General features: G+C 40.0%; 47 protein-coding genes (2 of these 47 cut by a window edge). 15 read left to right on the top strand and 32 right to left on the bottom strand.

Translation table 11 applies throughout. From position 1 onward, the window contains the following. On the top strand, positions 1-1,187 hold the 3' portion of the coding sequence (locus ACOB80_RS11780; protein WP_473166033.1) for an HlyC/CorC family transporter. Its footprint begins 112 nt before the window's first position; 1,187 of the gene's 1,299 nt are visible here — the last part of the coding sequence; the start codon falls outside the window, past its left edge; its stop codon occupies positions 1,185-1,187. A 506-nt stretch (positions 1,188-1,693) separates the two neighbouring features. Here the strand turns inward: ACOB80_RS11780 and ACOB80_RS11775 are convergent. Then, entirely contained in the window at positions 1,694-2,314 is a 621-nt protein-coding gene (locus ACOB80_RS11775) for a transglycosylase SLT domain-containing protein (protein ID WP_473166032.1), read from the bottom strand. Between the two features lie 272 nt (positions 2,315-2,586). Between ACOB80_RS11775 and ACOB80_RS11770 the strand changes: the two genes are divergently transcribed. Continuing rightward, complete coding sequence (locus tag ACOB80_RS11770; RefSeq protein ID WP_473166031.1) at positions 2,587-3,171, top strand: acyl carrier protein phosphodiesterase; 585 nt, start codon at positions 2,587-2,589, stop codon at positions 3,169-3,171. Between the two features lie 34 nt (positions 3,172-3,205). On the opposite strand, the gene ACOB80_RS11765 is transcribed toward ACOB80_RS11770, so the two are convergent. Together ACOB80_RS11765 and gshA are read right to left on the bottom strand one after the other, a co-directional pair. Continuing rightward, positions 3,206-4,183 (bottom strand): aldo/keto reductase, encoded by a 978-nt coding sequence (locus ACOB80_RS11765; protein WP_473166030.1) that lies wholly within the window; start codon positions 4,181-4,183, stop codon positions 3,206-3,208. A 516-nt stretch (positions 4,184-4,699) separates the two neighbouring features. Then, entirely contained in the window at positions 4,700-6,268 is a 1,569-nt protein-coding gene (gene gshA, locus ACOB80_RS11760; protein ID WP_473166029.1) for a glutamate--cysteine ligase, read from the bottom strand. A 243-nt stretch (positions 6,269-6,511) separates the two neighbouring features. Between gshA and ACOB80_RS11755 the strand changes: the two genes are divergently transcribed. Together ACOB80_RS11755 and ACOB80_RS11750 are read left to right on the top strand one after the other, a co-directional pair. Continuing rightward, a complete protein-coding gene (locus ACOB80_RS11755) occupies positions 6,512-7,873 on the top strand; it encodes a Na+/H+ antiporter NhaC family protein (protein ID WP_473166028.1) in 1,362 nt (453 codons plus the stop codon). Then, the gene (locus ACOB80_RS11750; RefSeq protein WP_473166027.1) at positions 7,870-8,556 is read left to right on the top strand and encodes a TIGR01621 family pseudouridine synthase; all 687 of its coding nucleotides are present in this window, start codon (positions 7,870-7,872) and stop codon (positions 8,554-8,556) included. The genes ACOB80_RS11755 and ACOB80_RS11750 overlap by 4 nt, the downstream gene beginning before the upstream one ends. Positions 8,557-8,565: 9 nt before the next feature. Here the strand turns inward: ACOB80_RS11750 and ACOB80_RS11745 are convergent, their stop codons facing one another. Beyond that, entirely contained in the window at positions 8,566-9,438 is an 873-nt protein-coding gene (locus ACOB80_RS11745) for a LysR family transcriptional regulator (protein ID WP_473166026.1), read from the bottom strand. A gap of 164 nt (positions 9,439-9,602) precedes the next feature. On the opposite strand from ACOB80_RS11745, the gene trxA reads away from it, so the two are divergent. Next, complete coding sequence (trxA, locus tag ACOB80_RS11740; RefSeq protein WP_473166025.1) at positions 9,603-9,917, top strand: thioredoxin; 315 nt, start codon at positions 9,603-9,605, stop codon at positions 9,915-9,917. 76 nt (positions 9,918-9,993) lie between these two features. Here the strand turns inward: trxA and ACOB80_RS11735 are convergent, their stop codons facing one another. Both ACOB80_RS11735 and ACOB80_RS11730 read right to left on the bottom strand, forming a co-directional pair. Next, positions 9,994-11,343 carry a sodium-dependent transporter gene (locus ACOB80_RS11735; RefSeq protein WP_473166024.1) on the bottom strand — a complete coding sequence of 450 codons (1,350 nt, stop codon included), beginning with the start codon at positions 11,341-11,343 and terminating at the stop codon, positions 9,994-9,996. A 242-nt stretch (positions 11,344-11,585) separates the two neighbouring features. Next, positions 11,586-12,068 carry a YajQ family cyclic di-GMP-binding protein gene (locus tag ACOB80_RS11730; protein WP_473166023.1) on the bottom strand — a complete coding sequence of 161 codons (483 nt, stop codon included), beginning with the start codon at positions 12,066-12,068 and terminating at the stop codon, positions 11,586-11,588. Between the two features lie 134 nt (positions 12,069-12,202). Between ACOB80_RS11730 and ACOB80_RS11725 the strand changes: the two genes are divergently transcribed. After that, complete coding sequence (locus tag ACOB80_RS11725; protein WP_473166022.1) at positions 12,203-12,562, top strand: VanZ family protein; 360 nt, start codon at positions 12,203-12,205, stop codon at positions 12,560-12,562. Positions 12,563-12,565: 3 nt separating this feature from the next. Next, positions 12,566-13,468, top strand: coding sequence for a ketopantoate reductase family protein (locus ACOB80_RS11720; protein ID WP_473166021.1), 903 nt, complete (start codon positions 12,566-12,568; stop codon positions 13,466-13,468). Here the strand turns inward: ACOB80_RS11720 and thiI are convergent. From thiI to pomA, 3 genes are all read right to left on the bottom strand, one after another. Beyond that, positions 13,449-14,903 (bottom strand): tRNA uracil 4-sulfurtransferase ThiI, encoded by a 1,455-nt coding sequence (gene thiI, locus ACOB80_RS11715; RefSeq protein WP_473166020.1) that lies wholly within the window; start codon positions 14,901-14,903, stop codon positions 13,449-13,451. The genes ACOB80_RS11720 and thiI overlap by 20 nt on opposite strands. Before the next feature lie 150 nt (positions 14,904-15,053). Continuing rightward, positions 15,054-16,010, bottom strand: coding sequence for a flagellar motor protein MotB (locus tag ACOB80_RS11710; RefSeq protein ID WP_473166019.1), 957 nt, complete (start codon positions 16,008-16,010; stop codon positions 15,054-15,056). A gap of 12 nt (positions 16,011-16,022) precedes the next feature. After that, positions 16,023-16,787 (bottom strand): flagellar motor protein PomA, encoded by a 765-nt coding sequence (gene pomA / locus ACOB80_RS11705; RefSeq protein WP_473166018.1) that lies wholly within the window; start codon positions 16,785-16,787, stop codon positions 16,023-16,025. Between the two features lie 376 nt (positions 16,788-17,163). On the opposite strand from pomA, the gene xseB reads away from it, so the two are divergent. From xseB to dxs, 3 genes are read left to right on the top strand one after another with little or no spacing between them, the layout of a single operon-like run. Then, positions 17,164-17,409: an exodeoxyribonuclease VII small subunit gene (gene xseB / locus ACOB80_RS11700; RefSeq protein ID WP_473166017.1), complete on the top strand. Its 246-nt coding sequence runs from the start codon at positions 17,164-17,166 to the stop codon at positions 17,407-17,409. Beyond that, positions 17,409-18,299 carry a (2E,6E)-farnesyl diphosphate synthase gene (gene ispA / locus ACOB80_RS11695; RefSeq protein ID WP_473166016.1) on the top strand — a complete coding sequence of 297 codons (891 nt, stop codon included), beginning with the start codon at positions 17,409-17,411 and terminating at the stop codon, positions 18,297-18,299. The genes xseB and ispA overlap by 1 nt, the downstream gene beginning before the upstream one ends. Before the next feature lie 20 nt (positions 18,300-18,319). Beyond that, entirely contained in the window at positions 18,320-20,182 is a 1,863-nt protein-coding gene (gene dxs / locus ACOB80_RS11690) for a 1-deoxy-D-xylulose-5-phosphate synthase (RefSeq protein ID WP_473166015.1), read from the top strand. 4 nt (positions 20,183-20,186) lie between these two features. On the opposite strand, the gene ACOB80_RS11685 is transcribed toward dxs, so the two are convergent. The 3 genes from ACOB80_RS11685 to ACOB80_RS11675 form a co-directional block, all read right to left on the bottom strand. Next, a complete protein-coding gene (locus ACOB80_RS11685; protein ID WP_473166014.1) occupies positions 20,187-20,909 on the bottom strand; it encodes a LytR/AlgR family response regulator transcription factor in 723 nt (240 codons plus the stop codon). Continuing rightward, positions 20,902-21,960 (bottom strand): sensor histidine kinase, encoded by a 1,059-nt coding sequence (locus ACOB80_RS11680; RefSeq protein ID WP_473166013.1) that lies wholly within the window; start codon positions 21,958-21,960, stop codon positions 20,902-20,904. The genes ACOB80_RS11685 and ACOB80_RS11680 overlap by 8 nt, the downstream gene beginning before the upstream one ends. Before the next feature lie 81 nt (positions 21,961-22,041). Then, positions 22,042-23,394: an alpha/beta hydrolase family protein gene (locus ACOB80_RS11675; RefSeq protein WP_473166012.1), complete on the bottom strand. Its 1,353-nt coding sequence runs from the start codon at positions 23,392-23,394 to the stop codon at positions 22,042-22,044. Positions 23,395-23,684: 290 nt separating this feature from the next. Here ACOB80_RS11675 and ACOB80_RS11670 point away from each other — a divergent pair, with 290 nt between their 5' ends. After that, the gene (locus ACOB80_RS11670) at positions 23,685-25,211 is read left to right on the top strand and encodes an amidase (protein WP_473166011.1); all 1,527 of its coding nucleotides are present in this window, start codon (positions 23,685-23,687) and stop codon (positions 25,209-25,211) included. Between the two features lie 75 nt (positions 25,212-25,286). Here ACOB80_RS11670 and ribBA read toward each other — a convergent pair whose 3' ends face one another. The 11 genes from ribBA to ACOB80_RS11615 form a co-directional block, all read right to left on the bottom strand. Next, complete coding sequence (gene ribBA, locus ACOB80_RS11665) at positions 25,287-26,396, bottom strand: bifunctional 3,4-dihydroxy-2-butanone-4-phosphate synthase/GTP cyclohydrolase II (RefSeq protein ID WP_473166010.1); 1,110 nt, start codon at positions 26,394-26,396, stop codon at positions 25,287-25,289. A gap of 14 nt (positions 26,397-26,410) precedes the next feature. Continuing rightward, on the bottom strand, positions 26,411-27,067 hold the full coding sequence (locus tag ACOB80_RS11660; protein ID WP_473166009.1) for a riboflavin synthase: 657 nt from the start codon (positions 27,065-27,067) through the stop codon (positions 26,411-26,413). A gap of 22 nt (positions 27,068-27,089) precedes the next feature. After that, complete coding sequence (gene ribD / locus ACOB80_RS11655; RefSeq protein WP_473166008.1) at positions 27,090-28,223, bottom strand: bifunctional diaminohydroxyphosphoribosylaminopyrimidine deaminase/5-amino-6-(5-phosphoribosylamino)uracil reductase RibD; 1,134 nt, start codon at positions 28,221-28,223, stop codon at positions 27,090-27,092. A 23-nt stretch (positions 28,224-28,246) separates the two neighbouring features. Then, positions 28,247-28,705, bottom strand: coding sequence for a transcriptional regulator NrdR (gene nrdR / locus ACOB80_RS11650; protein ID WP_473166007.1), 459 nt, complete (start codon positions 28,703-28,705; stop codon positions 28,247-28,249). A 227-nt stretch (positions 28,706-28,932) separates the two neighbouring features. Beyond that, the gene (gene glyA, locus ACOB80_RS11645) at positions 28,933-30,189 is read right to left on the bottom strand and encodes a serine hydroxymethyltransferase (protein ID WP_473166006.1); all 1,257 of its coding nucleotides are present in this window, start codon (positions 30,187-30,189) and stop codon (positions 28,933-28,935) included. Between the two features lie 300 nt (positions 30,190-30,489). Next, positions 30,490-31,134 carry a hypothetical protein gene (locus tag ACOB80_RS11640; protein ID WP_473166005.1) on the bottom strand — a complete coding sequence of 215 codons (645 nt, stop codon included), beginning with the start codon at positions 31,132-31,134 and terminating at the stop codon, positions 30,490-30,492. Between the two features lies 1 nt (position 31,135). After that, a complete protein-coding gene (locus ACOB80_RS11635; protein ID WP_473166004.1) occupies positions 31,136-31,717 on the bottom strand; it encodes an RNA polymerase sigma factor in 582 nt (193 codons plus the stop codon). Between the two features lie 22 nt (positions 31,718-31,739). Beyond that, entirely contained in the window at positions 31,740-32,903 is a 1,164-nt protein-coding gene (locus ACOB80_RS11630) for an ABC transporter permease (RefSeq protein WP_473166003.1), read from the bottom strand. Next, complete coding sequence (locus ACOB80_RS11625) at positions 32,900-33,646, bottom strand: ABC transporter ATP-binding protein (protein ID WP_473166002.1); 747 nt, start codon at positions 33,644-33,646, stop codon at positions 32,900-32,902. Before ACOB80_RS11625 ends, ACOB80_RS11630 begins: the two co-directional genes overlap by 4 nt. Position 33,647: 1 nt before the next feature. After that, positions 33,648-35,105: an alpha/beta fold hydrolase gene (locus ACOB80_RS11620; protein ID WP_473166001.1), complete on the bottom strand. Its 1,458-nt coding sequence runs from the start codon at positions 35,103-35,105 to the stop codon at positions 33,648-33,650. A 433-nt stretch (positions 35,106-35,538) separates the two neighbouring features. Further along, a complete protein-coding gene (locus ACOB80_RS11615; protein WP_473166000.1) occupies positions 35,539-38,505 on the bottom strand; it encodes a TonB-dependent receptor in 2,967 nt (988 codons plus the stop codon). 1,070 nt (positions 38,506-39,575) lie between these two features. On the opposite strand from ACOB80_RS11615, the gene ACOB80_RS11610 reads away from it, so the two are divergent. Next, positions 39,576-39,794 (top strand): EF-hand domain-containing protein, encoded by a 219-nt coding sequence (locus ACOB80_RS11610; RefSeq protein WP_473165999.1) that lies wholly within the window; start codon positions 39,576-39,578, stop codon positions 39,792-39,794. Positions 39,795-39,867: 73 nt separating this feature from the next. Here the strand turns inward: ACOB80_RS11610 and ACOB80_RS11605 are convergent, their stop codons facing one another. The 9 genes from ACOB80_RS11605 to ACOB80_RS11565 all read right to left on the bottom strand — a co-directional run bounded on the left by ACOB80_RS11605 (position 39,868) and on the right by ACOB80_RS11565 (position 55,221). After that, positions 39,868-40,737 carry a universal stress protein gene (locus ACOB80_RS11605; RefSeq protein ID WP_473165998.1) on the bottom strand — a complete coding sequence of 290 codons (870 nt, stop codon included), beginning with the start codon at positions 40,735-40,737 and terminating at the stop codon, positions 39,868-39,870. A 123-nt stretch (positions 40,738-40,860) separates the two neighbouring features. Continuing rightward, positions 40,861-43,158, bottom strand: a complete 2,298-nt coding sequence (locus ACOB80_RS11600; RefSeq protein ID WP_473165997.1) for a carbohydrate binding family 9 domain-containing protein — start codon at positions 43,156-43,158, stop codon at positions 40,861-40,863. 186 nt (positions 43,159-43,344) lie between these two features. Further along, the gene (locus ACOB80_RS11595; RefSeq protein ID WP_473165996.1) at positions 43,345-44,466 is read right to left on the bottom strand and encodes a pyridoxal phosphate-dependent aminotransferase; all 1,122 of its coding nucleotides are present in this window, start codon (positions 44,464-44,466) and stop codon (positions 43,345-43,347) included. Positions 44,467-44,527: 61 nt separating this feature from the next. After that, a complete protein-coding gene (gene ovoA / locus ACOB80_RS11590) occupies positions 44,528-46,657 on the bottom strand; it encodes a 5-histidylcysteine sulfoxide synthase (RefSeq protein ID WP_473165995.1) in 2,130 nt (709 codons plus the stop codon). Further along, positions 46,638-47,735, bottom strand: a complete 1,098-nt coding sequence (locus tag ACOB80_RS11585; RefSeq protein WP_473165994.1) for a hypothetical protein — start codon at positions 47,733-47,735, stop codon at positions 46,638-46,640. The genes ovoA and ACOB80_RS11585 overlap by 20 nt, the downstream gene beginning before the upstream one ends. 49 nt (positions 47,736-47,784) lie before the next feature. Then, complete coding sequence (locus ACOB80_RS11580) at positions 47,785-49,716, bottom strand: GGDEF domain-containing protein (RefSeq protein ID WP_473165993.1); 1,932 nt, start codon at positions 49,714-49,716, stop codon at positions 47,785-47,787. Between the two features lie 108 nt (positions 49,717-49,824). Next, the gene (locus ACOB80_RS11575) at positions 49,825-50,733 is read right to left on the bottom strand and encodes a LysR family transcriptional regulator (protein ID WP_473165992.1); all 909 of its coding nucleotides are present in this window, start codon (positions 50,731-50,733) and stop codon (positions 49,825-49,827) included. A gap of 141 nt (positions 50,734-50,874) precedes the next feature. Then, a complete protein-coding gene (locus ACOB80_RS11570) occupies positions 50,875-54,024 on the bottom strand; it encodes an efflux RND transporter permease subunit (protein WP_473165991.1) in 3,150 nt (1,049 codons plus the stop codon). A gap of 3 nt (positions 54,025-54,027) precedes the next feature. After that, positions 54,028-55,221, bottom strand: a complete 1,194-nt coding sequence (locus ACOB80_RS11565) for an efflux RND transporter periplasmic adaptor subunit (RefSeq protein WP_473165990.1) — start codon at positions 55,219-55,221, stop codon at positions 54,028-54,030. Between the two features lie 406 nt (positions 55,222-55,627). Between ACOB80_RS11565 and ACOB80_RS11560 the strand changes: the two genes are divergently transcribed. The 3 genes from ACOB80_RS11560 to ACOB80_RS11550 all read left to right on the top strand — a co-directional run. Then, positions 55,628-56,077, top strand: coding sequence for a tellurite resistance TerB family protein (locus ACOB80_RS11560; protein WP_473165989.1), 450 nt, complete (start codon positions 55,628-55,630; stop codon positions 56,075-56,077). 95 nt (positions 56,078-56,172) lie between these two features. After that, a complete protein-coding gene (locus ACOB80_RS11555; protein WP_473165988.1) occupies positions 56,173-57,006 on the top strand; it encodes a CvfB family protein in 834 nt (277 codons plus the stop codon). A gap of 231 nt (positions 57,007-57,237) precedes the next feature. Then, a protein-coding gene (locus ACOB80_RS11550) for a TorF family putative porin (protein ID WP_473165987.1) crosses the window boundary here: on the top strand, positions 57,238-57,671 show its 5' portion. 217 nt of this gene lie beyond the right edge of the window; the window shows 434 of its 651 coding nt (coding positions 1-434); its start codon is at positions 57,238-57,240; the stop codon falls past the right edge of the window.

Here is a 57,671-nt window from a genome sequence, read left to right as displayed (position 1 = left end):
TAAAACACTTAGAAAAAGAAAATCATAAAGGCGCTAAGCGAGTTAGTAAGTTACTCGAACGCCCAGATAGATTAATCGGCTTAATTTTAATTGGAAATAACCTCGTAAACATTGCCGCAGCGTCTATCGCGACTATCATTGGCACTCGACTACTGGGTGATTTTGGTGGATTCATCGCTTCGACTGTAATCTTGACCTTCGTTATTTTAATCTTTGCAGAAGTAACGCCTAAAACGTTGGCCGCCTTGTATCCTGAGAAAATTTCTTTCCCAAGTTCGCTAATTCTCGCCCCTTTACTAAAGATTCTTTATCCGTTAGTTGTCATTGTTAATTGGATTACCAATGGCTTGTTAGCGATTATTGGTGTTAGCCCTGAGCAACGTGAACAACATAGTTTAAGCTCTGAAGAGCTTAGAACCGTGGTAAATGAATCGGGTGCACTACTCGCAGAGCGCGATCAAGATATGCTGGTAGGTATCTTAGATCTGGAAAAAGTAAAAGTAGAAGATATTATGGTGCCACGCAGTGATTTGATTGGCATCGATATAAATGAAGAGTGGAAGAAAATTCAGAAACAGCTGACCCACTCTACTCATACCAGAGTATTACTTTATCGCGATACTATCGACGATGTAGTTGGCTATGTTCACGTGCGAGATGCATTAAAGCTAGTGTCTAAAAACCAGTTCACAAAAGCAACTTTACTTAGAGCAGTACGCGAGTTGTACTTTATTCCAGAAGGTACACCACTTAACGTACAATTGTTAAAGTTTCAACGCGCCAAAGAGCGCTTAGGACTTGTTGTCGATGAATATGGTGATATTCAAGGCTTAGTAACATTAGAAGATATCTTAGAAGAAATTGTCGGTGATTTTACTACCACCATGACACCTGCCCCATCTGAAGAAGTTCACCCGCAGCAGGACGGCAGTTACCTCGTTGATGGCACAGCAAACGTACGCGATATCAATAAAGAAATGGATTGGAAGTTTCCAATTGACGGCCCTAAAACCCTTAATGGCCTTATTCTCGAATACTTAGAAGACATTCCTGAAGCTAACTTAAGCGTTCGTATAGCAGGCTACCCGTTAGAAATTGTCGATGTTAATGGCAATATGATCAAAACAGTACGTATCATGCCAGAGTTTTATCAATCTGAAGACGCGGAAACAGAGAGTCAGATATAACACAAACCCTTTTATTGAGCACAATTGCTCAATAAAAGGTGGCTTGCTATTTTTGTGAATACAATTTTTATTTTCCACACAGTTATCCACAAGCAATATTAATAACTCACATTTCCACAATTTCTGTGGATAACAAAGCCAACCCCATAAAAATAAAGCCCTCTAATTTTGCAAACTATTTTTGCAAAAAAAATGAAGTTTTTTTTGCATTTTCGTTAAGGTCACGGCACCACTGCCCTAGAGGCAAATTTCAGTAATATAAGGTGTTTTGGCAGGAAAAATGCTAAGAAAAAACAATGCAGACACATTTGCCGAAAGGTTAATCAACCCAAAGAAAAGTTTCGTAGTAAATAAGGTGTTTTGTCTAAAAACGCGAGATAAATAAAAAGCAATAATTAAGCTCATTCAGGGCTAAAAATAGCTAAATTAAGCCCTGACAAGCCTTACTGTTGAAAAGTTATCCAAAGAGGTAAAAAGTTAAGCATCCCCAGATAACTCACTAACATTTAGCCGAAAAACAAACGCCACAACCAACTTTTGTTCAGGTCAGCTTCACAGCTTTTAAGCTGGCTACTATAACGCTTAGCTCTGTTGTCGACTTTACGGGCTACTTTCACTAACCAAGCCTTCTTTTTATAAGTTTTTCGCTTATAGCCGCCCCAACCCTCATGGTAATTTAGATATTGGTTATAAGCATCCCACTTAGATATTTTGTTAATTTTATGGGTTTTATAAATGAACCAGCCCATAAAATCGATAGCATCGTCAAAGTCATCTCTATCAGCACCACTATTTCCGGTTTCACGAATATAGTCATCCCAAGTCATCGTTTTAGCCTGAGAATATCCATAAGCAGTGCTTACTCTTCCCCAAGGAATAAAACCAAATAGGTAATCGCGAGGAGGCAAAGCATCTTCTTTGAAGGAACTTTCTTGATACATCATGCTCATAGGAACATGAATTGGTGTACCCCAGCGTTCTCGTGCGTCTTTTGCGGCAAAATACCAATCTCTGTGTTCTTTAAAAATTTCACAAAGGTTCTCAGGATTTTTAGGTGGAGGTGTAGCGCAACTAGCTAACAGCCAAGTAGATAAAACAGTAGTAAGCAGTACAGATTTTTTTTTCATGTCTCTTTTCAGCTGACTTTTTTATGGGCTCATAATGCCAGAATTATTAAAAAAAAGAAGCCAATAAAAAAAAATGAAAAAAAATAAATTATTTTTGAACTTTTAGAAAACTCACCACTCTTAACTTACAAGACTTTCATATTGTGTTTCCCTTGGATAGTTTAGCGCGTTAATTTAACGCGCTTTTTTTTGCCTAAAAAAAAGTAACTTATTTATAGTAAGATGACAATTTAGACATAATCATCCACAACTTTCTATTAAGACAAACCTGCATGAACTACCTTGCTCATTTATATCTTGCCAAACCTAATGCTGATTCTCACTTTGGGAATTTACTCGGTGACTTTGGTGGTTCAACAAAACTTGCTGAAATACCCTCTAATGTTGAGCTAGGACTACAAAATCACTATATGGTAGATAGATTTACCGATAGCCATGAACTAGTGAAACAAGCAAAACAATTGTTTAATCGTAATAACAGACGTTTTGCAGGTATAGCCTTAGATGTACTATTTGATCACTTTTTAATAAAACACTGGCATCTGTTTCACCATATTCCATTCGAGCTTTTTAAACAAAATAGCTATCAACTTCTTCAAGAACGGCTCGATGTGATGCCAGAACGAATGAGTAAGACTATTCGTCGAGTAACCACCGACGATTGGTTTGAGCATTATCGCACACAGGCAGGTGTTGCCACTGCTTTAAAGAACATCGCTAAACGTATTCGTTTTGATAATTCTTTTGATAAAAGTACCGAGGACGTTACTCTACATTATCAGGAATTTGAGCAAGTATTTATGAGCTTTTTTCCTGAGCTGGTCTCTTATGTTGAGCAGCACAGTCCAGAAAATTAATGATGAACAACGCTTTATAAATAGTTCATAGCTTTTATGGTAAAGGCTTGCCGCGCGACGAAATATAAAGCGAATACCAGTCTTCTCGACTTATTTGCATAGCAGCTGAGTTAGCTTGTGCACAGGCTTTAATTCTTGCTGGGTTTATAGTACCAATAACAGGTTGAATTCGATAAGGTAACTTCATTAGCCAGCCAAGTACTATCGCTTCTTTCGATACTTGGTACTTATTTGCTAAATCATGCACTAGCTCAGCTGTTGCCACAATATGTTGCCCTTGTTCAGATAAGTCTGCGCCGGAGAAAAGTCCTTGGCTTAGGCTTCCCCAAGACTGCACCTGCACGCCGTTTAATTGACAATATTCTATAATGCCAGTGTCAAAACCAACATTGGCACTTTCACCCATGGCTACCGTAACACCTTGTTCTAAAAAACCTAGTTTAGACAAGCTCATTTCCAGTTGATTAACCACTAGGGGCGTCGACAAATGGGCGTTAATTAATTCCATTTGGTGCCTATGCATATTGGACACACCAAAGTACTTTACTTTTCCTGAGCGTTGAAGTTGTTGAAGGGTTTGAGCTAATTCTTCAACATCCATTAGAGGATCAGGGCGATGCAGCAATAAGATATCCAAATAATCAGTATGTAGGCGCGTTAAAATGTTATCTACCGAGTGCGTTATCCATTCTTGCGAATGATCATAGCGCCCCGGAATATCGCCCTCTTGAAATCTAATGGCACATTTCGATTGTAAATAGATATTGTCACGTAAATCTGCACGTTGTTTTAATAACTCACCAAATACCTGTTCAGCCTTTCCTAAGGTATAAATATCAGCATGGTCAAAAAAGTTAATGTCAGATTCAAGCGCAGTATCAATTGCAAGGTGACCATTCTTTAGATCACCTGCTGAAACAGGATTATCGTTCCATCCACCGCCTAGCCCCATGCAGCCAAAGGCAATGGAACTGGCATTGGGTAAATACTTATTTAAAGGAAGTAATTTCATCGCAATATGCTCTAATATAATGAGTTGAAAAGCTTACCTTAAATTTTAGATAAAATGATGAAAAATTGATTCCATACGTATGCTGTAGATCAGCAACACCGCGAATTACACAATTAATGTTAAAAATAAAAGTAATATATTCAATTAATTAGCGCTATAACTATAGCGAATAAACGCAGGAAGGGATCTTTTTTAGGTACATAAGGGAACTTTAAGCATCGAATGGACTCTTACTATACGAGAAAGATGTTTTTCATTTCCCTAGTGTTTCATGATTATTACGGCGCGTTTTTAATAAACGCGCTTTTTTTATTTCTAAATTAATTAGTCACTTAGGTAAAAATTTAAGAATTTAGAAATATTTTCGATTATTTTTTGAACTAATCAAGAAAGGCGTAGTCACACTATATGAGAGCAAACACCTCCCTGGACTGCTTTCTTTTATTAACAGCGCGTTACCCAAAACGCGCTTTTTTTTGTCTGATTTAAATGTTTAGACGAAAAATTTTCGACTCTTTACTTAAAATAGTCTTCAAGAAATTCATCAAAGCTTAAACTATCAGCTTCTTCAATAGCTTCTTGGTTAGCGAGAGATTCAATCGCTTGACCTTCAAAATACTCCTGGCTATATACTTGGTAAGGACGCGCTAACAGTTGCGCTTTATAATCCTGCGCAGCTTCTAACGCACACTTTGTTAAGCTTTGCTGTTTTTCATTCACTAGGTTTAACAGCTTAGCCGACGGGGTTAAACTCGGATCGTTAATTTTTTCTCTTTCAGTATTCAACGCTAGTTGATATTTATCCGTACCATAGGCCTTATCAAGTAATATAGCGACTTGTTCCATACCATCTAATAATTCACTTCCCCATTGTTTCACTGACTTTTTAATACCGTTATCATCAAGTAATAGTTGAGGGTCTCGGCCACGAACAACCACTTCATCCATATTCTGCTCATAGCTATTCTGATTAGAACACGCTAATTGTGGACTTTCTGCCAACGCACAATAGGTCAAGAAGATATCAAGAAAATATACTTGTTCTATGCTAATGCCAGTATCAACAAATGGGTTTACATCTAGCGCCCTAACTTCTATATATTCAACACCTCTATCGGCAAGCGCTTCAGAAGGTTTTTCTCCTGAGCGAGCTACTTGCTTAGGGCGCACCGGCGCATATAACTCGTTTTCGATTTGCAGCACATTACTGTTAAGTTGCTGATACTTACCGTCTACTTTTATACCGATTTTTTCAAACTTATCAGAAGAAAGGCTTATAGCGTCTTTTACACCATCTAAATATCCAGGCAAATCGTTATAACAAATAGATAAAGAAGACTGCTCGCTATTGGTATAACCTAAATCGCTCATTCGAAGTGATGTTGCATACGGTAAGTACATATATCCCGTTGACGATTTCTCAAACGGTAAGCTAGTTTCTCGCGCTTGTAAAAACGAAGGACAAATAGCTGGAGAACTACCATACAAATATGGAATCAACCAACAAAAGCGTTTGTAATTTCTCAATAAAGCAAAGTAGCGCTCCGAAATATACGTTTGCTCGTCGCTTTGATCATTATCTAACGCTTTTAACACGCCCCAGAACGATTTACTAAACGAAAAATTAAAATGAATGCCGGCGATTACCTGCATCATACTGCCATAACGGTTTTTTAATCCTTGGCGGTAAACAGTTTTCATCGTACCAATATTTGAACTGCCATATTGTGCCAACTCAATATCGTCTTCGTTACTGACGAAACACGGCATGCTCATGGGCCAAATGAGCTCATCATCAATATTTGAAAGAACAAATTTCTGAATATCCTGCAATTGTGCAATAGCTTCTTCTGGGCTGTGACTAACAGGCGTGATGAACTCCATTAAAGATTCAGCATAATCGGTTGTAATATGAGGGTGTGTAAGCGCTGAACCCAATTTTTTGGCGTGTGGTGTTGTCGCAAGTTTTCCTTCAGCGAGAACGCGCAGGCCCTCTCGCTCTATACCGCGCCCAATTCCTGCTAAACTAGATAAATTAGATTCTTGGCCAAGTGCGTCGATGTATTGCTGAAAAGATAAAGTCAAAATGAGTCCCGTTGCTGTACGCGATGTCTGACATCCTATTTAAGGGTTATCTTCAGAAATTCAATCCCCTAACAATAGAAATGTATGTTTTCAATGAGTTTAACTATAGTGCGAAATTAGACCCAGCGCTTTTAGAAATCTATTCGCAATAAAGTGTAAAAATTTAATTCCATTGTGAATGTTTCTAATAGCGACGAGTTAAGGTAAAGTTTAGCGTCCAATAATAATTATAGAAAAAACGTTATGCATGATAGTCCTCTCTCTTTGTTGCCTCCTGTTCTAGCGATCGCCATCGCTATTTGGCGTAAAAACGCGCTGCTCGCATTATTAGCAGGTATGTTACTGTGCTTTTTCATGGTAGCTAATTGGGAAGTATTAGCAGGATTAAAGCTCTCAGCAGAAGGGTTTATTAACGTCTTTTCTTCAATGGGTAATGTTTACATTATTACCTTTAGCTTACTCATTGGTGCCTTAGTGGCATTAATGAACCAGTCTGGCGCAGTCAATGGCTTTATTGATATGTTGGCAAGGTTGAAGCTCGTCAGAAATTCTCGCCAAGCGGCATTACTACCTACAGTAGTTGGTACCAGTATATTTACTGATACCAATTTAAGTATGTTTAGTGCAGGGATGGCGAGCCAAAAATTATTTGATCAATACCAATTGAGCCGTGCAAGGCTTGCTTATTTAATTGATTCAACTTGTGCACCAGTAAGTATTATTTTCTTAATTAATGGCTGGGGTGCCTATGTACTTGGACTACTCGATGGCTACAACTTGCAAGACCCTGTTGGCGTGTTAATTGCCACAATAGGCTTTAATTTCTACGCTATCATTGCACTTGTTCTAGCCTACTATACCGCCTATAGCGGAAAAGTCTTTGGTCCAATGAAGCATGCTAGAACAATAGCAGCCACTGCGACCCACATTGACGAAACCGACAAATCATCACCTGCTATCATTATGTGGTTTCCATTATTAGCGCTGTTGGCGATAACGTTAACTTTGCTTTTTGTCACTGGTGATGGCGATATGCGACGAGGCTCTGGTGCGTTTTCTGTATTTTGGGCCATTGTCAGCGCTTTGGTTATTCTTATTATGATGATCAAAAGTCATCAATTGATGAGTTGGAAAGACATTCTAAAAACGTCTATCAAAGGCATCAGACATATGAGCCCAGCGGTCGCAATCCTAGTGCTTTCATTTGCATTCGGTGACGCAATTAAAGCGCTTGGTACAGGTAGCTATGTATCACAATTGCTGCAAGTTGAAGTGGCAAACTATTGGATTGCGCCTCTTATCTTTATCGCTGCAGCTTTTATGGCTTTTGCTACAGGTACCTCATGGGGTACTTTTGCTATACTCATTCCAATCGCAGTACCCGTTGCCCAACAAACAGGCTTACCTATAGAGTTCCTTGTTGCCGCAGTGCTTGGGGGTGGAATTTTTGGTGACCATGCTTCGCCTATTTCTGACACTACGGTAGTTGCATCAATTGCCAGTGGATGTGACCATTTTGAACATGTAAAAACACAGCTTCCTTACGCGTTATTTGGCGCGATTGTTACGATTGTACTGTATGTATTCATTGGAATGAGTTTGTGACATTAACTGACATAACCATACTTGACGATAATCAGGATTTTCTGATTGTCGTCAAACCAGCAAATATTAGTTTTCAAGACGAAGAATCCTCCACTGGATTTTTCAACCAATGTAAACACTTACTCTCTCTAAAAGAACTATATCCCGTACACCGTCTAGACAAAATGACATCTGGTTTAGTCATACTTGCAAAAAACAAAACTGCAGCAATCAATTTTCAACAGCTCTTTGAGCACAAACAAATCAACAAGTTTTACCTCGCGATTAGCGACAAAAAGCCCAAGAAAAAGCAAGGCTTGGTCAAGGGCGATATGGGCAAAGGTCGCAGAGGCGCATGGAAGCTACTGCGTTCAAATGACAATCCTGCAATTAGTCAATTTTTTAGCTATGGACTAGGCAGCGGACTTAGGTTATTTGTTGTAAAGCCCTATACAGGTAAAACCCATCAAATACGAGTGGCATTATCGAGTATTGGCAGCCCGATTTTAGGCGATCCATACTATAGTAGTTCCAAAAGCGATCGGGGCTATCTTCACGCCTATAGCTTGAGCTTTAGTTGGAATGGGCAAAACTATCGCTATACTTGCTCTCCTGTTTTTGGAGAGCATTATTTAGCTGATACCTGTATTGATAAACTAGCAGAACTAGGGGACGTTGCAGCATTAAACTGGCCAAAAATCTGATATCAGCATTTATACTAAACAGCCTATGTTACTTTGAAAATGATCCAAGAATGCGCGTGTTTTAGCCGGAATATTGCGGCTTTGATAAAGTACACTTAATTGCTGCGCAACAACAGGAAGTGGTAGTTCTAACTTAGATAATTCTTCCTGCCTTTGTCCTATATAATCAGGTAGCTTAGTTAATCCCATGCCTTTTTTAGCAGCAGCAACGCGCATCTCGGGGCTTGAAAGAACAACAGATAATTTAGGAGAGATTAGCTGTTGATGCTGTTTCACACGAAAGTTCCAACGCTCATTTGCTAATGCCAGAATAGCCTGTTCTTGTTGCAGCATATCTATACTCATGCCCAGCCCACTAACTAGCTCCTTCTTACCATAAATAGACTGAGGAAAGCTTATCAAGGTTTTCGCTACCCACGTTGACGCACTAAGCATATCTTCATGTAACACAAACACTAAATCGTCTTGCAAAGATAATTCTGGGATTACGCCAGCATAGTGACTGCAATGTACTTCTATTTCAGGATAAGACACCGCAAAATCTGCAATTAAACTCGATACGACTTGATTAAAAAACTCTAACGGGAACAAAATATTGAGTCGCCCTTTAGGTTTGAAGTAACTGTCGATAATAAGTTGCTCTATGTTTCTTAACGACTCAACCGGTTGCTGGCTGTGCTGCAAGACCAGTTTACCTGCTTCTGTTAAAGACAAACTACGTGTCGTTCTTGAAATGAGCTGACACCCCAGAGCTTGCTCTAAGCCAGCCAACCGACGGCTAAGTTTAGACTTTGGAATTCCTGTTTTCTCAGAAGCCTTAGTTAAAGTTCCCGCATCGGCAATTGCGGTAAATAGTGCGTAGTCGTCTAATAAAATAGTCATCTAATTCAGTCGCCTTATCCCGATAAATTGTTCCCAGCCAGCAATCACACAAAAAATACGTAGCACTAATAATTCCATTTATAGAACAGTGAATACTATTAAAGCATATTTATCAACAATAAATTACTCGATAACATAGCCAGCACTTAACCAAGGAGAAGAAAATGACATTGATTAAAGACATTACCCAAGACAACTTTGAGCAAGAGGTATTAAATGCACAAGGCACAGTATTAGTTGATTTTTATGCACCTTGGTGTGGCCCTTGTAAAATGATTGCACCTGTTCTTGAACAAGTGGCTCAAAGCCATCAAGACGTGAAAGTCGTAAAAGTAGATACTGACCAAGCACCAGAGTTGATGGCTCAGTTTGGTGTACGTGGCATTCCTACCCTACTGTTGATAAAAGATGGCGAAGCAGTTGATCGTAAAGTTGGTGCTGCTAGTTTGAAGCAAGTCACTGAATTTGTAACGCAATAATAGTTAGGAACAATAAAGGCCAGCTACCAATTGGGAGCAGGCCTTTTTATTAAAATATAACTTGATTAACGGTAAGCTATATTACGGAATGGATGAATACGATAGCTATTGCCGTTGGACATACAAACTTGGTATACCAAGGCCAAACCTTCCAGAATACTGAACTTTCTACTTCAGGATGACCTTGTTTTATTTCATCAAGTATTTCGCTACGCTTCCAAATCCAACCAACAAATACACAACACAACATGGCAATAATCGGTTGGCCGTATTCTGTTGCTAGTGTGGCTACCATACCGAGTAAAACATCTAGGTTACTGATAATTCCAACGCTTATCATAAAGATAATAGCACCAACGATTACCGTTGCTCTTTGGCGATCGATACTATGCCTTTCTACTAAGTAAGATACAGGCCCTTCTAGCATAGAAATACTAGAAGTTAACGCCGCGACAGACATTAATAAAAAGAAGGCAAAGCTTACTAATATTCCAATCGCGCCCATGGAGTCAAATAAAGCAGGCAGTACTGTAAACACTAGACCAGGGCCAGATATTAAACTTCCATCATCAGCAAATATCGCAACACCTTGTGCTTGGGCAACATACATTGCAGGAATAATCAGTAATCCAGCTAAGAACGCAATAGAAACGTCAATTAAGGTTACCTGAGCGCCAAGAGAAACAAGGTTCTCCTTTTTAGAAATGTAAGAGCCATAAATAACCATGACACTAGTACCAAGAGACAAAGAGAAAAAGGCTTGCCCTAACGCACTGATGATTAAATCAGGATCAAGTACTCGAGAAAAATCAGGATTTAAATATGCATTTAAACCTTCTTTAGAACCTTCTAAAGTAAAAACGTAGCCGATTAGCACCAACAATAAACCAATGAGTAATGGCATTAGGCGTTTAGACCACTTTTCTATACCTTGCTCTACCCCTCTACGAATTACATAAATGGTAAAGAACATGAAAATAGCGGTAAACAACACATTGCGCCACATAGACTGACTTGTCACCCAAGTAGAAACACTTTCGCTACCTAAAGTTAGCGCGACAGGTGAAACCGCGTAAGAGACCATCCAGCCAGCAATAATGCCGTAAAAACTCAGAATCAAAGCAGCACATACAACACCACCGAACCCCACGATAAAACCAAACTTTTTTTGCCCGTTAGTACGCGACATTTTTTGAAGAGAGGTGACGGCGTTAGCCTGCCCAAAGCGTCCGATTAATAGCTCCGCCATAAATGCGGGATAAGCTAAGCTGAATGCTAAAATAAGATAAACGAAAACGAACGCTGCACCGCCATTACTCGCGGTTTGAGTCGGGAATCCCCAAATATTCCCTAAACCAACTGCAGAGCCTGCAGCTGCCATAATAAAGCCAATACGAGAGCTAAACTCGCCTCTAGAACCTGCCATGATAACCTATCTTTGTATTTTAATTTTTGTAATTTAGGCCTAAGTAGCCTTTGATAAAGATTCTGTAATTTACTTAATCTGGATCAATAAAAACAGTATTTTGCTGATTTAATTGTAACGACTAACCGTCAACTTAGAATAAGGCTGTAAACTTGCCTGTACTGCCGGTGTAAAACATCCGTACAAAAAACTCGTTTACAGCCTGATTTAATTCAGGTTTTTATTAATAAAGAATTATTTTACTAATCTTTAAAGTTAGTAAATTGAAAAGATTGCCCTAACTCAGCTTCACGAACTTGGCGCATTACAGCTTGTAAATCGTCACGCTTTTTCCCTGTTACGCGTACTTGCTCACCTTGAATGGCCGCTTGTACTTTTAATTTGCTGTCTTTTATCAATTTAACGATTTTCTTAGCAGTAGGTTGATCTATCCCTTCCTTGAAACTACAAGTTGCCTTACAGTTTCTACCAGAAAACTCAGGTTCACCAACTGTCATAGATTGTGCATCTACTTTACGCTTAGTCAGCTGATTTCTTAGCATATCCACTAATTGTTTTACTTGGAAATCACCTTCTGCGCTAACGATAACGTTTGGCTTTTTCCACTCTATACTCGCTTCAACCCCTCTAAAATCAAAACGGGTGCTTAATTCACGGGTTGCATTTTCAGCAGCATTTCTTACTTCTTCGATATTGATCTCAGATACGATGTCCATTGAAGGCATAATTTAATCTCTTAATTGACGTTTTTTCGCATCATAGCAAAAGAGTTATTACGGAAAAACCTGTATTGCCGCTATTTATTGATAAAAAGCGTGGTAATATATTCCCCACTAATTTCAAGTTGGATTTTTCTAGAATGAAAAGTCAGCAGCATCTTCTTCTGCTTCTTATTTTTTTAACTCTCGGTATCGTTGCCAGTTTGCTCGCGCACGACTGGGCAGCCATTGTTTTTAGAAGTACGCAAATAGATTCCATAGGTCACTTAATTGGCTTTTTTATACTTACTTGGTTTTTACACGGAGTTTTTAAATTCCCTTTAGTGAATTTAGCAATTACCTTAGTTTGTTACGGCGGCTTAACTGAAATAGCGCAGTGGCATCTAGGCTTTAGAAATGGTGAATTTAGTGACTTTTTAGCTGACGTCGCCGGTGTCACTTTATTTGTTGCACTTAAATGGTTAAAAGTCGTTTACTACGACAGACGTCAGTATAAATAAAGCATGATGAATATCGTTGTTGTAGGTCAGGGCGCAATAGGCTTGTTATGGTACGCTTATCTAACAAAAAATAAGGTGGATACCTTCCTACAAACTTCAGATAACTTTTCAACAAAGCAGCACTCAGTGACTTTGCTAAAAATGAATCAAGAGAGTGAAGAGCTGCCTTTACATCTTGCCTCCAAGAGTCATTTGGCGAAGGCTGACATTGTGCTTTTCTGCACCAAGAGTTACCAAGTTTCCAGCGCAATTGAACAGTATATTCCTCACCTAAACCCAAACGCGCTCATCGTTTTATGTCACAACGGTATGCTATCTAAACAGCGTATTTTACCCTTGGCAGGTGGCAGAAAAGTAGCATTGATGCTAACCACGCATGGCTGTAAAAAACACGATACCTTATCGATTGAACATACTGGTGAAGGCGACAGTCATATCGGTTTGATATCTGATCATGCTCATCAGCTACTCAATGATTTACCTATGCAAGAAGCCCTGCCTGAGGTAATAATTGATGAAAACATAATTCAGAGACAATGGCTTAAACTGGCCGTTAATTGTGTTATCAACCCGTTAACAGCGATACATGATATAGAAAACGGCGGCATAATTAATCAAGCGTATCAAGATACTATCGATAAGGTTTTGAATGAAGTAGCGGCTGTGGCGAAAAGTTTAGGTGTCGTGTTAGATAAGAAACAGTTAAAACAGTCGGCGCTAATAGTTGCGAAAAAGACGGCTAGAAACAGCTCTTCAATGCGCAGCGATATATTAAATAAACGTAAAACCGAAATAGCGCAAATAAACGGTTTTATTGTTGAGCAAGGTCAGGCGTTGAATATTGCAACGCCTGAAAACAAATACTTAGTTGATCAGATAAACGCGCTTACTTACGATAAACCTTAACGTTTTTATAGCCGTTATCGATTAGATAAAGGGCTTGAAGCCTGCTCATTACACCTTGATCACAATAGAGCAAGTATTGCTTACTTTGATCTAAATCGCCAAACTTTGTTGCCAGTTTAAAGAAAGGTAAATGTTGTACTTCAACATCATCAATTTCAAGCGGGTTTTCATCTTCTTCTTCTGGGCTACGAATATCCAGAACAATCGCGTCTTTAGGAATATCCTTTAATTCTTCAACTGCTTGAATTTCTTGCTCTGTAGCTTCACCAATTTCGCGAATATCAATGATGCGACATTCTTCAACGACTTTATCTAAAATTGAAAAGTCGAATTTCTCTTCTTCCGCTTCTATTTTAGATAATACAGCTTTTACCGTAGGCTTCTTAGAAATAACGCCACAATATTCTGGAATGGTTTTAGCAAAATCTTCGGTGCCGATTTCGCGGGCAATATCGATAATATCTTGCTTATCGTAAGCAGCAAGTGGGCGCAAGATTAGTGTTTCAGTCACTCTATCTATAACATTTAAGTTAGTTAATGTTTGGCTTGATACTTGACCTAGAGCCTCACCAGTAACCAATGCTTGAATACCGCGTTTTTCGGCTATTTTAGCGCCTGCGCGCATCATCATACGCTTTAAAATAACACCCATTTGGCCGTTATCTATTTTTTCTAAAATTTCAGCAACGACAGGATCAAAGTCAACGGCAATAAACTTGGTACGATGAGACGCGCCAAACTTGTTCCACAAGTAATAGCTAACTTCTTTAACGCCAACTTCATGAGCACTGCCGCCTAAGTTGAAAAAACAAAAATGAGTACGAGCCCCCTTTTTGATCATTTGGAAACTAGAAACACCAGAGTCAAAACCACCACTCATTAAAGACAGCACATCTTCTTGTGTCGCAATTGGGAAGCCACCTAAGCCTTTAATTCTTTCGGTAATAATCGACAACGTTTGATGCTTAATTTCAAGTTGAATCGTAACATCTGGTTTTTTCAATTGAACACGCGCGCTATCAACGGCTTGGTTTAAACCGCCACCAACGTATTGCTCGGCTTGTAATGAAGAAAACTCATGTTCGCCATTGCGTTTAACACGAACACAAAAAGATTTGTTTTCAATTGTTTTAGCATGGACAGCTAAGGTTTTTTCGAATATGTCGTGTAAGTCGGTAAACTCAACCTGTTGAACTTCATAGAAAAAGGCAACACCAGGAATACAACTTAAGGTATCAATGAGCTTTTCACGATTTTCAGGTGAAAGGTTCTTACTATTTACTTCAATACTGTCCCAGTTGATTCGAGACGTAACGGTTTCATCGACTCTGCGTAGAACATTCTTGATATTAGACTCAAGAATCTTAGTGAAACGCTTGCGCACAGGACGACTTTTAATGGCAATTTCAGCCTGAAGTTTAACAATAAATCTCATTTACATGATACCCCACAAATAAGTGGCGCGGATTATACATTAAGCAGAGATTTGTTGCTAAAAAAAGTTGTGATTGCACGATACTGTTACGGTAACAGTAATAAAAAAGGATCACCTTGCGATCCTTTTTTATATGAAAATTAGCTTGTTTTAGTTGTTATCTTTACTAATAACTGAATAAGGCTCAGTTTCTTTTGGCTTACCTTGGCTAATTGCAATTTCAACGCGTCGATTACGGCGACGGTTCAAATTGTTATTGTTAGGTACTAAAGGTTTACCATCGGCATGACCAGCCACAGTCATCCGTGATTGATCAAAGCCATCAACTTTTACCAACTCATGAGCAATAGCCACAGCACGCTTACTTGATAAATCCCAGTTAGAACTAAACAGTTCTGAGCTAATACCTTGGTTATCGGTATGACCTGACACCATGATTTCGCCAGGAATAGTATTTAATAACTCACCAATTTCACGGATGATAGGTCGAAACTTAGGTTGCAGAAAGGCTGAGCCTGAAGGAAAGGAGCCGTTCTCGCGAATGCGAATAATCACCTGTTGTCCAAGCTGCTCTAATTCTATCGCACCATCTTGAATTTGCTGTTCTAACTGCTCCGCAATTTTCTTAACAAGTTCATTTACTTGCTCTTGCGACGCTTGTTCTAATTCATCACTGGCTTTTTGACGCGCTTGAGCTGACATTTCATCGGCGGTACTTTGTGATTGACCACCACGTTCTGTACCACGTTGCTCTTGGCGACCACCTGCGGAAGTTTCATCACCCGCTTGGAATTCAAGCATCTGTTGTGTCATTTCAACGGTTTGTTGCTGAATCACTTCAATCGGCGTTGGCTCAGGCTTACCTGGGCGGAACTCTTGCGCAATGATACTGGTGCCTTTTGGAATGTCTTTTACCTCTATTTTATTCTGAACACCAAAAGCAAACTTCATGGAACCCGCAATTTGCTTAAACTTTAAAACGTCCATTTCAGAGAATGACAATAATAGAACGAAGAAACACATCAACAGAGACATTAAGTCAGCGAACGTCCCCATCCATGGCGGTAGGCCGGGCGGTGGACATTTACACTCTGGAGGATTAGCCATAATGTGTTCCTTCTATTCCTCAGTCGTATCGATTGTTCGCTTACTCTCTGGTAAATAGTTTTTCAGCAAGCCTTCAATTACACGAGGATTCTGCCCATCTTGAATACCTAAAACAGCATCTAAGATCAGCTCTTGGTTCATTTTCTCTTCAGCCATACGTAGCTTTAGCTTGTTGGCAATTGGAATAGCGATAACGTTCGCTAAGAAAGCACCATAAAGTGTTGTTAATAGTGCAACCGCCATCGCAGGGCCGATTGCCTTTGGGTCATCCATGTTTGATAACATGGCAACAAGACCAACTAGTGTACCTATCATCCCCATTGCAGGAGCGATATCGGCAAGTGCAGACAAAATACTAATGCCTGTTTCGTGGCGTTCGGTCGTTAAATTGATATCTTTTTGTAGCGTACTACGCACAACGTCAGCGTCGTGACCATCTACCAACATATCAACGCCTTTTTGCATAAAAGCATTTGATATTTCAGCTTCTTCTAGTGCAAGGAAGCCACCTTTACGAGCCGCATCAGCCATTTCTACCGATTTCTCAATAAGCTCTTCAGGCTTTTCAATTTTGAACATAAAGGCTTTACCGATAATTTTACCCACTCCGAGGAACTGGCCTAAATTAAAGTTAGCAAGTACAACAAATAAAGAACCACCAATAACGATTAGTACAGACTTTCCATCGATAAACATGTTGATGTCACCAGCCATAATCATCGCTAGAACCACCAAACCAATAGCACCTACAACACCTAGTAAGCTCGCTAAATCCACAAATACCTCCGAAAACCTGCTTTATGTTCTATTTTATTATTGATAATAACCAATAGTTGCATATCGCGCGACAGCAATTCACGCTTATTTTATCGACTAAAAGAGTTTAGCTTACCTTCGGCTTTAACAGACCCATTATTCGCTTAAATTCGTTACTTTGGTCTTAACACTCTTTTTAAATTGCGCAAAATGAAACAGCAATTAATTCAATTAGTCTTTTATATTCTATGTTAATATTATCGTCCGAATGTTCAATAACTTAACTTATTTATAGCGATTATTTGATTTTAATCGTGGAATCAGCAGTTGTTGACCAAACCTTTAAGCTAAGGTACCTTGCGCGGTATTCTAATAAATTGACTCAAATGAGACGCTCGTGGCCCGTAAAAAAATAGAAAATTTATCCTTCGAAGAAGCGTTAAAAGAACTTGAAATGATCGTAAATGGCTTAGAAAGCGGCGAACTTCCGTTGGAAGAGTCTATGGCACTATTCGAGCGCGGCCTGTCACTGAGTCAAGTAAGCCAAGAAAAGCTTAAAGACGCAGAGCAAAAAGTTCAGATTCTTATGCAACGTCACCAATCAGCGCAACTCACTCCTTTTGATAACAACGAGGATGCATAGTGACTCGTTTGTCAGACTTACCTGATTTGCAAGAGCGCGTTAATCAATACTTAACGAACAAATTAGATAGCTTAACTGTTAACGATCCTAAGTTGCTAGAAGCAATGCGATACGGGCTTCTTATCGGCGGCAAACGTATGCGTCCTTATTTAGCATATACGACGGGTAAAGCGCTTAATGTATCGCTACAAGACATAGATGGCATTGCAGCGGCGCTAGAATGCATCCACGCTTATTCTTTATTACATGACGACTTACCTGCCATGGACGATGACGATTTACGTCGTGGTCAGCCTACTTGCCATAAAGCCTTCGATGAGGCTACCGCGATTTTAGCTGGCGATAGTTTGCAAACACTTGCGTTTGATATTTTAGCAAATCACCCTTTTTCCAAGCATATTGCGACTAAGCAAATTAAACTTGTCCAGCACTTAGTTACCGCCAGTGGTTACCAAGGAATGTGTGGTGGACAAGCAATGGATTTGGCTGCAACAGATAAAGAAATATCTCTAGAGCAATTAGAGCAGTTACACGCGTTAAAAACAGGCGCTTTATTAGAAGCAAGTGTCTTGATGGCCTCAGAGTGCGCTGAAAACATTACCAAAGAGCAGCAATCGGCACTGATAGAATTCGCAAAGTGCGTTGGTTTAGCGTATCAAGTAAGAGACGATATCATCGATATAACCTCTAGTGAAGAAGAGCTCGGAAAGCCTGCTGGCTCTGACCTTGCCGCGAATAAAAGTACTTACCCTGCATTATTAGGTTTACAAGGCGCTCAACAAAAAGCTGACGACTTGTATAAACAAGCGCTTCAAGCTTTGCACACTTTGCCTTACAATACTCAGAATTTGGCTGATTTTGCCACCTTTATTATTCAACGGACCAGTTAAGCGTCACTGATTTAACAATTATGACTATAAACCTAAACGATTACCCATTGTTATCAAACATTGATTCCCCAAGCGATCTTAGAAAGCTTGAGCGTGAGCAATTGCCTCAGGCAAGTGTTGAGCTAAGAGAATACCTGTTAAATTCTGTGAGTAAAAGTAGCGGTCACTTCGCTTCTGGCCTTGGCACGATAGAATTAACTGTCGCGCTACATTATGTCTACCAAACGCCGTTCGATCATTTAATTTGGGACGTGGGACATCAAGCCTACCCTCATAAAATACTTACTGGTCGCCGCGACCAGCTTCATACCATTCGTCAAAAAGATGGTCTACACCCTTTCCCATGGCGTGAAGAAAGTGAATATGACGTATTAAGTGTTGGTCATTCGAGTACTTCTATTTCTGCCGCCTTAGGTTTAGCCGCTGCCGCAGAGAAAGAAGGTAAAAACCGAAAAGTTGTGGCTGTTATTGGTGATGGTGCGATGACTGCTGGTATGGCTTTTGAAGCATTAAACCACGCAGGTGACATTCATAAAGACATGTTAGTTATTCTTAATGATAACGAAATGTCTATCTCTGAAAATGTAGGCGCACTGAATAATCACCTGGCAAAAATGCTTTCAGGAAGCTTTTACACAGGCTTTAGAGAAGGTAGTAAGCGCTTACTGGAAAACATACCACCGATTAAAGAATTAGCGAGTCGCGCTGAAGAGCACCTTAAAGGCATGGTTGTACCAAGCACTTTTTTCGAAGAGCTCGGCTTTAATTACATCGGGCCTATCGATGGCCATGATGTTAATGGTTTAGTTGATACCATTAGTAATATGCGCGAGCTTAAAGGGCCGCAAATTTTGCATATTGCCACCAAAAAAGGTAAGGGTTACCACGCAGCAGAGCAAGACCCAATAAAATACCATGCGGTACCTAAATTCAACCCAATGGAAACTAGCTTGCCTAAAAGCGCACCAACAACACCAACTTATTCGCAAATTTTTGGCGATTGGTTGTGTAAAATGGCAGAGCAAGATGACTTACTTGCGGCGATCACGCCAGCAATGCGCGAAGGCTCAGGTATGGTGGAATTTAGTCAGCGTTTCCCTGAGAAATATTACGATGTAGCCATTGCTGAGCAGCACGCGGTTACATTTGCAGCGGGTTTAGCAATAGGCGGCCATAACGCTGTAGTTGCGATTTATTCTAGCTTTTTACAACGTGGATACGATCAGCTAATTCACGATGTAGCCATTCAAAACTTACCTGTTTTGTTTGCTATCGACAGAGCTGGTATTGTTGGCGCCGATGGTCCAACACACCAAGGTGCGTTTGATTTAAGCTTTATGCGCTGCATTCCAAATTTAGTGATCATGGCACCAGCTAATGAGCATGAATGCCAGTTGATGCTAACAACAGGCCATAAGCTTAACCAGCCTGCTGCTGTGCGCTACCCTCGCGGTAACGCGATTGGCAATGAGCTGCCAGCCATCGATGAAACGATAGAAATTGGCAAAGGTAGAAAGCTTGTTTCTGGTGAAAAGATTGCATTATTAAGCTTCGGTACCATGCTTGGCGAAGCAGAAAAAGTAGCAGAAGAACTCAATGCGACGTTAGTTGATATGCGTTTTGTTAAACCACTAGACGAGCAGTTAATTACAGAACTTGCTCAATCACATCAATTGCTGGTTACCATTGAAGATAATGCGATTGCAGGTGGTGCTGGTTCAGCGGTTAATGAATATGTTATTGGCCAAGGGTTGGCAACGCGTTTACTCAACATTGGCTTACCTGATCAGTTTATCAAGCACGGTACGCAAGCAGAAATTCATCAAGAGCTTGGCTTAGATGCAAAAGGCATTGTCGAAAAAATTTCCGCAATTAAGCTGTAATCAATTATAAAGCCAGTAATTGTTTAAAGTTACTGGCTTGCCTTCTTGATACTTCTACTTTATCTCCATTATTAAGCGTAAGCTCCAAGCCACCAGAGCCACAAGGTTCAACGTGAGTGATGGCGCTTAGCTTAACAATATTTTGTCTACTCACACGAAAGAATAGCTCTTGCGGTAAGCGCTCCTCTATTTGCGCCAACGTTCGATAAACCATAGGTTTGTTATCGTCGAAATACACTCGGGTATAATTGCCCATGGCTTCAAATCGAGTAACCTGTGATAAAGTCACCAACCAGCATTGTTGGCCATCTTTGACAAAAAATTGGCTTTCCAGTTGTAGCTTTTCATTTGTTTTTTGCTGATTATTAGTGGCATCAGCTTGTTGTTTAAACTTTTGCCATGCTTCAACTAATCGCTTTTGGGTAAAGGGCTTAAGTAAGTAATCAACAGCCCCTTGCTCAAATGCTTTAATGGCAAATTGATCAAAAGCTGTGGTAAAAATCACATATGGCGCTTGCGATAATTGCGTTAAAAACTCAAAGCCGTTGCCATCAGGTAAGTCTATGTCTAGAAACACAAGATCTGGTGTATGCTGCTCAAACAAAGATAATGCCTGTTCGATATTTTCGGCTTCACCGACTAATTCTATTTCTTCTACAGCAGAGAGCTGTGAAGTTAATTCTAAGCGCGCAAGGCGTGAATCTTCAACAATCATCGCTTTATACATTTTCACTCTCCCTGTTAACAATGGGCAATGTCACCGTGGCTTTAACACCTAATTCCGACGGTGTTAGCGTAAAACAAGCCTCTTTTTCAAAAACTATCGCGAGACGCTGTGAAATATTTTTTAGACCAACTCCCGTTTGAGGGTTACCTTGTTTTAGCTCACCGGAGTTTTCTACCACAAGTTGCCAAGTATTATTTTGTTTATCCAGCGCGGTTGAAATATGAATAGCGCCACCAGATTTTATTTTACTGATGCCATGCTTAATGGCGTTTTCCACTAGTAACTGTAAGACCATAGGCGGAATATTTAAGGATAATGTGTCTGGCTCGATTTGCCAATCAACCGCTAACTTGTCTTCTAATTGAATTTTATTTAAAGCAACATAGTGACCCACTATCTCCACTTCGTCTTCAAACGCGATTAGACTCTCTTTATCTACTTTCATGGTATATCGCATCACTTCAGATAAATCTGCCAGTAAATCTCGCGCTTTGTTTGCATCTTCTAAGATAAGAGCGCGAATATTATTGATGGCGTTAAAAATAAAATGCGGATTAATTTGACTAAGTAGCACGTCTAATCTTGCCGATTTAAGCGATTGTTCAAGGGCAACTTGTTTTAATTCAGCACGTTTAAAAATGCGCTGGTTACGCAATACCGCGTAAATCGCAGACCAGCCTAAAACCAGCAGAAAAATAACTGGCGAACCCATTAGCATTTGTAGCATTAAGATTTTCATTGGAACTGCAAACAAGCTGTCCGCGATAGGAAAAATAATAGCCAAATATAGCCCTATCGATATAAAGCCGCCTATTGCACAGCCAAGTATCATGATGCCAAAGTTTAAATATACGCTATTGGCCTTTAATCGATTCTTTAAAAAGAAACGCAAGACACTTGTCGCGCAAAAAAGTGAAAAGCCAAGTGCTAGAGAGTTTGCTAGCTCACTTAGGTGAAAGTACTTGAAGTAACCTCGTCCAAGCAAATTCACTAAAACAAATAAGCTCCAACTGATAATTTGAATAGGCCAAAAGGCACTGATATTTGGCATGAGAATATTTCTTCGTTGTTATTATTAAGCGTTATCAGCAAGCCGATAACGCTATATTCTTTATTGTTTAATCAACTTAGATTAAATAGAGGTAACCCATTTAGCTATATCGTTACTAACTTGCTCTGAAACTGTCGTTTCTATCTCGCTATACTCAGACGGTAAGCCAGTTTCAGCCGGTTGAAATAGGTGGTTAAGATTAGGGTAAATCTTTGTTGTTAACAAGTCTGTATTTACCGAGGCCTTAAAGCCGTTTATATTTTGTTTGGCAATCACTTGAATATCTTTACCACCATTTAAGGCAAGCACTGGTATCGTTAATTGCGATAAGTATTTCGTTGCATCAGATTTAACAAAATATTCAAACCATGGTGACAATGCCATATCTACTTGAGCCTGCGCTTGCTTTGAGCCCATACCGTGGGACATCATTATTTTTAATAAACCGTCTTTGTCTATTCCTTGATGAATGGCATACATAATTTCCTTCTGAGCTTTGTCACTTTTGGCTAACTCTTCAGCTGCAACACCCATCAACTTTTGCGCTTTATAAGACTGATCAATTAAGATATCAGCGCCAGTTGTACCTGGGCCTGCTAAACTAACGAAAAAGTCTAATTCGCTGTTGTTAACACCTGCTATTGCTCCTATTAAGCCACCTTCACTATGACCGACAAAACCTATTTTGGTGTTTTTAAAATCCGCTCGAGAATGCAAGTAATTTAACGCTGCTACCGCATCTTCGGCAAAATCAGCACTCGTGGCAGAAGCAAAGTCTCCTGTCGATTCTCCTACGCCTCTATCATCAAATCGCAAAACCGCTATGCCCTGCTCTGTCAGTTGATGTGCTAATACTTTAAACCATTTATGACCAGCGATATCTGCATCGCGATTAGTAGGCCCGGAGCCCGATAGCAAAATAGCTACCGCTTTAACCTCTTTTTTCGGGATAGAAAGCTCACCAGCAAGTTGATGACTGCCACTTGCATGTTTAAATGTTACTTGTTCAGTTTGATAAGAAGCCGCTGTTACTTGTTCTTGCTTTTTTAATTTTCGTGACTGTTTAGCTTCACTCGGGCTTAGCGTTAACGGCGTGCTAAAAGCACCTTGCTGATAGGTACCAACTAACTTGTTATCAACTAACTCCCCTTTATAAGTCATCTTAGCTAAGCTCAAACCTAAGGTAACTTTGTTCTCTTTAATATCGACTTGATCAAAGGCAATGTTAAATTGCTTTTGTGCAGGCACATCAAAGCTTGCTTTAAATCCAGAGTCACTGTTAGAAATATGGAAGACTAATGCCATTTTATTCTCTGCTGAAATAGCGATATTTCCCGCCCAGCTTCCAGTTATACCGGTATCTTTTGCTACTGCTACAGAAGAAAAGGTAGACAACCCAACTAAAGCTAATCCTAAGTTCTTTTTAATATTCATCATATTCCTCACTAAATGACTGACACGTTCTTGTTTGTTTTGATGTTTGCAATAGTACTTTTTAGAAAAACTTAGCGAGACGTTTTTATAGGAATGGTCGATTTTCGATGTGAGTGGTTTTTATCGGCGTAATTCAATCAGAATCAGATAATGGCAACGAATCATGTCGACTGCTGTCAGTTATTGTTAACAGTAAGTAAAAAGCATGAAGTTAGTATTATGGTGAAATAGTAGACATAACCGCTTAGCCCAAGTTATAAAAGTTAAAACAATAAAAAAGCAGAAAAAATATGCGTAATATCAATGTCATCTTTAGTTTAATTATTATTTTTATCGTTTCTACCTCCGCTAGCGCTTCGCAACCTTTATCGGTGCAACAAATACATCAGCAATTTAAAGCAGGTACATTAACCAGCGAAGCCTTAGTAAAAAAATATCTAGAGCGCATCGCTGAATATGATGAAGGTCAAGACAAGATAAATTCCGTATCGCAACTAAACGCGAATGCGATAAACACAGCGAAGATGCTCGATGAGCATTATAAAAAACACGGCTTCAAAGGCCCATTACATGGCATTCCCGTATTACTCAAAGATAACATAGATTCCAATGACGGCATGTCAAACTCAGCAGGTTCTATCGCCTTAAAAAACCACTTTCCAAGCGATGACGCCTTTTTAGTGACAAAGCTAAAAGAGGCTGGCGCGATTATTTTAGGTAAGGCTAATTTAAGTGAATGGGCGAACTTTCGCTCAACAGCTTCATCAAGTGGCTGGAGTTCTCTATACGGCCAAACGAAAAACCCACATGACTTAACACGTTCGCCATGTGGCTCAAGTTCGGGCTCAGGCGCAGCCATCGCTGCCAATTTTGCTACAGTAGCAGTTGGCACTGAAACCGATGGTTCTGTGACCTGCCCTTCAGCCATTAATGGTATCGTTGGCATAAAGCCAACACTGGGAACGGTAAGCCGAGAAGGTATTATCCCTATTGCTCATAGCCAAGATACTGCTGGCCCTATGGCAAGAACGGTTTCAGATGCTGTTATTTTACTCTCTGCGATGACAGCTAAAGACGATAAAGATGCTGACGCAGTAGCGAGTAATATTAACTATATGTCTCATTTAAAAGCCGACGGCTTAAAAGGAAAGCGCATCGGTGTAGTGAGAAACTTAACTGGTTACCATAAAGGCTTAGATAAGGTTTTTGAGCAAGCCGTTGCCGATATCAAGTCACAAGGGGCAATCGTTGTTGATAACCTATCGTTAGAAGAGAAGAATAACTGGGGCGTCGCAGAATATGAAGTGCTGCTTTATGAGTTCAAAGATGGATTAAACAAGTATCTAAGTTCAACAGCTAAAGGCTTACCTAAATCTCTTTCAGAGGTTATGGCCTTTAACCAACAGCATGCGAGCCAAACAATGCCGTTTTTTGGACAAGAAATCATGGAAATGGCGCAAGCGAAAGGTGACTTATCATCAACTGATTACATTAATGCAGTTAAAGCAGCAAAGTATGCTGCAGCAGATAAAGGCATAGATAAACTATTAGCAGAGCACCAGCTTGATGTATTAATAGCGCCAACAACAGGGCCTGCATGGAAAATTGACAAAATTACTGGCGATCATTACTTAGGAGCCGCATCTAGTGCAGCTGCTATTGCGGGTTACCCACACGTGACAGTGCCTATGGGATTTGTCCACCACTTGCCAGTCGGTCTTTCAATATTCTCAGGTCACTTAAAAGACGGTGTCGTGATAGAAGTCGCTTATGGATATGAGCAAGCAACGCGACATAGAAAGTCACCTAAGTTATAAACGAGTCACTATTCAACCACAAAAAAGAGCTGCATTGCAGCTCTTTTTTAATGTTCGATAATAACGAGTTAGAGTTTATTCGTTGATGTACTCAACAACTTCTAAACCGAAGCCTGACAGCGAGTGATACTTAACTTGTGAGCTAAGTAAACGCATTTTACCGACACCTAAATTTGCCAGAATTTGCGAACCCACACCAACATTACGAGAACCAACATGACGTTTAACTTCTTTTACGGTTTCGCCAGCGTCTAATTTTGCGTATTTTTGTACTTGGCCAATAAGCTCTTCCGGGCTTTCATGTTTACCTAGTAAAACCAGGACACCACCTTCTTTACCAATACGCTCTAATGCGTTGCCAATAGGCCACTTGTTAACACTTTCGCGTTGACTAAACAGTAAGTCTCTAAACGTATTTTCTAAGTGCACACGCACTAGTGTTGGCTGCTCTGGTGAGATATCACCTTTGGTTAAAGCAAAGTGAGCTTGACCATCAATTGTGTCTTTAAACACAGTTAAGTCAAAATCACCGAAAGCTGTCGGCAATTTACATTGTGAAACGCGCTCTATGGTAGTTTCGTTAGCGTTGCGATATTCAATTAAATCGGCAATTGTCCCCATTTTAACGCCATGCTTTTCAGCAATAACTTCTAAGTCTGGGCGACGCGCCATCGTGCCATCTTCATTTAAGATTTCAACAATAACTGAAGCTGGCTCAAAGCCTGCAAGTCTTGCTAAATCAACACCTGCTTCGGTATGGCCGGCTCTATTTAATACACCACCATCTTTTGCCATTAATGGGAAAATATGACCCGGTTGAACAACTGAATGCTGGTTAGCATCTTTTGCTACAGCAGCTAATACTGTTGTCGCTCGATCTGCAGCAGAGATACCTGTAGTAACACCTTCAGCGGCTTCAATCGATACGGTAAAGTTTGTCGAAAACTGCGCATCGTTTTTGTTTACCATAAGAGGAAGGTTAAGTCGCTGACAGCGTTCGATGGTCATCGGCATACAAATAAGACCTCGACCGTGTGTCGCCATGAAGTTAATCGCTTCTGGGGTCACACATTCTGCTGCCATAATGAAATCGCCTTCGTTTTCACGATCTTCATCATCCATCAAGATAACCATTTTACCTTGTCTGATATCTTCGATTAATTCTTGTGGCGTGTTTAACTTCATGCCTGCCTCTTAATTTATTTAATAAATCCGCTTTGTTGTAACAAAGCTTCTGTCACTCCAGATGTTGGAGCATGATTCTCTTTACTCGACAATAATCGTTCGATATATCGAGCCATAACGTCAACTTCAATATTAACGGTAGAACCTACTTGATAGGTAGGTAAAATAGTTTGTTCCGTTGTATGTGGAACAATCGTTAATCTAAACTTGCCTTCAACGACACTGTTTACTGTTAGGCTTACACCATCGACTGTGATAGAGCCTTTTTCAGCAACATATTTAGCAATATCTTCTGATAAAGATAGCCAAAACTCAGTACTATTGCCGTTATTAGCAATTGAAACTATTTTAGAAACTGCGTCAACATGTCCTGAAACAATATGTCCGCCAAACCTTGTTGTTGGCAACATAGCTTTTTCTAAATTAACCGATTGCCCTGCTGTATAACCAGCGAAAGCGGTTCGAGATAAGGTCTCTTTAGACACATCAGCACTAAAGCTGTGTTGATCAAATGCGACAACCGTTAAACAAATACCGTTGGTTGCGATAGAGTCACCTAATTTTACATCAGACATATCCAACTGATTTACCGCGACAGTTATACGTGCTCCATCGGGCGTAATTTGTACTTGTTTTATCTGGCCTACAGCTTCAATAATTCCAGTAAACATGATGTTCTCTTTAATGTTACGATTAAGAATGTCGGTTAACGTTTGCCGTTATTTTAATATCTTTGCCTACATGCGTCACATCACTAATAAACAAATGTTTAGCTTGCGACAATGCAGTAACGTTTGGTAAATCCACTAGACTACGTGAATCACTGCCCATAAGTATAGGCGCTTGAAACAACACGAGTTGTTCAACTAAATCTTGTTCGATAAAGGCGCCCGCTAATCGCTTACCCGACTCAACCAAAATATCGTTCAAGCCCTTTGCAGCTAGCACTTCGAGTGCCTTAGGCAAACTTAAAAAATCAGAATCTGCATCTTGCTCAATTGCTATATGTTCAACAAAATGTGGCCATTCATAGTTATTTTCAATAGCAGACGTTAAAACAATAATTGGTGATTCGTGCTGGAAAAGAGCAAGGTCTGGTGTTAAACGATTTTTACCATCGATAACAACTCTTACTGGCTGACGAAGATCTTGCTCTGGGTAGCTAGCACTAAGTTCTCCCAGCTCTTGCCAACGAACCGTCATCTTTGCGTTGTCGAAAATAACGGAATCTGCACCACTAATGACTGCGCAACTCTGTGCTCGTAATCGCTGTACCTCTCGTCTAGATTCAGGTGAGGTAATCCATTTACTTTCACCAGAGGCCATAGCGGTTTTTCCGTCCAAGCTTGCCGCCAGTTTACAACGGACATAAGGTTTTTTGTTTCGCATTAGCGAGATAAAGCCAGGGTTTAGTGTTTCAGCGTCTTGTTCAAGTAAGCCATGTCTAACCTTGATGCCCGCCCGCTGTAATTTGTTAAGACCATTGCCAGAAACGAGTGGGTTTGGATCGACCATTGCAGCGATGACTTCTTCTACGCCTGCTGCAATTAACGCATCGGCGCAAGGTGGGGTTTTCCCCGTATGAGAGCACGGCTCTAAGGTAACGAAAGCAGTTGCCCCTTTGGCGTTATCGCCCGCTTGACGAAGTGCGTGTACTTCAGCGTGTGGCTCCCCCGCTTTTTGATGAAAACCTTCAGCGATGATTTCGTTGTTTTTAACCAACACGCAACCAACACGAGGGTTAGGGCTAGTGGTATACCAAGCCTTCTTAGCAAGTTCTATCGCTCTTGCCATATATGTATGTTCAGCGTGGGTAAACTCTGTCATGAAGCTCTCAATACTCGAATATGTTAATTGGTTTCATCACCAAGGCGTGCGATTTCTTCGCCAAATTCGCGAATATCTTCAAAAGAGCGGTATACAGAAGCAAAGCGTACATAAGCAACTTTATCGAGCTTTTTCAATTGCTCCATCATGATGTTACCTAACATCTCGCTGGATAACTCACGCTCGCCTGTTGCTCTCATTTCCGACTTTAAGCGGTTAATCGCCTGCTCTGTTTGTTCGACACTGACAGGACGTTTTTCAAGGGCTCTAGTCAAACCTGAACGTAATTTATCTTCGTTGAACGGCTCTCTAGAACCATCGCGTTTGATAATTCGAGGCATGACCAATTCAGCCGTTTCAAAAGTAGTAAAGCGCTCTAGACATGCACTGCATTCTCTGCGACGTCGGATTTGATAACCGTCTGATACTAAACGTGAATCGATAACTTTAGTATCCGTTGCGGTGCAGAAAGGACAATACATCTTAGCTCCCCTAATAAAAAGAGCCGCCATTTTAGCCCAAATCAATAACGAAGTAACTGCCCAAACACAAAAAAGCCCAAAGTTTCCTTTGGGCTTTCTTAAAATCAAATTTGCAGGGAATCAATCAGAGATAGTCATTTAGTTCAAGGAGAAAGCGCGCAGCATACCAATGTATGTGAGCACTTTCGACACAGAAATTAATGGCTAGCGCTATTGATTACCGCAAATTATGCGTAAACTGGGAATCGCGCACAAATCTCTTTAACTTTTTCTTTAACAGATTCAATTGTTTGCTCATTGTTGATGTCATCAAGAATGTCGCAAATCCAACCTGTTAACTGTTCAGTTTCTTGAGTACCGAAACCGCGGCGAGTGATCGCTGGCGTACCTAAACGTAAACCTGAAGTTACGAAAGGAGAGCGTGGGTCGTTTGGCACTGAGTTTTTGTTTACCGTGATGTGAGCGCGGCCTAATGCAGCGTCAGCATCTTTACCTGTGATATCTTTGTCGATTAAATCAAGAAGTAATAAGTGGTTTTCTGTACCGTTAGATACAACCTTGTAACCACGCTCTTGAAGCACTGATACCATAGTTTTAGCGTTAGCTAATACTTGCTTTTGGTAGTCAGCAAATTCAGGCTGAAGCGCTTCTTTAAATGCTACCGCTTTTGCAGCGATAACGTGCATTAAAGGACCACCTTGGCCACCTGGGAATACCGCAGAGTTTAATTTCTTGTAGATGTCTTCATCGCCACAACCTGCAACAATCAAACCGCCACGAGGACCAGCTAATGTTTTATGAGTAGTTGTTGTAACAACGTGTGCATGAGGCACAGGGTTTGGATATAAACCAGCGGCTACTAAACCTGCAACGTGAGCCATATCAACCATAAAGTATGCACCTACGCTATCAGCGATTTTACGCATACGTGCCCAATCAACGATACCAGAGAAAGCAGAAAAACCGCCGATAATCATTTCAGGCTTGTGTTCATTTGCTAAACGCTCAATTTCTGCGTAGTCAATGTCACCTGTTTCTGGGTCTAAACCGTATTGAATCGCTTCGTAAGATTTACCAGAGAAGTTTACATGAGAGCCGTGAGTCAAGTGACCACCGTGAGCTAAGCTCATACCAAGTACTTTACCGCCTGGACTAACTAATGCTTGGAAAACAGCAGCATTTGCTTGAGAGCCTGCGTGCGGTTGAACGTTAGCGTAGTCTGCACCGAAAAGTTCTTTTGCACGCTCGATAGCTAAAGCTTCAGCTTTATCAACGTATTCACAACCACCGTAGTAACGCTTACCAGGGTAACCTTCAGCGTATTTATTGGTTAATTGAGAGCCTTGGGCTTCCAATACGCGCGGGCTACAGTAGTTTTCTGAAGCGATTAATTCGATGTGTTCTTCTTGACGAATCGTTTCATCAGTCATCGACTGCCATAATTCAGCATCGAAGTCTGCAATGTTCATATCACGAGTAAGCATGTTTTTCCCTCATGTATCGCCTAAGTGTTAATCAAAGGCTGGCTGTGTACTTAAAATAATTGCCGCATATTCTGCCTGATCCAACTAGCGTTGTACACGCTTAAACCAGATGCATTTATTTCAATTAGTCATGAAATATATCAATAGGCAGCCGCTTATGACCAACCTGTACTATGGTTCGTCATATAAAAGGCAAATCAACTGACTCAAATATATCGAAAAGAACGGATTAAAACAACATATAATTCAGAATACACAGACGCAAACCGAATTATATGTCGAAAATTAGAGGTTGAACGATTATAAATTCTTTATACGTTCAGAGAGTGCCTGATACTCTTTTTTACGTTTTACGCCATAACCCCAGGTGACAAGTAAGCAGATAATTAAAAACACATTGCCAAATATTAGCCCTGGTACTATTGGTTGCTCCGCTTCTATCGCCGCGGCAACAAGATAAATGTTTACAACGATGAAAATTGGGATAAAAGACCAATATATCAGTCGAATATAATTTAAGGAGGATTCATATCCTTTTAGTGCATTTTGTAAGGCATTATCTGGGCTATCGCTTATTTGTTGCCAAACACTTTGCCTAATTTTAAATTCGTAATAAACAAAGACAATAGAAAGAACGCCAGTAACGCCCAAGTAGCTGACAAGTGATCTGTCCCATTCTGATGCTAGCCATCCATAAAGCCAGCTGGCTAATAGGCCAAAAGTCGCAATTATATTGCTAATAAACAACCCCTTCGCGCGCCATGTACGACTGCGTGTTTGTCTGAGGAGGCGTTTAATATCTGACTTGGGTACCGGTTGTGCCTGCCAGTCCTTGGTTAGGTCAGCCCATTGTTCATCTAAAAACGAAGTATCCAGTTCATTGGAAGATTCGTTAAGACCGCTTATTTGCATGTTCTTTTGCTCTTGGTTTTCTTTGTCGGTCATATTACGCCCCTAATTTCTTGGCTAAGGCTTGCTTGGCTCGCTGTAATCGAACACCGACAAGGTTACTGGTAATTGATAATACGTCTGCAATTTCTTGATAGCTCATTCCTTCGAGAGCCAACGTTATAACTTGCTGCTGTTCTAGTTTTAACGAACGTATCGCTTTAGCGAGTCGCAATTGACGCTGCTGCTGATCAAGAGATTGGTAAGGTGTAGGTTGGTCTTGACACTCTGCCTCAACAGGCATGTCGCTGATTTCTTGATCAGCCTTGATTGTCCTTACCGATTTAGCAACATGTGTTGCTAAAACATTATGGGCAATACGCGCAACAAATGTTTTTACTGCCGAATCTTGCCTAAATTTAGGTAACGCTCGCCAGATATTGAGCGCTATTTCTTGAAATAACTCTTCCTGAAGTGCCGGTTTTGCTTCAAAGCCGGTAATGATATGACGAAGCAATTTCTCGTACTCCGTCATCCATTGAGTAAAGATGTTTTGGTGATCCAATGAAAAACTCTTTCTGCCTAATGTCGTTTTACAACGATCTTCTTGTTGAAAAGGCAATTCTATCGAGTTATTCATAAATCACCAAATACTATTAACCTTATCCTAACGATTGAATAACTTTTTCTGACTTTAAGCGCATTGCTAAGACAGAAACCAATACAGCCAATAACGCTAGCGTAGCCCCCGTCGAAACTAATAATGCAGCCCAATCAATGGCTAATCCTTTAAACAAATCTTCAATAATTAAAGACTGTCCTGAGATTGGTACCCACTCTACCCATGCTGGCTTGTTATCAATCAGCATCATCGCTAGAGGAACCATCGCAGGGATCATAATAAGCATAGCAACTGTTGACTGTGCCTCTTTAAATGATTTTGCCTGAAAAGAGAAAAACAATTGTAAAGCCGAGGCTAATAAACAAAGCGGTATTAATATTAGTAGCAACACCATAAAGGTTGAAACATCTAAACTAAACGTGGCGCCAATTTTGGTTAAATCGACAAAGCTCATGGTCCCCATTGTTAACACTAACATTAAGACAACAGCAACAATCGAGACGATGCTAGCACATAACAATTTAGCCATGACTATTTGCATCGTATTAACCGGCTGGCACAATAAAAGCTCGAGTACATTTCGCTCTCGCTCACCGGCACTGGCATCAATAGCGATTGATTGACCAGAAATAAACACCCCCATTAATAAATACAAACCTAGCATCATAGTCACCACCATTGCATTACTCGAAGGAAGTGATGTGTCTTGCTCTTGAATATTGATTGGACGAAGTAATTTAACGTCGACACCTCGCACTAACAGTCTTTTGTACCCAATCGCCATAGAGTAATCTCTAATAGCCCCTCGAATTCGACGCAGAGGCGCACTTAACGATTTTTCACTGTAGTCCGACCTTACAATGATGTCGATTCCTTTACCTTCCAACAAATGTTGGGCGTAATTGTCAGGAATGATTACCTCTACTTTTTGCTGTTGCCAAAAGCGTTGATCCTCTTCCGGCGCTTCAGCATAGGACAAGATGTTTTCATCTGCTAACGCTTTGATGAGTTTAGGTGCGTGTTCAGCCCCTTCGAAATGGACATAAACTGGCGGATTTTCGATAAAGTCCTTAATCATGGTTTTCGACATGACCATGATCATCACAGGAGCCAACAAGGCAATACTTAAAGCCACCATTAAGGCTCTTTTGTCACGAAATGCTTCTTTTAACTCTTTCGTTAATAGCGCTTTAAACTGGATCATGCTGCAACTCCTTCATCTGAACCAATTAATTTGACGAACGCTTCTTCTAATTGCGTTTCTCCTGCTAACTGACACAGCTCCTCTGGCGTACCCTCTGCAGCGAGACGTCCGTTAGCCACGATAATGACACGGTCACAAAGCGCGGCAACTTCTTGCATGACATGTGAAGAGAATAAAATGCAGTGACCTTTCTCTTTAAATTTATTCAAATGATTACGCAACACTCGGGTACTCATCACATCTAATCCACGCGTTGGCTCATCAAGAACAAAGTTCTGTGGCTGGTGAACAAGTGATTGTGCCAAAGTTACTTTCATTCGTTGGCCTTGTGAAAAACCCGCCGATTTTCTGTGCGCTAACTCTTCCATGTCTAGCTCTTTGATGATGGTTTCAATCGCTTGATGTTTCGCTTTGCCCTGCAAACCATGCAAACTAGCAAAGTAATCGATTTGCTCATAAGCAGTTAAACGCTCATACAAACCGAATTTGTCAGGAAAAATTCCTAGTTTAGCCCGCGCAGCCAACGGGTCATCGCTGACTTTTATACCATCAATAGTGGCATATCCTTCATCGGCAGAAAGTAATCCATATAAGGTACGTAAACAGGTGGTTTTACCCGCTCCATTTGGACCCAGTATTCCAGTAATCTCACCGTCTTTAGCGGTAAAAGACAAACCATCGAGCGCTTTAACGGATTGCTTCTTCATTTTGAATGTTTTATGTAAGTTGTTTACTTCTATCATCTTAAAGTGCTCCGCCATTTAAACTTGTCATAAATGATTCTTTAGGGATCTCTTCAAGACAAGACTCGTCCAAATCATTTGGATTTTTTTCGTTAATGAATTCATTGATAATATTCACTGCACAAGGTGTTACCCCAGGTGTGTGTGAACTATGCTTCATTACTATATGTTTACTGTTTGGTAGCGTTGCATCAGTAAAATCACCATTGCTCGGTGGCGTAACAGGATCTAATTCTCCTGAAATAATTAGCGTTGGAATATCAGCAGTTACCGGTTGGTAAAAGTCACTCGCAGGACGGTATTGAGGCCAGATAGGACAAGCTAACTTCCAGCCCACATGACTTATTTCTTGGTTAAAACTATTGTCAGCATCTTTTGCGAAGCCTTGCTTGCCCACCTTTGGGTAGTCTTCATTACAAACAATATTAAATGTCAGACCAACAAACATAGCCGGATCGGTATCGCCCATAGCAGTTAAACCCGCTAAAGGAGCAAAATTACCTTTAGCGGCTTGATGAATAACTAAAGGTACAAGGCTACGCCCTTCAACACTATATAACTGCATAAAAATAGTTGAGATAAACTTTTCTCGATCAATATTCATAGTGGTTGGTGTGCCAAGTCTAGGGTGTGGCATGCTAACTTGAGCTGGCTCATCGATTAGCTTTTTAACGACTTGATCAAATTCTGCACGTAGATTTGGGTACGCTTTATGACAGCTTTCTTCCGCGGCACAATTAGCAATTAACAAATCAAAAGAACGCGCTGCACTTTGGCCAAATGGGCCAATTGGCACTTCAATAGGGCCTACACTATCTAAAACAACTGATTCTAGCGATTCGGGGAACATGCGCATATAAACTAAGCCAGCACGAGTACCATAAGAACCGCCGTAAATAGCAAGTTTGTTGTAACCTAGCGCTTCTCTTACTTGATCAAAGTCGCGAATAGCATTTTCTGAGGTGTACTGGGATAAGTCTACATCGAAGGACTGTAAACAATCTTTTATTTGTTGTTGATCAAAATCTTTAGACCAGCTGGTATAAGGGTCTAGGTTGACAGCATCTTCACATTGTAAAGGACTTGACTGACCGGTACCGCGTTGGTCAACTAAAATAATATCGCGTGTTTTTCTCACTTCGTTGAAAGCACGATAAAGTCCACCCGCTAATGACACAGCAGATTGACCAGGACCACCCGCTAAAAACATCATTGGTGCTTTATTCTGACTATTATCAATAGCAGGCAATACTGCAAAATTAATGGAAATTTCAGTACCGCTTTGTTGCTGGTAATTTTCCGGCACTAACAAAGTACCGCACTTAATTTGTTGCTTAATGTCTTTCACGTGACAAAAGTCAAAGGTTAACTTGTCATTTTGTGGCTGACTTTGTGCTTTAGACTCTGCCGATAATGCCAACAAACCTAACAGCGCAATACTCTTCCAAGGTGTAGTCATATTATCCTTCCTGTTTTTAATTTGCTTAGCTAGTCATAAGCAAAAGCTATTTATTACAAATAAATTCATTTCATTTTGAAATAAATTTGGAAAAAGCAAAGCTTAGCTTGACAGTGAGTAGCTTAAGAGGATTTAGCTAATTGAACTTTTCTTTAGGCAAAGAAAAAGCCGCAGGGAGAATTGCGGCTTTAAAAAGTTGAGAATACTAATCAATAGGGGTAATTAGCAAACTCTTCTAACTTAAAAATACATGAGAAAGTTTAATGATTACTCACAAACCAAATATATTGTATACAATAGAATTTATTTGTAAAGTCTTTCTTGTAAATTAATTGTTAAAAAAAGAAGTTTTGATGAAACTTTATGGAATAAAAAATAACAAAAGCTGCTCAATACCTTTGAGCAGCTTTTTTCAACACGATATCAGCGCTAATTAAAAGTCATATCTTGCTGAGATCTTGAAGTACCTAGGCGTTTGGAAGTCATCTGGGTAATGGAAGCGAATATTGTTCGTCCCACTGCTAAATTCAGATCTTTCATCGATACCTTCTACACCGTCAAAGTTAAAGACGTTAAAGATATTTGCTTTAAACGTTAATAACCCTGACTCTTCAAAATCAATTTTGTAGGTTAAGTTAAGGTCTAAATTGTAAACCCAATCAGTTGTCCCTAAGCTGCCGCGAGGTGCTGCCGTACCGTCATTATAAAATGATGCATTACCGTACCAATCACGTCCATAACAGCGCCCTTCCAGCTCAATGGCCGTTATACAGTAACCGTCATCTGCTGGGTGAACTCCGAATGCACTTTTAGGTTTACCTGATTTAATCCAAAAGTTGTAACCAACGCTAAAGTCATCATTTATGTTATATACACCATATGATTTAAAGTTATGGCGACGATCATTTGGTAAATTACCATAGCCATGATCCATTAACTCTGGGTAATCGAACGATGTTGTCCAGCCCGGATCCGCTTGACCATTGTCTGAACGAACTAAGCCTTCAGTGTTACCATAACTATGCGACCATGTGTATGAAGCGGCGATGAAAAAGTCAGGTGTAAAATACCCAGAGATATTAAACTCGGCAGCATAGTACTTACGTTCAGATTTAGGGAAACCTAGCATTTCAGCATCAACGGTAACCGTTTCTTTAGTACCGTCACCGTCAACATCATAGATCATGGTAACTGGCGCACCAGGGTTTGTTAATGTTGGAAACCACGGGTCAACAAAGTAGCTTTCCATGTCTGGATCGTCAGCGTAATTTTCTCTGATCCACTGGTTCATACCGTAGTTAAAAGAGATATCTTCAATCGATTGTTTTAGCTCACGCGATACAAGGCGAATACCTGCCGCCCAATCATCGTTAATCTGCTGCTCATAACCAACGACAATTTCATCTGAATACATAGATTCAGCTTGATTGTTAAATAACTGATCAGCCGGCGGAACTTTGCCGTCTGCTACAATATTTTCTCCAATCTTAGGCCCTAAAACAGGCGTACCATCAGGGTTTACACCTTCAAGTAAGTAAAAGTGATGAATATCGTAAGCAGCCGAAGCCATACGCACGTTAGTATTTGGCGAAACAGGTTGGAAATAACGCCCAAATGAACCGTAAAGTTTGCTATTACCATCGCCTAAAAGATCATAGGTAAAACCTAAACGTGGAGCGACTTGATCTTTCAAGTCGACATACTTTTCACCTTCGCCGGTCGTATTGCTAAATTCACTAACCCGAACACCTAAGTTAAGTACTAGGTCATCAGTAACTTGCCATGTATCTGTGATATAAATGGCATTTGATTCATTTTCAGTTTCTGACTCTTTACCCCATAGGCGGTGGTCAGCATAATCTTGCCCAGCTAGAATATCTAACCCTTCAGTGCCATCTTCAGATGCCGTGTGGTATTGCCACCAGCCGCCGCCATTCGGTTTGTAGTAATCTGCAATTTCTAAAGTTTCATGATCAAAACCAAAGCGAAGCGTGTGGTCACCAATCACGTAGTCAAAATCAATGCGGTAAACTTTTCTAATATCTTCAGTTAACAGATCTCCGAAGCCAACCCAATTGCCAAGCTGCACCTCAGTACCACTTCGGAAGTCTTGAACAGGAGAGAGATCAGGCGTCCCTGATGGAACACCAGTTTCATGTTCAATGTAACCATACATTGCAGACATAGTTAAATCATCGGTTAAGTAGCCTGTATACTGTAAATTCCAGACTAAGCCACCTTTTTTGTTGTAAAGGACGCCAGGCTCCTGCGAAAGATCAAACTCTTCGTCGCCACTCCCGCGTCGCCACTCTTTTCTCACTTGATCTGTTGAGTTATCAAACGCCATCGCACTTAAAGAATGGTCTTCGTTGATTTCCCAATCAAGCTTAACAAACCACATATCACGTTCATCTTCTTCTTCCCAATATTGGGTTTCAGAATTAAGGAAATGCTCCTCATCTTCCCATGGGTTGTACAAACCGTAGAAAAACAGGGTGTCTTCAATAATTGCACCACTGGCCCAAAGGTTAACTTCACTCGCTTGATAATATGAGTAGTCGTCGTCGTATTGCTTGCCTGCGTCGTTTACTCGTTGATTAGGTGAAGATAGCGAGTCAGGGTATAGTTCTACTTTACCGCCAAAGGTCCATTCGTTATCACCCGACTTTGAAACCAAGTTAACAACACCACCAATGAAACGTCCGTATTCAGGTGATACACCGCCGGTAATTACTTCGGTCTGCGCAATAGCTTCCCAAGGTAAATCAATGTCGCCCATACCTAAACGAACATCAGTAATATTAAGGCCATTAAGCATAAAGCCATTTTCAGCCACCGAAGCACCACCAATTGCTACACCACCGAATGCAGAGTCACCGCTCACGGTACCCGGAGCTAATAAAGCAATCGCTGTAGAGTCTAATTCAACAGGTAAGGTATTTAGCTTTTCAGTTGAGATTACTTGTGACGTTTGTGTTGTTGCAGAATCGATCTGGCTAATTCGAGCGCCACTTATCTCAATACGCTCGATATTTGCATCATCCACCATAGTTGCATCGAATACGATACCCGCAACTGTAATGGCGACATTTTGCTCGCTAACTGTAGTGAAGCCGTCTTTGGTAACAGTAATAGTATAATTACCGATTGGAAGGCCTTTTAATGAAAAGTCACCGTTAGAAGTAGTAGTTGTTGTACGCACAAGACCTTTCGCTTCATGTTTAATCGTAATTACTACGTTGTTTAACTCATTACCTGCAGCAGACTCAATCGTACCTTTAATTGAGCCTTTACCATCAGTCGCTAAAGCACTGGTTGAAGATAGCATTAAAGCACTACCTACAGCCAAAGCAGTTAACGACTTGCGAATAGTAGATGTTTCTCTCTTTAAAATTGTCATTCTAATTTCCCTAGAAATGGGGTCGTATTTTCAACACGACTTTCCGTTATTTTTAGTCCATAGATATACTGTATACCTTATATCCAGCACGGAGAATAAGTAACAAAAGAGAAACATGTCAAACAGCAAAAACCCTCAATCTACGAAAGAATTAATAGAAAAGCACCCATCAATAACAATTTGTAAAAAACCTTAAATATCAACAACCACAACAAGCTCAGTAAAGAATAAAAACAAGAAGTATGCCACGACAAATACGATTACATTAATAGTTATTGCAAAAGTGTTTAATGTGTTACATTTTGTTTGCTTTTCATTCACTTTGTTTGAAGGTTACTTGAGCAACTTGAGCCTCAAGCCACTTCTAACATTTCCTTAACCTTTCTAGTTTTGTGAGAGAATGGTGGGCAAATTTGCTCAGCTATGCTTAAAGCAAGACTTTCTATCGACGTAGTGATTCGACAGAAAACGTCACGTAAATTTAAACAATAATGCTTTTTGAAAGGCTCTTTTCGATTTGGTTTGAGTTGATTTATTAAATTGGGTAGGAGTCATTTAAAAGAAGAGTAGCTCAGCTAAGTATTGTCTAGACGGCACTTATTAAAGCTCATCCCAGCCACTCAATATAATATATAAAGAAAAAAGGCCGCTAGATAAACTAACGGCCCAAAAATACTAAAAGTCACATAAAGAAATCGACAACAAAACTGCCAACCCCCTATAAAACAACCCTTAGTCCAAGAGATTTCACACAGGTATTTCTGCATGAGTTTATATTTTATTCAATATACACTTTATGTAAAGTACTATATGAACGGACTTAGTAACCTTTTGTTATTTCTTATATGTTATTGTTGCCATTAGTAAAACGCATCTATAACTACTATCGATACGCCTGTAAAACTATTCCTTCTCTCTTTTGCAGCTGAACAGTTTTCAACCACATAAGTATCAATAAATCTAAGGTTCTACACTATTCTTATGTTAATTCTTCATTTGTTCTTCACATCTATTTGAATACAAGATAAAGTCTTAACTAAGTGGTATTTTCTTGATGTAGAGGACAACTGATGGATCTAAATCAGTGGGTTGATGAATTATTTGAAGTATTTGACGAAGATAAAGACGGTGTAATTAGCCGCAGTGAGTTCGTTGAGTTAATCGATGTCTTGTTGCAAGACAAAGGCATTCGTATGTGTGAAACTATATTTAAACGATTTGATACCAATCATGATAATTCGATCTCTAAAGAAGAATTAAGAGAAATGGTCATAGAGTTAGCCTTGTAAAACAAAAAAGGAGAACAAAAGTTCTCCTTTTTTTATTCAATATTTATTCTTTGTTTATTAGCCAACATTTTTTTTAACAAGGCTTCATGGCTAGAACATCGGTTTTCAATAAACTCATAATATTTTCTGCAGTATTACCGATTACCTGACCACTCAAGCCTGAACGACCAATAGTACCAATAACAACAACGCCTGCTTTAACATTTGCCGCTATACTCGGGATCACTTTATCTGGTTTACCCGCCTTAATCGTAAAATTATCTAACGGTATGCCAAACTTGTCAGAAAAGCTCTTAATAATACCTTTGGTTTCTTGAATAGCCTGTTCTTCTACTTCATCTCGGTATTGCATACCAAAATCTTGAAGTAACTGAGATACTGGTGGAGCGTAACATGCGTAAAGTTTAGCTCCACTCTGTTCTGCCAATTCCTTACCTTGTTTCAGCAATTCTTCATTCAATGCCATCTTTTCAGCGTTTTTCGTTTGTAAATCAAGAGCAACTAATACATTGTTTGATTTACGCCACTTGGTCAACGAGGCGATATAAACAGGCGTTGTGCATTGACGAATAAGCTGCCAATCAGTCGGCGTATAGAAAGCCTGCTCACTTCTATGTCCTGTTTTTAATACCATACTCAGTTCAGTCGACTTCGCATGCTCCGTGACCCAGTTGGCAATGTTTGCCCCCCAAACAACAGAAACTTTGTAACTAACATCTTTATTTGTCAGCAAGCTAGCAACCTGTGCTTCTAACTGCTCAGTCTGTTTAGCAACTATCGCGTCAATTAACGGCTGAGTATCTTCGCTACTCCCACGAAACTTTTCATAAACAAAGTGCACAATATGTAGATCATCTTGAGAATAAGAAGCTAATTCCTCTGCTCTTGCAATTAGATCTTTAGAATCTCCACCGTCATCCGTAATTACCAACATTGTTGCCATTTTGATCTCCACAAACTTTTTTACTCTTTATAACTTAGCTTAAGTCTAAGGTAAATGCTTTGATTTGTATCATATTGATCTTTTTTGTCTTTCCTTTGCAGTAATTAATACAATTTTCCTTATTTACATTTGGTAAGCATAACTAAACTTAGTAAATACAGTACGCTGATTTCGTTCTAACGAATCAAGCTCGTCATCTTGGAAGCCACCGTCTGAGTAGCCAACAAAGAACAAAGTTTGTGGGTTTACTTTATAAGAATAAATAAGCTGCGTTGAGAAATACTTGTTGCGTTGATCTGGAAGGTCTTCCTCATCCTCGAAAGAATATAAACTCGTCTCTCGTTTTATATCTGTGTATTTGACTATAAGCTTTAAAATACTGTGCATATCAAATTGGTAACCTAGACGAATATCAGATTGATTTGCGGTGAATAACCTGCCGCCATCTACGTCAAGCTGACTGTAATTGTAACGAAACTCAATATTAATGTGCTGATTCACGTCCCAATTAATTCTCGGTTCAAAGTCCACTACATCGCCTAGCTGCGTGTTAGCAAAGTCGATTTGCTTTCCGAAACGAATAAATGTACCGAACTCTAAATTTGACCACGGGTTGAACTCAAAATAGGTCATATATTGGGTTTCATCAAAATATTCACTATCATATAAGCGTTCACGGTGAACCACGCCAAAGTTCATAAAAAACTGCATTTGGCCTTGTAAATTACCGTGCAACTCTACTTCCTCTTCAATGACAGTGCCATCTTGATCATACGTTTTGTCCCAATCACCAAAATAGCCCCAACGAGTAAGCGTGTCGTCACTATCACCGAAATAATTTCTTCTACCGCCTAACACAAAGCGCTCAATATTAGCGCGACTTTGAAAACCTAAATCCGCTCTAAAATCTTCACCAATATTGGTATAACCAGCTCTAAGGTTATAATCACGTGTGCGATGTGCATAATCTATAGATACCGCAGTATCGGATTGCTTGTTATCAACATCAAAGTCTTCCACAACAGACTCGGGATTAGTCGATTCTGCGCGCGCTATTTGATACTGGACAACATCAGATTGACTAAACCATTGAGTGCCATCGACAGAAACTAAGGTATTATCATAATCGTCACCTTGACGGTGCGTTAATAAAACACCAACATTACTTCTCTCACCTACATCAGACTTATATCTAGCAATCGCTACTTCGGACTTTTGGTCTAAAGTAGCTAAACTCGAGCCTTGATTACCAGGCATTAAAAATGAAGTATTTTCATCATTAGCCACCATAACCCCGTAGCTATGTTTACCTGTTTTACCTGTGACTTTTAACCCGTAATCAGGCTCGGCAATGTTACGCGTATGCACAAAGTTAAATCGAGCAGTATCAAAATATGATGCTCCGTCTAAAAAGAATGGGCGCTTTTCCGAGTAAAACAAGGAATAAGTGTTGTTAACATCAAGCTGACTTGCATCTGCTTCCACTTGAGAGAAATCAGGGTTAATGGTGGCATTTAGCACCATATCTTGAGTAATCCCCCACCTAACATCTAATCCTGGTTCTACTTCAACATCACCTTCTTGCCATTCACCGGGCACGTCTGACTTTTCATCAAACCGAGATACAGTTAATGTTGGAGTTAATTGCAAACTGTTACCAGCAGAAACACCGGCAAATCCCTCGATTTGTTCGAACTGACATAAACTACATTTAATATTACGATCTCGCTTATGCGTAGCCATTTGGACTCGCACATCTCTAGGATAGTTTCGCCAGCCCGCAAAGTTCCAGATTTGATTTTCTTTACTTTCACTAAACCTTAATGCCGTAAAAGGAATACGCATTTCAACAACATAACCAAAATCAGTGATATTGCCTGCACTTTCCCAAATCGCATCCCATGAATCATCTTCTTGCCAACCATCCGAATCTTCCATTTTCATATCAGCTTGTGCTCCTAAGGGGTTAGCAAAGAATTCAAAGCCACTTCTCTCATCATTAAAGGTGTCGATAATAATACCAATATTGTCATCTGCCCAAAGTGCATCTCTGTCTCTTAATGACGCTCGAATTTTTTCTGGCTCCGGATCGTATGCTTTAAAAGCCACGTTAAGGGCTTGACCGTCTTGATATAAAAACACTTCAGTTTTTACGGGAGCAGGTGTTCCTTCGCCAGGATTGTTTTCATACTTTAATTCCATCACAAGCGCTGATTGCCATATGCTCTCGTCTAATACACCGTCGATTTTTGGAGAACTTTCAATGAAAGGTAGAGAAAACTTATTGCGAACAGGTTGTTTATTTGTGCTTTCTATCGTCTGTGCGTTAGCCAAAGAAGTCGCAATACTTGTGATTGCCCCTAGCCCCAATAGAATTGATTTTTGATATAGTTTTGAAAAGTTATGAACTTGTTTAGCCATTGTTATCTTTATAGTTAATTGACACAAAAATATAGTCGAAATAAAGATAGATAAAGTTTATAAGCAGATGTAACAAATTATGTAACAACTTAAACACCAGCTGAAAAAAGGTGCCGCCAATCAGCAATAAGGGAAGTTTGGAATTACAATAAGTTTGTATTGCAGCAGGATCGATTTGGAAGTAATTTACTTATAAAGGTGCGTAGTTAATTTCAGTAGACCTTTTTCAAGCTGTTGCCCTCCCAAACCTATTCGAAAATAACTTCCGGCAAGATTAAAACAGGAGCTTGGCAGTGCCATCAGCCTGGCTTTTTCAGCGAGATCAATACACCAACGCTCAATATCTTGAACACCTTTCACCTCAACCAAGGCCATTAAACCCGCTTGTGGTGCAACCCAAGAAACATAAGCTTTGTGCTCTTCGATGAAGTTAGCAATTAATTGGTAGTTTCTTTTAAGCAACTGGTTATTAAAGGTTAAAATTTTTTCACGCTGTTCCAACACTTTTGTTGCCACAAATTCATCTAAGGCAGAGCAACATATAGTTCTTAAAGATTTTTGCACAACAAGTTTGTCTATTAAACGTTTGTCTTTACTTACTATCCAACCTAACCTGACACCTGCTAAACCAAAGCTCTTTGACATCACAGAAACAATCAAGGCTTTATCATAATCTAGCAACGAGTGCCCTAACTTTAGCTCATTAAAGTTACTGAGTTGCGCTACGTCATCGCTGAGTAAGTAACAATCATAGTGTCGACACAAACCGACAATTTCTTCTATTAATTCAATGGGCAGAACAGAGCCTGTCGGGTTATGTGGGGAGTTGATTACCACAAGTTTAGTTTTGTCATTCACTGCACCTTCAAATTGTTCAATGGATGCTTGCCATTCATGATTCGCTAAAACGGGGACTTCTACCACTTTACAGCCAAGTTGCTGCGCGGTTAGCAACAGCTGAGGGTAACAAGGCGTTATCACTATCACTTCGTCCCCTTCTTTAAGCACCTGCTGATAGCATGTGGCAATAGCGTCTTGAGCACCGCAAAACGTGAGTACGTTATCTTGTGTTATACGGCTTTGATGACAGTTTACTTCATTGTGAAGCTCACTAATCAGCGACCTTAGAAACGGACTTCCTTGGATCGGAGCGTAACCCAACGGCAGACTATCCATGGTATTGGCTAAGTCGTCGATAAAATGATTTAGCTCACCAAAAGAAAAGGTATTAGCAAAAGATTGACTCAGATTTATGTCAACCTTCCCCGCTAATGATTGAGAAAATGCAATATGTTTTGCCAATGTCATTTAAAAGTTACTCAACTTCAAATCCATGAGATACCCTCTGTTTAAAATCGAATAACGTTTTCTAATCTTTCGATTTTTGCCAAACAGAAATAGATATATTTTCATGTATGCTTTGCACTTGATTAAGTTTTGTCTGTTTAGGTAAAGTATCTGTTGCCAGCAACTTGAACGCTTGCCCTAAAGAATTAGCAACAGCTTCTATTCCTGTCTGATTTTCACCGTTAACTTTTACCCCACCTAACCATTTATCTTTCGGTGTTATGCTCTCCTCAAAAATGAAACTTGAAGCGAGTATTAATAAGCCATTTGGCTTCAACCGCTGTTCTATGGTTCGCAGCACTTTTTTAGGATCGTAACTTTGCTCTAATGTTTGCTGCACTAAAATAACATCATAATCATTGAATATTGGCTTGAGGTTTACAGCATCCCCTTGGCTAAACTTAACTGTTTCGGTGGTAACTTTGGCTAATTCGCTTAATGAAAACTCGTGGTAATTAACAATCTCACCTTGTTCAACACTTTGAAACTTAACCGCTTTCCCTTTCTGCAAATTAACACCGTACTGAATAAAGCGTGCGGTAAAATCAACCGCATCAACATGAGTAAATGTTTGGCTCAAATCAAAACTCGCTCGACCAACAGAGCAACCTAGATGCAATAACTTATTTGTTTCATGATTTTCTTTTGCCAACACTTGCATTGTGTAATTAGCTAAAAGCACTGAAAAATTGTCTTTATCTGGCTGAGCATAATGTCCGTACAACTGCTGACATACATCAATTTCGGTTTCATAGCGGTTAACTTCTACTACAGGTACTTCTTTGTTTATTGATTCTATATAGCGAAAACCCGCGTGCTGGAAAAAGTGTCGTCTGAAGGCATAACGCGATGCTTTAATTGTTTCATTTCCTGTTGAGATCCAAGAGCCGCCTTTGATCAAATTATGCTTACCGTCAAAAGTCGGCGTTGAGAAGTCATCATACAAAGGGTGTACTTTAAAGCCATTGTAGCCATCGATAGCAGACTCAGTCCATTGCCATACGTTGCCTGCAATATCAAACAAGCCATTGCTTTCAAATCGATTGACTGGGCAACTTGATGCGTAAAAAGCTAAGTTAGTATTCACAGGCATTTCCTGCCAATCATGAACCTCACCAGCTAGATTTTCTCGCATACGGTACCATTCAGCTTCGGTTGGTAAACGACAAAACACTCCTTTTTTCTGTGAGCGCCAATTACAAAACGCTTTTGCTTCGAGATAATTCACTTCCACCGGCCAACTTAAAGGTAACGCGGTTTCATTGGTTAAGTTGCGTTGAAAATAGCGATTGTTTCGCTCGATCCAAAATCTAGGCATTTTTGCTTGGCTATATGCCAACCACTTTTGCCCTTCTTCCGTCCAATATGCCGGCGTTTGATAACCGCCATCTTGAATAAATGCTAAATATTCGCCATTAGACACAATAAACTGACTGGCTTTAAAATCGCCCACCTGAACATCAAGTTGACCATATTCATTATCCCAACCATAGGTTACTTCATTGTCAGTTTTGCCAAGAGTCAGTTGCTTTCCTTCCATCATAACAAGCTGATTAACAGGTGTTTCACCATTTATGTCTGGGCACGCTTGCCATGCACTATCTTGCTTTAAACAACTTAATGGCAGCATACGCATAATGACCGATGAGGTTTCTAAATGAATACGTTCATGCTCACACCCCATTAAAATAACCCAGGCTAAACTGTCCTGTTTAATAGGCAGTGTAAGCGGCATAGTATCAATGAGCCCACATATTAATTCAAAAACCTGCTTACGATACGCTCTAACTTCATCAACTTTAGGCCAATCATAATGACGACTATCAAGGTCATCCCAGCTCATCTCATCAACGCCGACCGCACAAATAGCTTCCAGCTTTTCATTTAGGCGCTCATTGATGTATTTACCCAAGATTAACTTGTTAATATAAAAAGTGGCCGTATGACCAAAATAGAATATGAGTGGATGCCGCAATGGCTCAGGACGCAAAAAGTAAGCGTTATCTTCTTTAATTAATGAGAAAAGTGATTCATAAGTATGCCAGCTGTTAATAAAGTATTGCTTTATTTCTTCTCGCTTTTCAGAGACATTGTCTCCTGTGAGCAAAGGCGTGGTCTGTTGTATTAGTGTACTATTGGTATGGTTTTTCACTGATATTTCCTTTGCCAATGACTTCAGGGGGTTGATAATAAGATAAGATTGTTGACTTAATATTATCGCCTAATAGTTCTCTGACCGTTGTTTTATCGTTTGTATTTCGTTGTTCACTTTCATTGATTGCTTGCGCAAACCATGAATCTTGGGCAAATAATTGAATCGCGCCATACTCTTCGTCAATACCTAACCCTGACGGCAATACTGTCGACTGCTGAGCTTTAACGAAAAGTGCTTCGTCACCTTTTTGCCAGGCAAGTATTGCCTGATAAACGTTAGCTAAAGCAAACGCCACATTTACATGCGGGTTATAGTAAATACTAGCCGCTCCAAGCCGATGTTCAACACGCGCGGTTTCTTGCCAATTGTGCTCACTACGAATCACTTGTTGATATTGATCATAGACCAGTGCTTTTTCTCCCATGGGTTGATTGTGTTTACCTTTTTGCCTGTACAAAGCAATACTGCCTTGATGACCACCTGAAATATCCGTAGGTGAACACAACTCTTCCGCTAGCCCATACCTGGTTTTTAATGCAAACCGTTCATAAGACTCGGCACAAGGCAAAAATAAAAGTGTACAAGGAAAGCTAGTCGCCATTAGTGATTGTTGCAAATATTCGCCAAAGGACGTTGTAGCAACAAGGTTTTTCGCAGGCTGTTTGCAATCAACTAAGCTAATGTTGATCTGAATTGCATTTGGAATGTGTACTGCTCTAGTATCAGACGTAAAAAAGTTCTTACTGCCTTCTATTAGACGACTTGTATCCCCTGACCAGACAACGGGCTTGATTAGGGTTTTATCTATTCCTTGCTCTAAGAACAATGCTGGAATGTACTTGATTGCGGCAGCGAGAAACTCAGCTTCTTCAAGAGGGGATTGCCCATTAAAAAGAGAAACGTATTCCCACTGGTTTTGCCAATACTCGGGAATCAACCGGCCAGCGATCCCCAGTTGCTTTAGTCGTAGGTTAATGCTATCGAAATTAAGTTCTTGGTGTGTCGAAGATGAATAACAGCCCTCTAATTCAAAATGAATAACAGGGCGAAAACCCAACTCCTCAATATCAGCCATCAAGTATTGTATTGCTTGCCTGGACCATATTAAGAGTTTGTTGGATTCGTTATAAGGTAGCTTGGTTTTCATCTCTCTTTTCAAACAGCTCTACTCTATTTTTTCCCTGATGTTTAGCCTGATATAGCGCCTTATCTGCTTGGAAATATAATGTATGTTCATCATTTTCTTTATCTTTAGAGCAACTAACACCAAAACTTGCCGTTACTGAGAACTGCTCGCCTTCATCACTCAGGAAGACTTGCTCCGCTACAACAGCTCTGATGCGTTCGGCAATGTCAAGAGCTTCTTGCTCAGCTGCTCGAGGTAGGACACACATAAACTCTTCACCACCAATTCTGCCAACAATATCGCCAGCACGCAGACTCTCCATCGCTTGCAGAGCAATATTTTTTAACACAACATCACCAATGGGGTGACCATAACTATCATTCACTTGTTTAAAATTATCGATATCAAATATAACAACAGAAGTGTGGGCGTTTTCGCCGCGCATTGTCGCTAGTATTTTTTGTAAATATTCAAAGGTATATCGACGATTATATATTTCACACAAGTTATCACTGATAGTTATCGCAGCCATTTTCATATTACTTTTTCGCTGTACGACAACGACACCGACAACAATGGTTAATAATGTGACCAAAAATATAATAAAGTAATTCTTTAATAGCTCTTGGCTTTGTTTTGATTCTTGCTCTAATACTATGGCCCTTTCGCGCTGTGAACTTAATGCTTTTTCGACTTCTTGGCGTTCTAGCTCCATCGTCGCTCGAATGTTACTTACGCGACTTGTAGAGTTTTCGATCAAAAGATTTGCATAAGATTCGTAATAGTCGTTAATAAGCTGGTAGCCTTTTCGATAATGTCCTTGGGCAAACGCTAACTCACCAGATAGTTTTATCACTTCCAGTTGCCATGCAGTACCCGTTAAATCAGGTAAAGAGCGAAAGATCTCCTTTGCATTTTCCAAAGATGCATTAGCTAATTCAAGCTGATTTAATTGAATATGGCAGCGGGTCTTACGTTTATACAACTCAACGTCAAAATCCTTTGTACCATTTAAGGTGAACGCTTTTTCAATCACCTTTATCGCTTGCTCGCAGTCGCCCTTTTCCGCTAAGGTCATACCTACGCCATAAGCACTAAAGTAAGTAAGATGGTTTGAACGAGTATAGCTGACTAGCTGCTGATAACGCTCAAAATGCTCTATCGCCTTATCATATTTCCCCCAATACCTGTAGGTAGTAGCCATCCCATAAACCGCTTCAGCTATATGAGATTTATACCTAAGGTTCTTATAGGTATTGAGAGACTTTTCATAAAACTCAATAGAACGCTCAAATTGCTGCATATAGCCATAAATAGCACCATAGGTTTCATTGATAGTAGCAATGAGAAAATGATCCCCTAAAGCAAATGCTTTGACATAAGCTTCTTGCATATCATTGAGTGAGGTTTCATATAAATCAGATAACCCATAGGTATAGGCTAATTCAAGCTTTGCTCGAATGTATAGATAATTCAGTTCGTTTTTATCTGCTATGACCATAGCTTTTTTCAGAAATTCTCGTGCCGTTGAATATTCTGCTTTGTCGATAAATGATAGGCCTAAATAGTAATAGTAGTAAGTATCTATTTGTGGCGACTTTCCGTCGGCGTATTTAGCCAGTTGAGATAAGGTAGTTTCAAGTGCATCAAAGTAATACAGCAAATGTTCTGCTTGTCCTTTTCTAACAAGCCACCACGCTTGATGCGCTTGTGACTGGTCTTTTAAAGCAGGTTCAAGCTCTTTTAGAGATAAGTAGGTTGACCAAGGGTTTTCAAAAACGCGAGTTTCAGCGTCAATTAATGTAGCGAAAGCATTTTGTGACGCATCCTTCGTCAATGGTTGCTGTTCGATAGTGCTCGCATTTCCCCAAAAGCTAAACGCTAAACAATGGATTAGAATAATTATCTTATGTAAAAAATAGCGATTCACTTAAAACTTCCGCGATAAATAGCCACTTTTCCATTTAAACACTATGTAACAACTAAGTAAATGTATAACAAAGCTTTTACTTTAACCTAGTTTAAAAAAGTCAATAATCTATTCTGACAAGCGAGGGAACCGTTCGCTAACGAAGTGAATAAAGCTATCGACTTTGGCAGAAATAAGCTGCCGATGAGGGTACACAGCGTAAATTCCAAAGTCAGATTGATCATACGCGGTCATTATTCTCATGAGTTTACCTTGTGCAATTGCATGTTGGCATAACACCAGCGGCAAACGAACGATGGCAATACCAGCACTGGCCACAGCAACCTCTAATTCGGCATCGTTACACACTAATCTCGGGTTTACTCTCGTTGATTGCTTTTTTCCTTTTCTATCGGTTAGCTCCCAATATTTAGGCGGTCCCATATTGCTATAACTAATAACACGATGTTGAGATAACTCGTTGATATCTTGTGGCTCACCATGTGCTTTTAAATAACTTGGTGCGGCGACCGTGACTCCAGAGGTCGTAGCTATGCGCTTAGCGATTAAATTTGAGTCCGTTAACTCCCCAACCCTTATCGCAACATCAAATCCTTCAGCAACTACGTCGACTTTTCGTTGATTGTAATCCACGTGCAAATCTACATCAGGGTACTTAAGTAAATACTGAGCGAAAATCTCGTTTAAATAGGACGTGCCTAAACTGACAGGTGCTGTCACTTTTAACAAGCCTTTAGGAGACTGTTGTAGGGCGGTTAGTGACTCTTGAGCGTTAATAGCATCTTGAACGATAAGCTGGCACTGTTCAAAGTACTGCCTGCCCGCAGCCGTTAAGTGTAGATTTCGAGTAGAGCGGTTTAGTAACCGAACCCCAAGCTTGTCTTCGAGCTTGGCGACCAACTTACTAATATGTGAGGGAGAATGTCCTAACATTTCAGCCGCTTTTGAAAAGCTGCCTGATTCTACGGTGCGCACAAACACCACCATGCCATCAAACAGTCCGCTATCACTGATCAAAATATTTTCTCATTTTTGCTTATACCAACTTAATGTAATTGATATTAATCAACTTGGCATAATAGAGATGCAATAAGGAATACACAAGCAAGATCAAAAAAGCCAGCTTTCGCTGGCTTTTTTTCATATACGCTTAATCCGTTAAGCATTCGCAGGAAGCGATTCTTCTACTTGTACTTTATTCTTTTTCTTGCGCTTGAAGATATTTCTAATGTCTTCAAGAATCACATACAAAGTCGGTACTAAAATCAAGGTAACAACCGTGGCAAATAAAACACCGAATGATAGTGAAACTGCCATTGGAATTACAATTTGCGCTTGTGTACTTGTTTCAAAGAACACGATAGGTACTAAGCCGATAAATGTTGTTATCGATGTTAATAGAATCGCTCTAAAGCGTTTAGTACCTGCAAAAACAACCGCTTGTTTTAATGGAATGCCTTGCTTACGCGAATTATTGACATAATCCACCATAACTAGGGAGTCATTCACCACAACACCGGCCGCCGCAATAATACCAAACAGTGATAAAGCATTAAGATCCATACCTAGCATCATATGACCTATGGTAGAACCAATGATGCCAAATGGTATAACGATCATGATCATAAACGGCTGAGAGTATGACTTTAATGGAATCGCTAACAATGAATAAACCACTAATAGCGAAATAACAAAGTTACGTAATTGCTCCCAGAATGCATCCATCTCTTCTTGAATACGACCAGACACTTCTGAATTAAGCTGTGGATATTTACGCTTTAATTGCGGAATAAAGTTATCACGTACATCACGCGCCACTTTAAACGGTTCAATTTGGTCTGCATCTACGCTCGCCCATACGTTTATAGTACGGTTACCATTTTCTCGACGAATGCGTGTAACGCCATCTTTAACGGTAATTTCAGCTAACTCAGACAGCGGCAACTCTGCTCCATTTGGTGCTTGAATTAATACATTATCAACATGACCAACAGAGTTACGCTCTTCAAGTGGATAACGGATCATGACTTTGATCTCTTCGGTATCACGCAAAATACGTTGCGCTTCTAAACCATAGAAACTATTACCAACTTGTGAAGCAATGTCTTGTAGTGAGAGGCCTAAGCTATGTGCTAATGGTTTCAAGGTAAACTGAACTTCTTTTGCTGATGTTTGACGACTGTCATTCACGTCACCAACACCCTTAATAGAGTTAAGTTTTGCTTTTAATTCAGCAGCCGCTGCCATTAGTTGCTCGTCGTTTTGACTTTCTAATCTGAAGCTAATATCGCCATCTTCACGGCCACCGCCAAACAGATTATCATCGATAGAGAAAGACTTAACACCCGGCATTGTTGGAATGGCTGAACGCCACTTCTCTGCTAACGCAAAAGTATCAATTGCACGGTATTGAGGCTCAACTAACTTCACCGTGATTTCTGCAGACGTTCTACCACGCAAGCGAACGTTCATGTCGGCAATCATAGGTGCGCCATATTCTGCTTCTATTTGCTTATCAACACCGTATAGGATTTTCTCGACACGTAGCACGGTATCTAAAGTTGCTTTTTCCGATGCATCAACATTCATTTCGATATCAACACTTGGGAAATCGTGCGGGATCTTAGGTTGACCAACAAACTTCACCAAGCCGCCAGCAAATAATCCGCCCGCTAAAATTAACACACCAAAGAAGAAAGCGAATACAGCGTAACGGTAATCAAGCAATTTAGTGATTGTAGGGCGATATTTGTTTTCGATAAAACCAGATAATTTTTCATCGATAAACTTACGCGTTCTATCTAAAGGATTTTTAGGATTAAAACGCTTCACTTTCATGCTTGCCAAGTGAGCTGGAAGTATTAACTTTGATTCAATCAAAGAGAAAATCAAACATAACACCACAACCCAACCAATTGACTTGTTAAAGGCAGACGAAGGTCCATCACCTAACAGGAAAGGTACAAATACAGCGATTGTAGTTAAAACACCAAACGTCGCAGGTACTGCTACGCGTTTTACACCGCGAATAACATTTTCAGTGGTATGGCCCTTGTCTTCCATTTCCATATGGGCACTTTCCCCCATAACAATGGCGTCATCCACCACGATACCTAACACCAGGATAAATGCGAACAAACTGGTGATGTTAATTGTCACGTTTATGAATTCCATCGGCATAAATAAAATTGTACCAAGGAAACACACAGGTAAACCGACCATTACCCAGAACGCTAGGCGTGCACGTAAAAATAAGGCCAACATTAAGAAGACTAAAATAGCACCGCTATACATGTTACTTAACATCATGTCTAAACGGCCTTCTAAGTAATAGGTTAAATCAACCCATGACTCGAACTTAACGCCTTCTGGTAATGAATCTGCTTTTTGCTCAATGAATTGATTTATTACGCTGGCAACTTTAGTGATACTTTGATTATCAGCTGCACCGATAAAGAAAGTCGCTGAATTCATACCATTAAATTTAGAGTACTGTAGACCTTCTTCAAAGCCATCCTTAATCGTCGCAATTTCACCAAGTAAAACTTTAGTTCCGTCTGCTAATGTTAATACTGGAACACGCTCAAACTCATAACCACGATAAGCTTGGTTCTCAACCCTAAGGTTTATATAACCATTTTCTGCACGAATTTGACCCGCAGACATATTACGAGACTGACTTCTAACCGCGCGCGCAACATCGTTAAAGCTTAAGCCATATTCACGCAGTTTGTCTTTACTAACCTCTACAGAGATTTCATAACCTAAACCACCGTAAAACTCAGAAATATTAATACCTGGCAATTGCTGTATTTCATCGTGAATAGTGCGACCAAGTTCTTTCAACTCGATATTAGTTAAGTCACCATACAAAGCTAAATACATAACTTCTTGGCGGAACTTAATACGCTCTACCGTCGGCCTTTCCATGCCATCAGGGAAGCTTGGAATTGAATCGATAGCAGATTTAACTTCTTCTAAAACCACTTGCGGATCATAGCTTTCGTCAACGCGAAAGTAACCCGAAGAGAAGTTACGATTAGAATAGGTAATAACCCTTTCAAGGCCTTGAATCGTTTCAAGCGCCTCTTCGATTTTAATAGTAATCCCTTCTTCTACCTCCTGGGGTGCTGCACCTGGGTAAGGAGCGCTAAACTGAATCCAGTTTATTTTCACCTGCGGAAACATTTGCTTGTTGATGGTGAATGTCGTTAAAAGACCACCAACAAGAATGAAGAACATTAATAGGTTTGCCGCAACGGTATTCCGTGCAAACCAAGCGATTAAGCCTTTATTAGTATCTTCCATAGATTAGTCCTTAACGCTAGCAATTTGCGTGTCGTCTTTCTCTTCATTTAACGAATCGTCTGCATCATCTCCTGGTAGAGATAACTGCATACCGTCAATTGGAAAATCTAACGCTGAAACAATAATACGGTCACCTGAAGCTAAACCACTAGAAACGACAACATCGGCGCCCATTTGGCGTACAATTTCGATATCAACATATTCTAATTTTGATTCATCGTTCAAAATTGCCACGCGATTGTTAACCACTAAGTGCATAGGAAATACTGTTGCTCTTGCTAACTCGCGACCATAGATATTCGCATTCACATAAGAACCGTAGCGAAGCGGTGTTTTGCCTTCAGCTTTTTTCAAGTTATATGGATCTTGAACCTCAGCCACCAAGTAGCTCATACGGCTTGTGTTATCAATCACACCTTCACTACGAACGATTCCTGCTGACCATGTTGTTTCAACACCAGAAAAGGTACCAACTAAATCAACATTCGCTTCCTTTCCTTGCTCTAAAAGGAACTGCAACTGGTTGTCCGCAACAGGTAAACGAACTTCAGCAACTTCAGTATTTAGTACTTTCCCGACTTCACTGCCCGTACCAACGAAAGAACCTAAACCAACATTACGCTGCTCGATCATTGCGTCATAAGGCGCTTTGATAACGGTACGTTCTAAGTTACGTTCTGCTCTTAATACCGAAGCTTGTGCTGCTTTAACTCGTGCTAGCTCTTGCGCAAGCTGTGGTTTACGAAGACTCAGCTCTGTAGGAGAAGCATCGGTAATTTGCTTCCACTCTTCTTCGGCAACCTTACCTTTTGCGACTTCCTCTTCAAGTGCAGCTCGTGCGGTTGCCAAACTTGCCTCGGCATCAATTAAAGCTGCTTGGTAGTCACTTTGATCAATCATGGCTAGTACTTCGCCTTGCTTGACAAAACCACCACGAACGAATTCAGGCGATAACTCAACGATTTGTCCACTCACTTGTGCAACGAGAGACGTTTCGTATTTAGGTTTGACGATACCGTAAGAAGAAACGGTTAACGTCATGGGTGCTACAGATACTTCTTCCACAGCAACGATAGGCGTGTTATCAACCTTTTCCTTTTCGGCAGGTGGTTTTTTCATAGATGCTAGCCCTATAGCACCAACAATAAAACCAGAAAGGATGACAACCGTTAATATGATATGTTTTTTTCGAGCCACCGCTTAGTCCTCATTAAAAATTATGTGAAAGTACGACCTTTCATGTAATTGCATATTGTACAAAATTATCTGGCTGCAATTTTACAAAAGATGTAAACGGCTGTTACAAAGTTCGCGCCGTTTTGCGGCAAATTGTATAAGAAACACGTTAAATTTATATTTAACATACAAAACAACAACTTAAACAAAGCTTCCGCAAATAAATCCTTCGACAATGCTCACAATAGGGTAAGTTAGCTAGATACCTTATGGTAAATTTAACTAAGATTTGTAGTATTTAGTAAAAATATCGGCATTTAAGCTAATTTATAAACCAACTAAACTAGAGTATGTTGTTAAATTTAGTGAATGTTTGTTGTTAAACCAAGGTCGCAATCAAGTAGATAAGAAAATAAGGCGAATAGATATGATAGGAAAACTAGGCAAATTGTTGTCTAACATTATGAATGAAGATTCAATCGAAGAGCACGCTCCACATACGTTGGAATTGGCTTGTTCAGTGCTACTTTGTGAAGTCATACGAGCAGATGGTGAAATAAGCGAAGATGAAAAAGAATCTATTGCCCATCACCTTGCCAATTCCTTTGGTTTAGAGACTGAAGCTGTTAACAAACTCGTGAATGAAGGACTAGCACTGTCAGAGGAAGCGACGGACTTACATCAATTTACTAAAGTCCTTAATGAGACATACAGTATTAAAGAGAAAATTAATATGGTTTGTCGCCTATGGCAACTGGCTATGGCCGATGGTAACTTGGCAAGTATAGAAGAGCATATTATCAGAAGAATTGCTGACTTATTGCACCTTAGGCATAGTGAATATATTCAAGCTAAAACCCAAGGATTAAGTGAATAACGTTTACATAGTCGCCTTACCTATTATGTAAAATAGTTGGGCTAGAGACCCGATTAATTTGTTATACTTGCTTTTTTGTTTAATCAGAGTTTGTAATGACAACTTTAGGCACACCTACTTCGCTTCCCATTATTGAAATTACTGATAAAGGTGCGGTTTTAGACTGTTCACCCGAAACGGTCTTCATAGCGAATAAATTCTTACCTAAACAAGCAAAAATTTCGGACGAAATCCAAGTCACCCTGTACAAAGACGCTCAAGGTGAACTGCAGGCTTCTACAATTACCCCCTTGATTCAAGCGGGTCAATTTGCTTCTTTACGTGTTAAGCAAGTGAACAAACTCGGCGCATTTGTCGACTGGGGTTTACCTAAAGACTTGCTCGTCCCAAACAGTTTACAACACAAGCCCATGGTCGCAGGTAAGCACTATTTACTTTATGCCTTTGTCGATGAGCATACCGACCGCTTAGTAGCCTCCACCAAAATTGATAAGTTTTTAGATGTTTGGCCTGCAAACTATAGTGAGGGGCAAGAAGTTAATTTGATCATTGGCGGAAAAACAGACTTAGGCTACAAAGCTATTATAAACCATCAGCATTGGGGTTTGCTTTACCACAACGAAGTGTTTCAATCGATACGCATAGGCCAAAAAATAAAAGGATTTATCAAACAAGTGCGAGAAGATGGTCGAATTGATCTTTCTTTGTCTCAAACAGGTCGAGCTAAGGTAAAAGACTTTAATAGCCAGTTACTCGAATATCTAGAAAACAACAATGGATTTTGTCCTTTACATGATAAAAGTGAACCAGCGCTTATTGCTAAAACTTTTAATGTCAGTAAAAAAACCTTTAAGTCGTCTGTCGGCAACTTATTAAAACAACAGAAAATAACCATTTCCCCAACAGGGATTTATTTAACTAAAAGTTAAAAATAATCCAACACCCCCTTTAGTCTAATTCAAAGTTGTTTACCTTTTATACAAGTAAACAGCTTTGAAACATTTTGTAAATATCTTGTATTGAAATAGTGTTTTTATTGTTTACAATCTATGCCGCCTTAATTGTCACAAAACTGTAACATTAAAAATGACAGCGCTGACATTTCTCGTAATGTCAGGTGATGACAGTGACAATAAATATAACAACTAGGATAACAATTCATGCGCATTACTTCTTTCAAGCGACCACTGATTGGCTGTTTGGCTCTTCTTTCTTTTTCTTCTGCAGCAGAACAATTAACAGCGAACTTAGGGATTACTTCAAATTATGTTTGGCGTGGTGTTACTCAGTCTGATGATGGCTTCAGTGTTTCTGCTGGTTTAGATTATTCTAATCAAGGTTTTTACGTTGGCACTTGGGTTGGAACTGTTGACTTTAACGACGATACAACAGCGGAATATGATTTATTTGGCGGCTACCAGTTTGCCATCGACAACTTAAACTTGGATGTCGGTTACATTTATTACGGCTTTATCGGTGAAGACGATATTAATTCCTCAGAGCTTTATGTGAAAGGCTCTTATGAACAACTTACAATAGGTATTTCTGTCCTTGCAGATAGCCAAGCTGGTGATGAATTTGCGGACAATGTTTA

It is taken from the genome of Thalassotalea coralli, assembly GCF_055786205.1.
The sequence above is the reverse complement of the archived record's forward strand: the minus strand, read 5'-3'. Positions and strand labels throughout refer to the sequence as shown.

What these genes read in the sequence shown, in the direction of transcription:
- ACOB80_RS11710 (WP_473166019.1), bottom strand. Translation starts at nt 16,010, where the DNA reads ATGGCTAATCCTCCAGAGTGTAAATGTCCACCGCCCGGCCTACCGCCA.
- ACOB80_RS11680 (WP_473166013.1), bottom strand. Translation starts at nt 21,960, where the DNA reads ATGCCAAATATCAGTGCCTTTTGGCCTATTCAAATTATCAGTTGGAGC.
- ACOB80_RS11605 (WP_473165998.1), bottom strand. Translation starts at nt 40,737, where the DNA reads ATGGCAACAATGTTGGTAATTACGGATGACGGTGGAGATTCTAAAGAT.
- ACOB80_RS11730 (WP_473166023.1), bottom strand. Translation starts at nt 12,068, where the DNA reads ATGCCTTCAATGGACATCGTATCTGAGATCAATATCGAAGAAGTAAGA.
- ACOB80_RS11745 (WP_473166026.1), bottom strand. Translation starts at nt 9,438, where the DNA reads ATGACTATTTTATTAGACGACTACGCACTATTTACCGCAATTGCCGAT.
- ACOB80_RS11720 (WP_473166021.1), top strand. Translation starts at nt 12,566, where the DNA reads ATGATGAATATCGTTGTTGTAGGTCAGGGCGCAATAGGCTTGTTATGG.
- ACOB80_RS11775 (WP_473166032.1), bottom strand. Translation starts at nt 2,314, where the DNA reads ATGAAAAAAAAATCTGTACTGCTTACTACTGTTTTATCTACTTGGCTG.
- ACOB80_RS11625 (WP_473166002.1), bottom strand. Translation starts at nt 33,646, where the DNA reads ATGATAGAAGTAAACAACTTACATAAAACATTCAAAATGAAGAAGCAA.
- ACOB80_RS11570 (WP_473165991.1), bottom strand. Translation starts at nt 54,024, where the DNA reads ATGGAAGATACTAATAAAGGCTTAATCGCTTGGTTTGCACGGAATACC.
- ACOB80_RS11610 (WP_473165999.1), top strand. Translation starts at nt 39,576, where the DNA reads ATGGATCTAAATCAGTGGGTTGATGAATTATTTGAAGTATTTGACGAA.
- ACOB80_RS11765 (WP_473166030.1), bottom strand. Translation starts at nt 4,183, where the DNA reads ATGAAATTACTTCCTTTAAATAAGTATTTACCCAATGCCAGTTCCATT.
- ACOB80_RS11595 (WP_473165996.1), bottom strand. Translation starts at nt 44,466, where the DNA reads ATGACATTGGCAAAACATATTGCATTTTCTCAATCATTAGCGGGGAAG.
- ACOB80_RS11585 (WP_473165994.1), bottom strand. Translation starts at nt 47,735, where the DNA reads ATGGCTGATATTGAGGAGTTGGGTTTTCGCCCTGTTATTCATTTTGAA.
- trxA (WP_473166025.1), top strand. Translation starts at nt 9,603, where the DNA reads ATGACATTGATTAAAGACATTACCCAAGACAACTTTGAGCAAGAGGTA.
- ribBA (WP_473166010.1), bottom strand. Translation starts at nt 26,396, where the DNA reads ATGAAGTTAAACACGCCACAAGAATTAATCGAAGATATCAGACAAGGT.
- ACOB80_RS11560 (WP_473165989.1), top strand. Translation starts at nt 55,628, where the DNA reads ATGATAGGAAAACTAGGCAAATTGTTGTCTAACATTATGAATGAAGAT.
- ACOB80_RS11660 (WP_473166009.1), bottom strand. Translation starts at nt 27,067, where the DNA reads ATGTTTACTGGAATTATTGAAGCTGTAGGCCAGATAAAACAAGTACAA.
- ACOB80_RS11630 (WP_473166003.1), bottom strand. Translation starts at nt 32,903, where the DNA reads ATGATCCAGTTTAAAGCGCTATTAACGAAAGAGTTAAAAGAAGCATTT.
- ACOB80_RS11685 (WP_473166014.1), bottom strand. Translation starts at nt 20,909, where the DNA reads ATGTATAAAGCGATGATTGTTGAAGATTCACGCCTTGCGCGCTTAGAA.
- ACOB80_RS11670 (WP_473166011.1), top strand. Translation starts at nt 23,685, where the DNA reads ATGCGTAATATCAATGTCATCTTTAGTTTAATTATTATTTTTATCGTT.
- nrdR (WP_473166007.1), bottom strand. Translation starts at nt 28,705, where the DNA reads ATGTATTGTCCTTTCTGCACCGCAACGGATACTAAAGTTATCGATTCA.
- dxs (WP_473166015.1), top strand. Translation starts at nt 18,320, where the DNA reads ATGACTATAAACCTAAACGATTACCCATTGTTATCAAACATTGATTCC.
- ACOB80_RS11770 (WP_473166031.1), top strand. Translation starts at nt 2,587, where the DNA reads ATGAACTACCTTGCTCATTTATATCTTGCCAAACCTAATGCTGATTCT.
- ACOB80_RS11615 (WP_473166000.1), bottom strand. Translation starts at nt 38,505, where the DNA reads ATGACAATTTTAAAGAGAGAAACATCTACTATTCGCAAGTCGTTAACT.
- thiI (WP_473166020.1), bottom strand. Translation starts at nt 14,903, where the DNA reads ATGAGATTTATTGTTAAACTTCAGGCTGAAATTGCCATTAAAAGTCGT.
- ACOB80_RS11755 (WP_473166028.1), top strand. Translation starts at nt 6,512, where the DNA reads ATGCATGATAGTCCTCTCTCTTTGTTGCCTCCTGTTCTAGCGATCGCC.
- ribD (WP_473166008.1), bottom strand. Translation starts at nt 28,223, where the DNA reads ATGACAGAGTTTACCCACGCTGAACATACATATATGGCAAGAGCGATA.
- glyA (WP_473166006.1), bottom strand. Translation starts at nt 30,189, where the DNA reads ATGCTTACTCGTGATATGAACATTGCAGACTTCGATGCTGAATTATGG.
- ACOB80_RS11555 (WP_473165988.1), top strand. Translation starts at nt 56,173, where the DNA reads ATGACAACTTTAGGCACACCTACTTCGCTTCCCATTATTGAAATTACT.
- ACOB80_RS11620 (WP_473166001.1), bottom strand. Translation starts at nt 35,105, where the DNA reads ATGACTACACCTTGGAAGAGTATTGCGCTGTTAGGTTTGTTGGCATTA.
- ACOB80_RS11675 (WP_473166012.1), bottom strand. Translation starts at nt 23,394, where the DNA reads ATGAATATTAAAAAGAACTTAGGATTAGCTTTAGTTGGGTTGTCTACC.
- ACOB80_RS11635 (WP_473166004.1), bottom strand. Translation starts at nt 31,717, where the DNA reads ATGAATAACTCGATAGAATTGCCTTTTCAACAAGAAGATCGTTGTAAA.
- ACOB80_RS11640 (WP_473166005.1), bottom strand. Translation starts at nt 31,134, where the DNA reads ATGACCGACAAAGAAAACCAAGAGCAAAAGAACATGCAAATAAGCGGT.
- ACOB80_RS11725 (WP_473166022.1), top strand. Translation starts at nt 12,203, where the DNA reads ATGAAAAGTCAGCAGCATCTTCTTCTGCTTCTTATTTTTTTAACTCTC.
- ACOB80_RS11600 (WP_473165997.1), bottom strand. Translation starts at nt 43,158, where the DNA reads ATGGCTAAACAAGTTCATAACTTTTCAAAACTATATCAAAAATCAATT.
- ACOB80_RS11735 (WP_473166024.1), bottom strand. Translation starts at nt 11,343, where the DNA reads ATGGCAGGTTCTAGAGGCGAGTTTAGCTCTCGTATTGGCTTTATTATG.